The sequence below is a fragment of the Streptomyces shenzhenensis genome, from assembly GCF_003688995.1.
In the GTDB taxonomy this organism is placed as follows: Bacteria; Actinomycetota; Actinomycetes; order Streptomycetales; family Streptomycetaceae; genus Streptomyces; species Streptomyces shenzhenensis_A.
The window spans coordinates 113,157-158,783 of record NZ_PENI01000023.1 but is presented as its reverse complement, the minus strand read 5'-3'; the positions used below and the strand labels follow the sequence as shown (position 1 = coordinate 158,783).

Annotated in this window: 46 protein-coding genes and 3 pseudogenes; 16 read left to right on the top strand and 33 right to left on the bottom strand. The window is 69.1% G+C overall.

Features of this window, described 5'->3' with window-relative positions:
- The coding region (locus CTZ28_RS30485) for a transposase (protein ID WP_147481219.1) at positions 1-201 on the bottom strand (201 nt) is incomplete at its 3' end.
- A 1,037-nt stretch (positions 202-1,238) separates the two neighbouring features.
- On the opposite strand from CTZ28_RS30485, the gene CTZ28_RS30475 reads away from it, so the two are divergent.
- Positions 1,239-1,724, top strand: a complete 486-nt coding sequence (locus tag CTZ28_RS30475; protein ID WP_121892929.1) for a carboxymuconolactone decarboxylase family protein — start codon at positions 1,239-1,241, stop codon at positions 1,722-1,724.
- 66 nt (positions 1,725-1,790) lie between these two features.
- Here CTZ28_RS30475 and CTZ28_RS30470 read toward each other — a convergent pair whose 3' ends face one another.
- Genes CTZ28_RS30470 through pabB form a run of 5 tightly spaced genes read right to left on the bottom strand, consistent with a single transcriptional unit; the run spans position 1,791 to position 8,799 of the window.
- Positions 1,791-2,585, bottom strand: coding sequence for an aminotransferase class IV (locus CTZ28_RS30470; protein ID WP_121892928.1), 795 nt, complete (start codon positions 2,583-2,585; stop codon positions 1,791-1,793).
- 16 nt (positions 2,586-2,601) lie between these two features.
- Positions 2,602-3,771 (bottom strand): FAD-dependent monooxygenase, encoded by a 1,170-nt coding sequence (locus tag CTZ28_RS30465; RefSeq protein WP_259471888.1) that lies wholly within the window; start codon positions 3,769-3,771, stop codon positions 2,602-2,604.
- On the bottom strand, positions 3,768-5,330 hold the full coding sequence (locus CTZ28_RS30460) for a class I adenylate-forming enzyme family protein (protein WP_121892926.1): 1,563 nt from the start codon (positions 5,328-5,330) through the stop codon (positions 3,768-3,770). The genes CTZ28_RS30465 and CTZ28_RS30460 overlap by 4 nt, the downstream gene beginning before the upstream one ends.
- Positions 5,331-5,371: 41 nt before the next feature.
- Positions 5,372-6,895: a benzoate-CoA ligase family protein gene (locus CTZ28_RS30455; RefSeq protein WP_121892925.1), complete on the bottom strand. Its 1,524-nt coding sequence runs from the start codon at positions 6,893-6,895 to the stop codon at positions 5,372-5,374.
- Entirely contained in the window at positions 6,892-8,799 is a 1,908-nt protein-coding gene (pabB, locus tag CTZ28_RS30450) for an aminodeoxychorismate synthase component I (protein ID WP_259471887.1), read from the bottom strand. The genes CTZ28_RS30455 and pabB overlap by 4 nt, the downstream gene beginning before the upstream one ends.
- On the opposite strand from pabB, the pseudogene CTZ28_RS30445 reads away from it, so the two are divergent.
- Positions 8,789-9,253 (top strand): annotated as a pseudogene (locus CTZ28_RS30445) (SDR family oxidoreductase); the annotation flags it as partial. The gene pabB and the pseudogene CTZ28_RS30445 overlap by 11 nt on opposite strands.
- 28 nt (positions 9,254-9,281) lie before the next feature.
- Positions 9,282-10,169, top strand: a complete 888-nt coding sequence (locus CTZ28_RS30440; protein ID WP_121892922.1) for an SDR family NAD(P)-dependent oxidoreductase — start codon at positions 9,282-9,284, stop codon at positions 10,167-10,169.
- A 207-nt stretch (positions 10,170-10,376) separates the two neighbouring features.
- Here the strand turns inward: CTZ28_RS30440 and CTZ28_RS30435 are convergent, their stop codons facing one another.
- Positions 10,377-11,003, bottom strand: coding sequence for a TetR/AcrR family transcriptional regulator (locus CTZ28_RS30435; protein WP_121892921.1), 627 nt, complete (start codon positions 11,001-11,003; stop codon positions 10,377-10,379).
- 158 nt (positions 11,004-11,161) lie between these two features.
- Between CTZ28_RS30435 and CTZ28_RS30430 the strand changes: the two genes are divergently transcribed.
- Positions 11,162-12,112, top strand: coding sequence for an NAD-dependent epimerase/dehydratase family protein (locus tag CTZ28_RS30430; RefSeq protein ID WP_220795454.1), 951 nt, complete (start codon positions 11,162-11,164; stop codon positions 12,110-12,112).
- 378 nt (positions 12,113-12,490) lie between these two features.
- Here CTZ28_RS30430 and CTZ28_RS48755 read toward each other — a convergent pair whose 3' ends face one another.
- Together CTZ28_RS48755 and CTZ28_RS30420 are read right to left on the bottom strand one after the other, a co-directional pair.
- Positions 12,491-13,117: an Atu4866 domain-containing protein gene (locus tag CTZ28_RS48755; protein WP_121892919.1), complete on the bottom strand. Its 627-nt coding sequence runs from the start codon at positions 13,115-13,117 to the stop codon at positions 12,491-12,493.
- Between the two features lie 40 nt (positions 13,118-13,157).
- Entirely contained in the window at positions 13,158-14,243 is a 1,086-nt protein-coding gene (locus CTZ28_RS30420; RefSeq protein ID WP_121892918.1) for an aldo/keto reductase, read from the bottom strand.
- Between the two features lie 145 nt (positions 14,244-14,388).
- Between CTZ28_RS30420 and CTZ28_RS30415 the strand changes: the two genes are divergently transcribed.
- Positions 14,389-15,234 (top strand): helix-turn-helix transcriptional regulator, encoded by an 846-nt coding sequence (locus tag CTZ28_RS30415; protein ID WP_121892917.1) that lies wholly within the window; start codon positions 14,389-14,391, stop codon positions 15,232-15,234.
- A gap of 12 nt (positions 15,235-15,246) precedes the next feature.
- Here CTZ28_RS30415 and CTZ28_RS30410 read toward each other — a convergent pair whose 3' ends face one another.
- A complete protein-coding gene (locus tag CTZ28_RS30410; protein ID WP_121892916.1) occupies positions 15,247-15,756 on the bottom strand; it encodes a CGNR zinc finger domain-containing protein in 510 nt (169 codons plus the stop codon).
- 65 nt (positions 15,757-15,821) lie between these two features.
- Between CTZ28_RS30410 and CTZ28_RS30405 the strand changes: the two genes are divergently transcribed.
- Positions 15,822-16,691 carry an alpha/beta fold hydrolase gene (locus CTZ28_RS30405; RefSeq protein WP_121892915.1) on the top strand — a complete coding sequence of 290 codons (870 nt, stop codon included), beginning with the start codon at positions 15,822-15,824 and terminating at the stop codon, positions 16,689-16,691.
- 70 nt (positions 16,692-16,761) lie between these two features.
- Here the strand turns inward: CTZ28_RS30405 and CTZ28_RS30400 are convergent, their stop codons facing one another.
- A complete protein-coding gene (locus CTZ28_RS30400; RefSeq protein WP_121892914.1) occupies positions 16,762-17,349 on the bottom strand; it encodes a TetR/AcrR family transcriptional regulator in 588 nt (195 codons plus the stop codon).
- A gap of 110 nt (positions 17,350-17,459) precedes the next feature.
- On the opposite strand from CTZ28_RS30400, the gene CTZ28_RS30395 reads away from it, so the two are divergent.
- The gene (locus CTZ28_RS30395) at positions 17,460-18,485 is read left to right on the top strand and encodes a zinc-binding alcohol dehydrogenase family protein (RefSeq protein ID WP_121892913.1); all 1,026 of its coding nucleotides are present in this window, start codon (positions 17,460-17,462) and stop codon (positions 18,483-18,485) included.
- 147 nt (positions 18,486-18,632) lie between these two features.
- Here CTZ28_RS30395 and CTZ28_RS30390 read toward each other — a convergent pair whose 3' ends face one another.
- The 8 genes from CTZ28_RS30390 to CTZ28_RS30355 all read right to left on the bottom strand — a co-directional run bounded on the left by CTZ28_RS30390 (position 18,633) and on the right by CTZ28_RS30355 (position 27,084).
- Positions 18,633-19,391, bottom strand: a complete 759-nt coding sequence (locus tag CTZ28_RS30390; RefSeq protein WP_183154665.1) for an energy-coupling factor transporter transmembrane component T family protein — start codon at positions 19,389-19,391, stop codon at positions 18,633-18,635.
- Positions 19,388-21,118, bottom strand: a complete 1,731-nt coding sequence (locus CTZ28_RS30385; protein ID WP_147481218.1) for an ABC transporter ATP-binding protein — start codon at positions 21,116-21,118, stop codon at positions 19,388-19,390. The genes CTZ28_RS30390 and CTZ28_RS30385 overlap by 4 nt, the downstream gene beginning before the upstream one ends.
- Entirely contained in the window at positions 21,111-21,512 is a 402-nt protein-coding gene (locus CTZ28_RS30380; RefSeq protein WP_121892910.1) for an ECF transporter S component, read from the bottom strand. Before CTZ28_RS30380 ends, CTZ28_RS30385 begins: the two co-directional genes overlap by 8 nt.
- Complete coding sequence (locus CTZ28_RS30375; RefSeq protein ID WP_121892909.1) at positions 21,500-21,703, bottom strand: hypothetical protein; 204 nt, start codon at positions 21,701-21,703, stop codon at positions 21,500-21,502. Before CTZ28_RS30375 ends, CTZ28_RS30380 begins: the two co-directional genes overlap by 13 nt.
- 150 nt (positions 21,704-21,853) lie before the next feature.
- Positions 21,854-22,456: a TetR/AcrR family transcriptional regulator C-terminal domain-containing protein gene (locus CTZ28_RS30370; RefSeq protein ID WP_220795453.1), complete on the bottom strand. Its 603-nt coding sequence runs from the start codon at positions 22,454-22,456 to the stop codon at positions 21,854-21,856.
- 101 nt (positions 22,457-22,557) lie between these two features.
- The gene (locus CTZ28_RS30365; RefSeq protein WP_121892908.1) at positions 22,558-24,288 is read right to left on the bottom strand and encodes an ABC transporter ATP-binding protein; all 1,731 of its coding nucleotides are present in this window, start codon (positions 24,286-24,288) and stop codon (positions 22,558-22,560) included.
- Positions 24,285-26,087, bottom strand: a complete 1,803-nt coding sequence (locus CTZ28_RS30360) for an ABC transporter ATP-binding protein (RefSeq protein ID WP_121892907.1) — start codon at positions 26,085-26,087, stop codon at positions 24,285-24,287. The genes CTZ28_RS30365 and CTZ28_RS30360 overlap by 4 nt, the downstream gene beginning before the upstream one ends.
- A 571-nt stretch (positions 26,088-26,658) precedes the next feature.
- Complete coding sequence (locus CTZ28_RS30355) at positions 26,659-27,084, bottom strand: ArsR/SmtB family transcription factor (RefSeq protein ID WP_121892906.1); 426 nt, start codon at positions 27,082-27,084, stop codon at positions 26,659-26,661.
- 157 nt (positions 27,085-27,241) lie between these two features.
- On the opposite strand from CTZ28_RS30355, the gene CTZ28_RS30350 reads away from it, so the two are divergent.
- Entirely contained in the window at positions 27,242-27,880 is a 639-nt protein-coding gene (locus CTZ28_RS30350; protein WP_121892905.1) for a DJ-1/PfpI family protein, read from the top strand.
- 226 nt (positions 27,881-28,106) lie between these two features.
- Positions 28,107-29,159: pseudogene (locus CTZ28_RS30345) on the top strand (IS701 family transposase); the annotation flags it as partial.
- A gap of 357 nt (positions 29,160-29,516) precedes the next feature.
- Here the strand turns inward: CTZ28_RS30345 and CTZ28_RS30340 are convergent.
- Positions 29,517-30,416: a LysR family transcriptional regulator gene (locus CTZ28_RS30340; RefSeq protein WP_121892944.1), complete on the bottom strand. Its 900-nt coding sequence runs from the start codon at positions 30,414-30,416 to the stop codon at positions 29,517-29,519.
- A 133-nt stretch (positions 30,417-30,549) separates the two neighbouring features.
- Between CTZ28_RS30340 and CTZ28_RS30335 the strand changes: the two genes are divergently transcribed.
- Complete coding sequence (locus tag CTZ28_RS30335) at positions 30,550-30,969, top strand: nuclear transport factor 2 family protein (RefSeq protein WP_121892904.1); 420 nt, start codon at positions 30,550-30,552, stop codon at positions 30,967-30,969.
- 115 nt (positions 30,970-31,084) lie between these two features.
- Here the strand turns inward: CTZ28_RS30335 and CTZ28_RS30330 are convergent.
- The 3 genes and pseudogenes from CTZ28_RS30330 to CTZ28_RS48750 all read right to left on the bottom strand — a co-directional run.
- Positions 31,085-31,279: pseudogene (locus CTZ28_RS30330) on the bottom strand (transposase); the annotation flags it as partial.
- Between the two features lie 400 nt (positions 31,280-31,679).
- Complete coding sequence (locus tag CTZ28_RS30325; RefSeq protein ID WP_259471886.1) at positions 31,680-32,555, bottom strand: MFS transporter; 876 nt, start codon at positions 32,553-32,555, stop codon at positions 31,680-31,682.
- Complete coding sequence (locus CTZ28_RS48750) at positions 32,552-32,911, bottom strand: hypothetical protein (protein WP_259471885.1); 360 nt, start codon at positions 32,909-32,911, stop codon at positions 32,552-32,554. Before CTZ28_RS48750 ends, CTZ28_RS30325 begins: the two co-directional genes overlap by 4 nt.
- Before the next feature lie 380 nt (positions 32,912-33,291).
- On the opposite strand from CTZ28_RS48750, the gene CTZ28_RS30320 reads away from it, so the two are divergent.
- The gene (locus tag CTZ28_RS30320; RefSeq protein WP_259471884.1) at positions 33,292-33,714 is read left to right on the top strand and encodes an SDR family oxidoreductase; all 423 of its coding nucleotides are present in this window, start codon (positions 33,292-33,294) and stop codon (positions 33,712-33,714) included.
- A gap of 175 nt (positions 33,715-33,889) precedes the next feature.
- On the opposite strand, the gene CTZ28_RS47295 is transcribed toward CTZ28_RS30320, so the two are convergent.
- From CTZ28_RS47295 to CTZ28_RS30305, 3 genes are all read right to left on the bottom strand, one after another.
- Positions 33,890-34,036 (bottom strand): hypothetical protein, encoded by a 147-nt coding sequence (locus CTZ28_RS47295; protein ID WP_183154664.1) that lies wholly within the window; start codon positions 34,034-34,036, stop codon positions 33,890-33,892.
- A 186-nt stretch (positions 34,037-34,222) separates the two neighbouring features.
- The gene (locus CTZ28_RS30310; RefSeq protein ID WP_121892902.1) at positions 34,223-35,185 is read right to left on the bottom strand and encodes a TAXI family TRAP transporter solute-binding subunit; all 963 of its coding nucleotides are present in this window, start codon (positions 35,183-35,185) and stop codon (positions 34,223-34,225) included.
- Positions 35,178-35,459 carry a nickel-binding protein gene (locus tag CTZ28_RS30305; protein WP_121892901.1) on the bottom strand — a complete coding sequence of 94 codons (282 nt, stop codon included), beginning with the start codon at positions 35,457-35,459 and terminating at the stop codon, positions 35,178-35,180. Before CTZ28_RS30305 ends, CTZ28_RS30310 begins: the two co-directional genes overlap by 8 nt.
- Positions 35,460-35,571: 112 nt before the next feature.
- Between CTZ28_RS30305 and CTZ28_RS30300 the strand changes: the two genes are divergently transcribed.
- The 5 genes from CTZ28_RS30300 to CTZ28_RS30280 all read left to right on the top strand — a co-directional run bounded on the left by CTZ28_RS30300 (position 35,572) and on the right by CTZ28_RS30280 (position 39,866).
- On the top strand, positions 35,572-36,372 hold the full coding sequence (locus CTZ28_RS30300) for an IclR family transcriptional regulator (protein ID WP_220795452.1): 801 nt from the start codon (positions 35,572-35,574) through the stop codon (positions 36,370-36,372).
- Between the two features lie 221 nt (positions 36,373-36,593).
- Positions 36,594-37,340, top strand: coding sequence for a hypothetical protein (locus CTZ28_RS30295; protein ID WP_121892899.1), 747 nt, complete (start codon positions 36,594-36,596; stop codon positions 37,338-37,340).
- Complete coding sequence (locus CTZ28_RS30290) at positions 37,337-37,879, top strand: cupin domain-containing protein (RefSeq protein ID WP_121892898.1); 543 nt, start codon at positions 37,337-37,339, stop codon at positions 37,877-37,879. Before CTZ28_RS30295 ends, CTZ28_RS30290 begins: the two co-directional genes overlap by 4 nt.
- 287 nt (positions 37,880-38,166) lie before the next feature.
- Entirely contained in the window at positions 38,167-39,441 is a 1,275-nt protein-coding gene (locus CTZ28_RS50000; protein ID WP_259471883.1) for an IclR family transcriptional regulator, read from the top strand.
- Entirely contained in the window at positions 39,426-39,866 is a 441-nt protein-coding gene (locus CTZ28_RS30280; RefSeq protein WP_121892897.1) for an MFS transporter, read from the top strand. The genes CTZ28_RS50000 and CTZ28_RS30280 overlap by 16 nt, the downstream gene beginning before the upstream one ends.
- Before the next feature lie 196 nt (positions 39,867-40,062).
- Here the strand turns inward: CTZ28_RS30280 and CTZ28_RS30275 are convergent, their stop codons facing one another.
- The 7 genes from CTZ28_RS30275 to CTZ28_RS30245 are packed head-to-tail and all read right to left on the bottom strand — an operon-like array spanning position 40,063 to position 45,619.
- Positions 40,063-40,713: an MBL fold metallo-hydrolase gene (locus CTZ28_RS30275; protein ID WP_121892896.1), complete on the bottom strand. Its 651-nt coding sequence runs from the start codon at positions 40,711-40,713 to the stop codon at positions 40,063-40,065.
- Positions 40,714-40,747: 34 nt separating this feature from the next.
- Positions 40,748-41,485, bottom strand: coding sequence for a maleylpyruvate isomerase family mycothiol-dependent enzyme (locus tag CTZ28_RS30270; RefSeq protein ID WP_121892895.1), 738 nt, complete (start codon positions 41,483-41,485; stop codon positions 40,748-40,750).
- Positions 41,475-42,311 carry a fumarylacetoacetate hydrolase family protein gene (locus tag CTZ28_RS30265; RefSeq protein ID WP_121892894.1) on the bottom strand — a complete coding sequence of 279 codons (837 nt, stop codon included), beginning with the start codon at positions 42,309-42,311 and terminating at the stop codon, positions 41,475-41,477. Before CTZ28_RS30265 ends, CTZ28_RS30270 begins: the two co-directional genes overlap by 11 nt.
- Positions 42,308-43,396, bottom strand: coding sequence for a cupin domain-containing protein (locus CTZ28_RS30260; protein ID WP_121892893.1), 1,089 nt, complete (start codon positions 43,394-43,396; stop codon positions 42,308-42,310). Before CTZ28_RS30260 ends, CTZ28_RS30265 begins: the two co-directional genes overlap by 4 nt.
- Complete coding sequence (locus CTZ28_RS30255) at positions 43,393-44,088, bottom strand: class II aldolase/adducin family protein (protein WP_121892892.1); 696 nt, start codon at positions 44,086-44,088, stop codon at positions 43,393-43,395. Before CTZ28_RS30255 ends, CTZ28_RS30260 begins: the two co-directional genes overlap by 4 nt.
- Positions 44,089-44,102: 14 nt before the next feature.
- Positions 44,103-45,287 carry an FAD-dependent monooxygenase gene (locus CTZ28_RS30250; protein WP_220795451.1) on the bottom strand — a complete coding sequence of 395 codons (1,185 nt, stop codon included), beginning with the start codon at positions 45,285-45,287 and terminating at the stop codon, positions 44,103-44,105.
- Positions 45,288-45,289: 2 nt separating this feature from the next.
- A complete protein-coding gene (locus CTZ28_RS30245; RefSeq protein WP_121892890.1) occupies positions 45,290-45,619 on the bottom strand; it encodes an indolepyruvate ferredoxin oxidoreductase subunit alpha in 330 nt (109 codons plus the stop codon).
- Positions 45,620-45,627 lie beyond the last annotated feature (8 nt).

Below are 45,627 nucleotides of genomic sequence, written 5' to 3'. Positions count from 1 at the left end.
TTCCCGGAGTTCCGCGCTCTCCTGGCTGGTCGTTCCGGGTTTCACCCCGTCGTCGATGTCCGCGCGACGCATCCATTTCCACAGCGTCATCGCGTGCACTCCGAAGTCGGCGGCCACCTGCTCCACCATCACGCCCGGGCCGCGGTTCCTTGCGACCCGTACGACATCCTCGCGGAACTCCTCCGGATAAGGCTTGGGCACAGCGACATCCTTCCCACCCGCCCCACAGGGCAAGCCAGTTCAGGCGGGGCCTGACCAGTCTCATCGACAGTTCCTGGCAGAGCCAGCTCGGCCAGGGCCCGGTCATAGCGGTCGGGATCCACATGCCGTTTCCCGGGGCGCGTGCTCTGGAAGACCCGGCCCGCCCGGCGTTGCTCGCGTACCGCCCGGTGCATGGTCGCCAGCGAAGGCAGCGGGACGGGCAGGACGGAGTCGTCACCTGCTTGGGACAACTGCCGGTGCAACTCGGAGACGTTCCCGTCCAGCTCTTCGAGTCGGGCCACAGCGTGTCGTCCAGCAGGAACCCTCCACGCCGGTAGGCCGGCTGGGTCTGGCCCTGACGAGCCCTCGCGAGCCAACGCCAGGCTGTGCGTACGGACACTCCGACCGTCTCGGCCGCGATCCTGACGTGTACCGATTCCAGCGTGCCGGTCTCGTCCAGCGCGAGAAGCCGGCGTACCAACACCTGCCGTACCAGCCCCTTGTCCTGCGAAGGCGACGCGAGGGGCATGGCCTGGGCGGCAGGGCGACCCACATCCGAACGTTCCCTCGGACGGGGAGACACCGACAACGATGGCTGAGCAGTCATGCCCACCAGCACACTCGGGCGCCCCCCACCGTGCACAGGAATGGGTATCTACACGTCAGCACCCACCAGCTGTGCTACACGGAATCCGCAGCACGTGACAGCCTTTTAGTCACTCCATGACAGCCGCAACCCGCGGGTACCAGGGAACGAAAGGACAGCTCAGCGCGCTGTTCCCCGTATCAGGCCAGGGTGACACCCAACCCGCTGACACCACCCCACCCATTCACAGCCCGGTTCTTCACGGGACTCGATCTGATCGACCCCGGCGTCCAGGTAGTCACCGACTGGCACCCAGAGCCTGCGGACAGCATGATCCTGGCGAGCCCGATCTCAGGAGCCCGGTCTCCGAATGCCTGACCGCGGTGAATTATGCGCCCGCAATTACATCGTTCCTTACCCATGAATACCTTGGCACGGATAGAGTCGCCTTATGAGCAATAACCCCGCCATATCCCGTGTGGCCCTGAAGAAGACCACCCCCGACGTATCCGCAGCGATGGGATCCCTGCACGCAGCGGCCGTGTCCGCGGCGCAGGACGCCAAGCTTCAACCGGAAATCCTGGAACTGATCAGGATCCGCGCCTCGCAGCTCAACGGCTGCGCCTTCTGCCTCGACATGCACACCAAGGACGCGCGCGCCGCGGGCGAGACCGAGCAGCGTCTCTACGCGCTGAACGCCTGGCGGGAGACCCCCTTCTTCACTGAACGCGAGCGTGCCGCACTGGCGTTGGCGGAGGCCGTGACCCTGGTGCACGACGGGCACGTGCCCGACGCGGTCTACGCCGAGGCCGCGGAGGTGTTCTCGGAGGAGCAGGTCGCGGCGCTGATCTGGGCGGCGACCGTGATCAACGCGTACAACCGGATCGCGATCGCGACGCGGATGGTGCCGGGGGGTTATCAGCCGGTCAAGAAATAGCGTGCGGAATGCGGGCATCGGCCAGTTCGGCCGGTGCCCGCATTTCTTTTCGCTGTTCTTGGTCCGCTATTTCTCCGGCAGTGGCTGCATGATGTCCTCCAGCCATGTCCGCCATTCCGGGGCGCGTTCCGCCGGCGCGGCCCGGAGGAGGCCGCCCATCCATGCCGTCACCGGCCGGATGCCGTGCAGCGAGTTCACCAACCACACTTCGCGACCGTCAAGTTCGGTCACGGTGCGCTCGCGGTGGGCGACGCGGATGCCGACGTGCAGAGCCCGTTCCTGGATGAGGCCGAGGGTCACTCCGGGCAGGACGGGCAGTTGCGGTGAGGGCAGGCAGAGGATGTCGTCCTCCCACCACAGTACGCTCGCGGTGGCCGCCTCCAGTACGACGCCGGAAGGTGTGACGAGCACCGTTTCCTCCGCGCCCTCCTGCGAGGCACGCCCGCGGAGAGTGGAGAGAGTATCCAGGTCCGGGCCCTTGCGGCGGGGGACGATCCGCGGGTCCGACTGACCGGTGGCCCAGACGCGCACACCGGTGCCGAGTGGTGGCGCCTGCCGCATCAGGAGCCGCAACTCCTTGGAGCCGGGGGCCAGTTCCACCCGTGGGAACCACTCTCCGGTGCGCGGCAGCGCATCCGTCATGTGACTCCAGAACTTCAGCAGCTGGTGCAGCCGTGGTCCGCCGACCTCGCCGCAGGAGCGCAGGAACCGTTCCTGGTGCCGGTCGAGGCCGCGCACCCGGCCGTCCCGCACCAGCCAGGAGTCCGCAACGAGCAGGCGCCCCTCGGAGGCCTCGGCAGGTGTCAGCCCGTGGTCCGGTGACCACACCGACAGGCCCTCCATGATGACCGATTGAGTCACAACTACTCCTATCTGTTCAGTACGTGCGGCCCGCGACGGCTGCGGCTCCGCGCCGTGGCCCGTACGGCGCGTGCTCCAGCCACGATCCGCACCACGGCAGCATGGGCGCGAGCGCGGCGGCCGTACGCTGCTTCACGCGGACGATCAGGCGCCGGGGACGCAGATGGTCCAGCGCGGCTCCGGCCGCGGCGCTGTTGAACAGCGCGGCGGAGCGCCGTACTTGATCGAACCGCTCGACCGTACCGGTGGCGATCGCCTCGGCTGCCGCCGCCGCGTCCGCGATGCCGCTGTTCATGCCGCGCGCCCCGAACGGCGGGAAGAGGTGGGCCGCCTCGCCGACGAGCAGCACTCGCCGGTGCCGGTCGGTGAACGTGTCGGCCACCTTGCGCAGGAAGCGGTACGTCGACACCCACAGGACACGGTCGTCGTACCCCTCGCCCACGACCGCCGGCAGCCACTTCCGTACGGTCTCCTCGGTCCCGAACTCCTCCTGGACATCGTCGTCCCGGCACTGAAGATCGATCTGGAAGCCCCCGGTGAACGGGACCCGCATCACACTGCGTCCGCCGACGCCGGGATGTTCGTAGTGGAAGACGCGCTCCAGCGGCAGTTCGGCACCGGGGATGTCGGCCACGTCCACGACGACGTGGAAGCCCTCGCCCCGGGTTCCCTCCATGGTGATGCCCAGCGAGCCCCGAACGACGGACCGGGCGCCGTCCGCGGCGACCGCGTAGGCGCACTTCCACTCCCGTCCATCCGCGCCTTCCAGCGCGACGCCCGTCGGCGTGGTGCGGACGTCCCGCACCCGTGCGTCCCAGACGAACTCCACCCCGGCGCGCTCGCACGCGGCCCGCAGGAAGCGCTCGGTGTCCACCTGGCGCAGACTGGTGAAGGGCGGCGGACCGGACGGGGGCGGGAAGGTACGGGAGTACACCTCGCGTCCCCGGTACAGGGTGCGCCGCGTCTGCCAGGTCCGTCCGTAGGAGCTGATCTCGGCGGCGAGTCCCGGTCGCATTCCGTCGAGCAGTGCGAGGGTCTCCCGGTGCACGAACAGGGCGCGGCTGCCGGGTCGTTGACGGTCCTTCGGGTCCGACTCCAATAGCAGGACCGGCAGTTCGCGCGCCCGCAGGGCGAGAGCCGCCGAAAGACCCACCGGTCCGGCGCCGACCACCACGACGGGCTTCACGTGCGTACGCCCGTCGTCAGCATGCGGGTGATCTCGACCCGCTTCACCTTCCAGGTCGCGGTCATCGGCAGTTCCTCGAACCGCCATTGCCGGGGTTCGGCCATCGCCGGCAGATCGGCCGTGGCCTTCCGCCAGCGCTCGGGGTCCAGCGGGTTCTCGCCGCGCACGCACACCACCGGCACGGGCTCGCGGTCGGCGCCGGGGACGATGACGACCTCGCGCAGTTCCTCCAGCCGTTCCATCAGGGTGTCCTCGACCTCCAGGTTGCTGTGCACGGAGTCGATCTGGTCGACCTCACGGTCGATCAGGTACAGGGCGCCGAGCCTGCTGCGGTAGCCCATGTCGCCCATCTCCCACCAGCCGTCGTGGAGTTGACGGTCGTAGCGGTCCTGGAGGCCGAGGTAGGTGAGGATCCGGCCGCGGGTACGGGCCTCGATCCGGCCGGGTGTTCCGGGTGCCGTGGGCCTTCCGTCGGGGCCGGTGATCCGGACGCGGGTGAAGCCCGGTATCCCGATGCCGACCCGGCGGCCGTCGGCCCGGGCGGCGCTGCGCCGGGTGAACCACTGGAAGGCGACGGGCCCGGTCTCGCTCTGGCCGTAGAGCTGGAGCAGCCAGGGGGTGCGCCGTGTGGAGGCGTCCAGCAGCCGTCGTACTGTGCGCGGGTGGATCGCGTCGAACGTCGAGCCGTACGACCGCACCCGCGACAGCGGCGCACCGGGTGCGTCGGCCAGCTCCTCCCACAGGACGAAGGTGTTGGGGTGGGTCTCGACGATGCCCGGCCGGTGGTAGGCCAGTAGTGGTGCCACCGCCGCGGGGTCGGGGTCGGTGATGAGGACCAGCGGGCTGCCGAAGCGGAGCAGGACGCCGAGCAGGTGGTAGAAGCGCGAGTGCACGAACGACATGTGCAGGGCGGCCGTCTCGCCGCGTGTGGGCCAGCCCATCGCCTGCTGCGGGATCAGTCGGTTCCACATGGTGTTCGCGCAGTGCACGGCGAGCTTGGGGAGTCCGGTGGTGCCGGAGCTGTGCGTGATCAGGGCGGGTTCGCGGGGGTGCAGGCGTACGGCGGTGGGAACGTCGACACCGGCGTACTTCGCGAGGGGCTCGGCCCCCGGTGCCTCGTCGACGGACAGGACGCGCCGGACCGGGACCTCGACGCCCTTGAGCGGTCCGTCCAGGGTGGCCCGGTCGGTGATCAGCCACGGCCGGCGCAGCTTTCCGACGAGCTGGGCGGCGACCGGTCCGGCCAGTGCGGGCGAGAGCAGTACGGGAACCGCGCCGATGCGGGAGATCGCGCAGGTCAGCAGCACGATGTCGACGTTGTCGGCCTTGTGGACGACCACGCGCTCGGAGGGCCGTACGCCCGCCTCCCACAGCCGTCCGGAGAGGTCCTCGACGAGGTCCGCGAGGTCCGCGTAGGTGAGGTCGACCTTGTGGGCGGGGTGGGTGTCCAGGGGCCGGTCCAGGGTGACGGGGACGGCGCCGTGGCGCTCGGCCGCCTGTCGGAAGAGCGGGCCGAGGTAGAATCCGCGGTCGGCGAGCGTCGGGTGCAGCTCTCGCATCTGGCCGTTCCTTTCTGTCGTGGTGACCACGTCTGCCGCCGTCACCAGGCGCCCTGGCGGACCAGGTGGCGGCGGAGCTTGCCGGTCGAGGTGCGGGGCAGGGACGGGACGAGGCTCACGCTGCGCGGCACCTTGAAGGCGGCGAGCCGCTCGCGGGCCAGCCGGAGCAGGTCGTCCTGAAGTCCCTCGGGGGCCCGGGTGACGGGGACGACGAAGGCGCGCAGCCGGCTGGCTCCCTTCCCGTCGGTGACGGCCGCGACCGCGACCTCCTTCGCCTCGGGGTGGGTGCGCAGGACGGCCTCCACCTCCAGCGGGGAGACGGTGATGCCGCCGACCATCTCCATGTCGTCGGCGCGGCCCAGGTGCCGGAAGGCCCCGTCCGGTTCGCGGACCGCCCGGTCATGGGTGGCCAACCAGCCGCCGATCAGGGTGCGTTCGCTGTCCTGCGGTCGGTTCAGATAGCCGGGGGTGACGGTCGGGCCGCGCACCCACAGCTCGCCCTCGGTGCCGTCCGCTACCGGGCGGCCCGCGCTGTCGCGCAACTCCACCTCGAAGCCGGGGACGGGGCGGCCCACGGTGCCGGGGTGGTTGTGTCCGAGGCCGTTGGCACAGAAGGCGTGACCGGCCTCGGTGGATCCGATCTGTTCCAGCACCGGTGCGCCGAGCAACTCGGTGATCTGTGCGCCGAGTTGCGTCGGGAGGCCCTCACCCGCCGACACGGCGGCCCGTACCGAGGCGAAGCAGGTGCGGTGGCCGCTGCCGCGGTCGGCGACCAGCGCGGCGTAGGCGGACGGCACGGAGTAGAGGAGGGTCACCCGGTGCCGGGCCACCAGCTCGTCGACGGCGGCCGGGGTCGGGCGCCGGTCGACCAGGACGGCGGAGGAGCCGGAAAAGAGCGGGAAGACGAAGGTGTTACCGAAGCCGTAGGCGAAGTACAGCTTGGACACCGACAGGGTGACGTCGTCTTCGGTGATCCGCAGCAGCTGTCGGCCGATGAGGTCGTGGTACGCCTTCGGGTCACTGTGCGTGTGCACGGCGCCCTTGGGGCGGCCCGTGGTGCCGGAGGTGTACTGGATGTACAACGGCGCGTGGGCGTCGACCGGGTGGGCAGGGGCTTGGTCGGAGGCGACGGTGAGGGCGAGCAGCTGATCGGCGCCGAGCCGCGGCCGTTCAGGGAAGCGGCTTTCCAGGCCCGGTCCGGTCACGCAGAGCACGGCGTCGGCGTCCGCTGCCATGAACTCCTGGTCTGGTGCCGGGAGTTCAGGGTTGACCAGCACGGCGACGGCGCCGAGCCGGGCGGTCGCCAGGAAGGCGGTCACCCAGGCGATGCCGTCGGGCAGGGCCAGTACCACCCGGTCGCCGGGGTGCACTCCGTGACCGGTGAGCACCGTGGCGGCCCGGGCGGCGAGCGCGTGCACCTCGCCGTGGGTCCAGGTCCGATGGCCCTGGTGGAAGGCGGCCCGCCCGGACCACCCGCGCCGCTCGGCCAGCCCGGCGAGCTGGGCGGCGAGATTGCCGGGGGCCTCGGCCTCGGCCGGCCGGAGCACGGTCTGCGGAGTCGTCATCGCACGGGCTCCTCGGTGACGGTGTGCTCGGCGCGGACCGGCTCGCCGCGCAGGGCGGCGCGGGTCACCGCGTGGTCCCGCTGCTCACGTATGCGGTCACCGGTGTACCGGTGAAGGGCCCGCATCTGGGCGGCGGTCTTCAGGAGCATCTCGTCGTACTCGCCGGCCGGATCGGAGTCGAGCACGATCGCGCCCCCGGCGCCCAGGTGCATCAGCCCGTCGGCGAGGACGGCCGTACGGATGACGATGTTGAGGTCCGCTCCCCCGCTGCACCCCAGATAGCCGAGGGCACCGGAGTACGCGCCGCGGGCCTCGGTCTCCAGCCGGTCGATGATCTCCAGGGTGCGCAGTTTCGGCGCTCCGGTCATCGAACCGCCGGGGAAGCAGGCCCGTACGCACTCCACGGCGCCGACATCCTCCCGCAGCCGGCCCTCGACGGTGGAGACCAGTTGATGCACGGTCGCGTACGTCTCGGTGGCCATGAGCCGGGTCACGCGCACCGACCCGGTCCGGCAGACCTGGCCCAGGTCGTTGCGGAGCAGGTCGACGATCATCAGGTTCTCGGCACGCGTCTTGGCGTCCACGGCGAGCGCGTTCCGCAGCCGGGCGTCGTCCTCCGGTCCGTCGCCGCGTGGCGCGGTGCCCTTGATCGGGCGGGCCTCGGCCACGCCGTCGCGGGTGATCCGCAGGAACCGCTCGGGGGACGAACCGGCCACGTCCACGTCGCCCAGCCGCAGGAAGGCCGCGTACGGGGCCGGGTTGATCCGGCGCAGCTCTCGGTAGAAGGCAAAGGGGTCCGGCGGGGCGGGTAAACGGGCCGCGTTCGTCAGACAGATCTCGTAGCTGGTGCCTGCCCGCAACTCGCCCTGGCAGGACTCGATGTCCGCGAGATACGTCTCCCGGTCCCGCACCAGCCACGGCTCGGCGGCGCCGGGGTCCGCCTCAGCCCGGGCGGACAGCGGCGGGCGTTCGGGCTCGGGGGCGACGAAGCTCAGCTGAGCCAGCGCGCTCTCCAGCCAGTCGGTGGCCTCCCACGCAGCCTGCGGGGTGTCCTCGGCGAGACAGACCGCGTAGGTGAAGCCCTTCAGATGGTCCACCGCGATCAGCCGGTCCGCGAACAGCCAGCAGGCGTCGGGGAGATCGGACGAGTGCCGGTTCGGTGAGCCGCAGTCGGCCTTGGTCTCGTAGCCGAAATAGCCGACATACCCGCCGGTGAAGTCGAAGGGCAGGTCACCCGCTTCGACATGACGTGTCGCCAACTGCCGTTTCAGGTAGTCGAAAACGCTGGCCGCGACCTTGCGTGTGGGCCGGCCCGGCCGCTCGATCTCGCAACTGCCAGCCTCGACGTCGTAGCGCACGAACTCCGCGAGCGGACCGCTGTCGTCGCCGAAGAACGAGAACCGCGCGAGTCCCTCCTCGACCAGGGCGCTGTCCAGCCAGAACGCCCGGTGCGACGCCCCGTACATCCGGGTGAAGGCGGCTTCCGTGTCGACCGCGCCGGCGATGCGCCGGGTGTGCAGCCGGTAGGCGGGGCGGACCGCTTGCCGGGGGCGCGGTATCGCGGCGGCGGCCGGTGTGACGGCGGTGTTCTTGGTACGGGGCCGGCCGGCCCGTTCCGCCGTGAGATTGCGGAAGTTGACGAACATGCGGTGGCCGTACTCGGTCAGCACGGACTCCGGGTGGAACTGCACGCCCCACAGCGGCCGGCTGCGGTGCCGCAGCCCCATCAGGACACCGTCCTCGGCCCAGGCGGTGGCCTCCAGGGTGTCCGGCAGTGGCTCGGGCACGGCCAGCGAGTGGTAGCGGACGGCGGTGAAGTCCTGCGGCAGGCCGCGGAACAGGTCGCGTCCGTCGTGCCGGACCATGGACAGATGCCCGTGCCGGGGCTGTGGCGCGGGCATCATGCCGCTGGCCCCGATCGCCCAGATGGACCTGGAGACCTTCGACCGCATCCAGCGCGTCAACGTCCGCGGGACCTTCGTGATCGACCAGCTCGCCGCCCGCCAGGTGCGCAACGGCGGGGCGATCATCAACTTCTCCACCACCATCACGCGCCTGCAGGCGCCCACGTACGGCGCCTACGCCGCGTCCAAGGGCGCGGTCGAGGCGATGAGCCTGATCCTGGCCCGCGAGCTGCGTGGCCGTGACGTGACGGTCAACGCCGTCGCCCCCGGCCCCACCGCCACCCCGTTGTTCTTCGAGGGCAAGTCGCAGGAGGCCATCGACCACATCGCCTCGCTCAACCCGATGGAGCGCCTCGGCACCCCGGCGGACATCGCCGAGGTCACCGCGTTCCTCGCCGGCCCCGGCCGCTGGGTCAACGGCCAGACCATCTACGCCAACGGCGGCGCCGCGTAAGCGCCGCACGAGAACGGAAGGCCATCGGATGTCCGTCATCCTCATCACCGGCGCCGCAACCGGCATCGGCCACCTCACCGCCAAGCAGCTCGCCCACGACGGCCACACCGTCTGGGCCAGCATGCGCGACCCCCAGGGCCGCAACGCCGCCCACGCCGCCACGCTCACCGACTACGCCACGGCGAACGGCCTCGACCTGCACGTCGTCGACCTCGATGTCAGCTCGCAGGAGTCCGCGAACCAGGCCGTCGCCGCCGTCGTGGAGACCAGCGGCGGCCTCGATGTCGTCGTCCAGAACGCAGGCCATCTCTACGTCGGCTACGTCGAGGCGTTCACCGACGAGGACATCGCGCACCTGCTCGACGTCAACGCGATCGGCGCCCACCGGGTGAACCGCGCGGCGCTGCCCTACCTGCGCACGCAGCGCTCGGGCACGCTGCTCTATGTCGGCAGCACGATCATCGTCACCACGCCGCCGTTCCTCGGCCCGTACGTCGCCTCGAAGGCCGCGTTCGACGCGCTCGCGGTCGTCACCTCCTACGAGGCGGCGCAGTTCGGCATCGAGACGAGCATCGTGATGCCCGGCGCGATCACGCAGGGCACGTCGCACTTCCCGAACGCGAGCCGTGCCTCGGACGCCGAGGTCACCGCCGCCTACGCACGGCTGGACCCGCTCGTGGCCCGCAACGAGGAGGCCACCGCCTCCCTCGTGCGGCCCGGCGTACGGGCCGACCCGCAGGGCGTGGCCGACGAGATCTCCCGCGTTCTCGCCCTGCCCCGCGGTCAGAAACCGTTCCGCACCGTCGTCGACTTCACCGAGGCCGGCGTCGACCACGTCATGGCCTTCGCCGACCTCACGCGCGAAGCCTTCGTGAACCGCATGGGCTTCGGCGAGACCCTGCAGCTGCACAACTGACGCGATCCTGCGGCGCGCACGGCGACGGACATCCACCGCCGCCGTGCGCGCCGCTTTCCGCTTCGAGCGCGTGGGCGCGATCCGCGTCGACCTTCCGCGGTGCACGCTGACACAGATAGGCCTCCACGTCCCGCAACGTCATGCCTGCCCTTTCGAGGCGGGAAGCCTCGGGTCCGGGAATCATCGACGGCGGCCGAAAGCGCACCCTCAGGCACCAGCCGCACCGTGCAACGCGACGATGTCCGCGACGTGCTCGCGCCAAGGAGGCCAGGGGATGCCGGGATGCTCCATCCGCGCGGATACCAGTCCATGGAGCGACGTCCACAACAACAGTCCCGCGCGTTGGCGCTCGTCGGGCTTCACGTCGTCCCCGTCTGCGAGAGGGTCAGGGAGTGCGGCGGTGAGGACCGCGAGAAGTCCGATCCCCGTCTCGTGCGACGCCACCGTGACCCCGGCCGGGATTCTGCCCCCGAAGAGCGTGCGGTATTCGCCGGGATGGTCGAGCCCCCAGCCGACGTAGGCTGCGCACAGACCCATGAGCCGCTCTGATCCGTCCAGGCCCTCGCTGGCCGACCGCAGCGCTTCGGTGAGCTCCCGGTAGCGAAGCTCCAGCACCTGGTCGAGGAGTGCGCCGAGGTCGGGGAAGTGACCATAGATGCTCGCGGGCGCGACGCCGACCTCACGGGCGACGCTCCGGAGCGTGAGCGACTCCGGCTGATCGGCGTCAGCGAGCAGGTGCGCCGCCGCCTCGACCAGCTGTTCGCGCAGGCGCCCACCCTGGCCACGCGGGTTGCGCACGCGTGCTGTACGGGGACGCCCCGTCGACTCCGCCATCGCATCTCCCCTCGTCATCACCTCTGCGGGCCATGCTCACACGCCGAACCCGCGACCGATTGACAATCTTAGCGAACAGCTGTTCACTCATGAGTGACCTACACCTGTTCAGTTACTTCCGGCCAGCATCCTCTGGTTCGGGACATGGGAGGATTCTCGTGCCAGAGCAGCACCTCGTCGTCGGCGCCGGGCCCGTGGGCCGGCACGTTGCAGCGATCCTTGCGGAGAGGGGCGACCGCGTCGTGCTCGGAAGCCGCTCGGGCCGGGGGCCCGAGATCGCCGGGGTCACGAACGTGGCACTCGACGCGACCGATCCGGACGCGCTCACCCGAGCCGCCGACGGGGCCAGCGCGATCTTCCACACGGCGAACCCCGGTCCGTACCCGGTCTGGGACAGGCAGTGGCCGTTGATGTCCTCTGCGCTCCTGACCGCGACGGAGCGTACGGGCGCGGTCTACGCGATGGCAGGAAACCTCTACCCTCTCGGCCCGGTCACCGCCCCCATGCATGAGGGAATGCCCGACGATGCGCGCGATCACCTGGGCGCACTCCGTGCACGGGTGTGGGCCGATGCCCTCGCAGCGCACCGTGCGGGAAGGATTCGCGCGTTCGAGGTCCGCGGATCGGACTACATCGGCGGGGAGAGCGCCGCCGGGCATATCGGCCGCGCCCTCCCCACCGCGCTGAAGGGCAAGACGGTACGGATGGTGGGACGCGTCGACACGCCCCACACCTTCACCGATGTCAACGACGTCGCACGCCTGCTCGTCACCGTCTACGACGCCCCCGATGCGCATGGAAGGGTGTGGCACGTTCCCAGCCACGCACCGAGAACACAGCGGCAGATGATCGACGAGTTCCTGGACCTCGCCGGAATCCCCCGCGTCGCCGTGCGCGGGATGAGTCCGGCGTCGCTTCGCACGCTCGGCCTCTTCTCTCCGCTGCTGCGGGAAGTCGCGCAGCTCAGCTATCAGCTGATGCGCCCGTACGTCCTGGACGCCACGGCGGCGACGGAACGCTTCTCCTTCGCCCCCTCGCCGTGGGGGGACACGCTTCACCGCACCCTGCGAGCGGCGGGATGGCAGCCCGATCGACCCCGCCGGATCTGACCACTTCTCGACGAACGATCGGTGGCGTCGGGGCGTGCCGCCGGCAGCCGACGCCGCCGCGGCTCTCATCGCGGGGCAGGTCTACGTGATCGCAGCTGGGGCACCCTCTCCTCGCCGCCCGAGCAGATGGTCGATCTCACCCTCGGCACCGGTCGCATCCAGCCTTCCGGCACGAGAGGCGTCCACGGCGCCAAGCGGTGCGGCAGCCTCGCCGACTGCCCCTCTGACACGCCGACGAGCTCGACCACTTCCGTTCGACGCCGCTCACCACATCGTGATCCAGCCGTCCATGACGACGGGAGTCTCGGTGATGAGCTCGGGCGGGACAGCAGGGCGAACCGACCCAGCCACACACGCATTCGGCACAGGCGCGACGAGCTACGACCGGTGCATGACGAAGTCCGCATGGAACAGCGTCTCGCGGTATCGGACACCGAATGCCCAGAAGCCGCTGTCGTCGAGGTAGACGATGCGGTCGCCACGGGTCCAGTACCTTCCGGTGTAGGCGTCGGTCCGTCCGCTGCGGGTTTCGCTGTACCGTCCCCCGGGCAGGAGGTGCTGCTCGAGGGTGTAGGACGCGTCTTCCCATACCCCCTCCCAGTCCTCGGCAGCATCGGCAGCCACCTCGACGACGGGCACGCCCTCCCACGCGACGATCTCACCCGCGACGACGATGGCGATGAGATCGGCGGGGCGGATCATCAGCATTCCTCTGACCTCGGCGCCGCGGACGCGCCGCGAGACGATCGCGAAGGTCGCGGAGTTCCCCGGCACGAGGTCGTACGCGTGGGGGTCGGCACCGCGCCTGGCCCGCACGGCGCCGTCGACCTGGAGGGGCACGACCGACGCCCCACGCAGATCGACACGAAGTCGAGACGGCGCCTCGTCGCTGGCTGCTTCCGGCCCGACGTGTGTGATCACGCCGCTCTCGATGTGAAGGTCGCCCCGGATGGCGCGGACGGGATCGATGTGCACACGCGCATCGGCGAGCCGGACGGACGTCATGTCAGGACGAGATCCCGCGGTCGGAGTCACGCTCTCTCCCTCATCGGTTCGACTGCGCGCCGAGGGCGAGTCGTACGTCGTCGTTGACCGGCCGCCGCGACGCCCGGCGTCCGTCGACCGTCTCACGCCAGTTCGAACCGTAGACCATGCCGATCATGTCCTCACCCGCCATGACGTCCCGCGGAAAGCCGAGCTCCGGTGCGCTCGCGACGTCGAGCCGTTCGAGCGCTTCGTCGTCGAGCACGATGTCGGCGGCGCTGAGGTTCGCCTGGAGCTGCGCCTCGCTCGTCGCCCCGAGCAATGGGATCACGGTGCCGGAACGTGAGCGAAGCCATGCGAAGGCGACCTGAGCGGGAGTCCATCCGCCCTCATCGGCGACGCGCAGGACCTCGCGCACGATGTGGTCGCTCCTCTCGCCGCTGAAGTCCCACCCTCCGCGGGTGAGCCGCCCCTGTCCGCCGTCGAGGTACTTCCCGGTCAGGCGGCCCTCGGCGAGCGGCCCCCACGCGAGCACCGCGAGGTCGTGCGCCTCCGCCATCGGCGTGAGCTCGGACTCCACCGATCGACTCAGCAGGTTGTACCGCAGCTGCACGCCGACGAAGGCGGACCAGCCACGCAGCTCAGCGAGAGTGTTGGCCTGGGCGATCTCCCACGCCGGCCAGTCCGAGACGCCGACATGCAGGACCTTCCCGGCTCGCACCTGATCGTCGAGCGCACGCATCAGCTCCGGCAGCGGAGTGAGCGTGTCCCGGGCATGCACCCACAACACGTCGAGGTAGTCGGTCTGCAGCCGGCGCAGGCTGCCCTCCAACGAGCGGACGAGGTTCTTTCGGTGGTTGCCCGCCGTACCCGGATCGGTCGGATCCGTCTGCATCGTGAACTTCGTGCCGAGGACGAATCGGTCACGACGCCCGCGCAGCGCATTCCCGATGATCGTCTCGGACGTCCCACCCGTATACGCGTTCGCGGTGTCGATGAGATTGCCGCCGGCGTCAGCGTAGAGATCGAGCATTCTGACGCTGGCCTCCGGAGATGCTCCCCATCCCCAGTCGTCGCCGAAGGTCATCGTGCCGAGGGCGAACTCCGACACGCGGATGCCAGAGCGGCCGAGCAGGGTGTAACGCATGGGACTCCTCTTCATCGGTTGCACAGGAGGGCGCACTGCGCGCCCCATTCATCGTGTCTCGGGCCGTGACCTCGCTACAGACCGCGGTGTTCCTGGGTGCAGGCCACCCAGGAACACCGCACGCCGCGCGACGTAGCGTGGGTGGATGGACGACAGCAACCTGGGCGACTTCCTCCGCACCCGCCGTGCCCTGACGATGCCGGAGGACGTGGCGCGCAAGTGGTCTGGTCATCGACGGGTTCCCGGCCTCCGACGCGAAGAGGTGTCCGTGCTCGCCGGAGTGAGCGTCGACTACTACACCCGACTGGAGCAAGGACGCGAGCGGCATCCGTCCGAGCAGATCCTCGACGCCCTCGCACGCGCACTCGAGCTCGACGCCGATGCACGCGACCACTTGCACCGACTCGCCGGACGCACGCCATCCGCGCGGCAGGCGCACCGAGAGCCTCGTCTCCGACCGGGGCTGACGTCTCTGCTCGACTCCTGGGGCACTGCCGCCGCCTACATCATCGACCGCACCCTGGACGTGCTCGTCGAGAACGATCTCGCTCGCGCCCTCCACTCCGGCTTCGATGATGGCGACAACCTGGCGCGGATGACCTTCATCGACCCGGCAGGGCACGACTTCTACGTGGACTGGGACCGCGCCGCCCACGCCGCGGCCGGGCACCTCCGGCTCGCTGCCGGGCACGATCCCGATCATCCACGACTGCGCGCACTCGTCGACGAGCTCCTCGATCAGAGCGCCGAGTTCCGCGCGCTCTGGAAACGGCACGACGTCCGCGGCAAGACCAGGGAGTCCAAGCAGTTCCGTCATCCGAATGCGGGACTGCTCACGCTGGACTACGCCACATTCGAGGTGCAGGGGGACCCCGGCCTGCAGCTGGTCGTGCAGCACGCGCCACCCGGATCGCCGAGCGCGGAGAACTGGGGACTTCTCCGGTCGTTCGCCGCCTCTCTCGACGCACCGTTCCGCACTCCCCCGCGGTGAACGGGGCAGCAGTCAGCGTGACGGCTGAGCCGCTCGCTGTCGAGTGGCGTACGCCCGCGCCTTCATCCGGTTTCCGCACGTCGACATCGAGCACCACTTCGCCGTTCCCGGGCGCGTGCGATCGATGAGGAAGAGGTTGCACTGCTCGTTCGCGCAGGGCCTCAGACGACCGGGGCGACGCTCGTTGACGAGCGTCCACGCTTGAGCGACACGCGCCGCAGGCGCGAGCTCCGGCGGCGCGTCGAGCTGCCACCGGATCCCGTCGACCTCGAAGAGGGGCGTCATCCGAACCCCCCCGAGGAGTGACTGCAGCGCGGCAGTCGCACCGTCGCGCCCGGCGATGAGGTGCTGCAGCGCGTCGCGCACGCCACGGAGCGCGCGCAGCTCCTCATCGCTGCCGGTCCCGCCGAGTCGCTTCGCCAGCACGACGCCGTCCCGCCCGACGAGCTGCTCGACGGGCTCGCCGTCGACAACCGGAGCGGTGTTCAGCACCTGCAACAACAGCTCTTCGTCCCCAGACATGATCGACCTCCTGCACACTATGCTACCCTCTCGATAACCGTTAAAATCACTTTAGGAGGTTACCCATGGCCAAGGTTCACCACAGGACCGTCGCCGTCGGCGGACACGAGATCTTCTACCGCGAGGCAGGTCCTCGCGACGCACCGGTGCTGCTGCTGCTCCACGGCTACCCGACGAGCTCCCACATGTTCCGGCACCTCATCCCCGCGCTGGCCGACCGATACCACGTCATCGCTCCCGACCACATCGGCTTCGGGCGCTCCTCCGCCCCGTCGGTGGACGAGTTCGACTACACCTTCGATGCGCTCGCCGCCATCACCCGCGGATTCCTCGACGTCATGGGCGTGACGCGGTTCACGGTCTACACCCAGGACTACGGCGCACCGATCGCCTGGCGGCTCGCACTCGGCGCTCCGCATGAGATCGAAGGCGTGATCAGTCAGAACGGCAACGCCTACGAAGACGGATTCGTGCCGGACTTCTGGGCGCCGATCTGGGCATACGGAGAAGACCCGTCCCCCGGCAACGAAGCAGCATTGCGCCCCGCCCTCGGACGCGAAGCGGTCGAGTGGCAGTACCTCCACGGCGTACTCGACCCGTCGACCATCGATCCCGACGCCTGGGAGCATGACCTCGCGCTGCTCGCGCGCCCCGGAAACGATCTGGCACAGCTCGCCCTCTTCCGCGACTACCGCAGCAACCGCGTGCTCTACCCGCGTCTTCACGAGTGGTTGCGCGACTCGCAGGTGCCGGTTCTCGCCGTGTGGGGCAGGAACGACGAGATCTTCGGCCCGCGCGGTGCTGAAGCATTCTGCCGCGATGCGCCTGACGCGCGCATCGAGCTCCTCGACGGCGGGCACTTCCTGCTCGAGTCCCACCTCGACGAGGTGGTCGGGCACATCCGCGACTGGTCCGATTCACGACGTGCACGGTGATGCGCCGCACCTGTGACCCTCGCCCCCATTAACGCCGAGGAGGACGCGAATCGCCTGCGGGCGCTCCGGCTCACCCAGGCAGGCGGCCGTCTGCGAAGAGGTCCAAGGCGTCGGCCAGGAGAACCTCCCCGAGTTCCACCGGCACACGTCCGGATCCGATCAGTGCAGCGATGCCCTGCGTCAGCGACGACATCAGGAGCGTCGTACGCAACGGGTCGACACGCTCGCCTCGGAGCATTTCGAGACTCGTGGCGACGACCGTGCTCGACGCCGCGTGCAACCGCTGCACCCCGGGTTCGACGGCGGGCGACGGCCCGTCCGCCTTCGCGGCGTACATCAGGTCCGCGAGAGCCGCGTCGCGTAGCGCGAAGTCGAGTTGGGCGCGCCCGAGCGCCAGCAGGCGCTCTCGCGGGGCGAGATCCGCATGGACGAGCGCCTCGGCTCGATCGGCCAGCCGCTCATAGCCGCGGGCGACGAGAGCGTCGAGCAGCGCCGCCCTGTGCGGGAAGTGGCTTCGCGGCGCCCCATGGCTGACGCCTGCGTCGCGAGCGAGCTCGCGCAGGGACAGCGCTTCGATCCCGCGCTCTCGGAGAACGACCTCGGCGCGGTCGAGAAGCTCCTGTCGGAGATTCCCATGGCGGAAGGGGCGATCGGGCATGTCGCCATGCTACTGGCGCCACATAGGCGTTGACACCATTCTAGACAGTGCCTAGTCTCACCGTCGTGTCATCGAACGAGCAGCCTCTCCCCCGGAACCAAGCCCTCTGGATGCGCAAGCGTCGTGCGCGTTTCGAGCTCGGCCCGGCACCGTACACAGCGCCAGGTCCGCACGAGATCGTCGTACGCACGAGGGCGGTCGCCGTGAACCCCGTGGACGCGATCGCGGGCCCCGCGTACCGGGTCGTCGTGCCGTGGCTGCGATATCCGGCCATCATCGGCTCGGATGTCGCGGGTGAGGTCGTCGAAGCGGGTGCAGCCGTCACGCGGTTCGCACCAGGCGACCGCGTGCTCGGCCACGCGATGGCGCTCGAGAAGTCCCAGAACCGCGCCGCCGAAGGTGCATACCAGCACTACGTCGTCGTCATGGAGCACATGGCCTCGGCGATCCCGGAGTCGCTGTCGTTCGAACAGGCGGCCGTTCTCCCGCTGACCCTGTCGACGGCGGCGACCGGTATGTTCCAGCGCGATCATCTCGGGCTGGAGTTCCCTACCGCTGCGCCCGCTCGCCAGAACGCCGTCGTCCTCGTGTGGGGCGCGGCCACGGGTGTCGGGATGAACGCGACCCAGCTGGCGAAGAACGCCGGGTACGACGTCGTGGCGACGGCCTCCCCGCGCACGGCCGAGAAGGTCCGAGCGCTCGGCGCGGATGCCGTGGTCGACCGCACCGTTCCGGACGTCGTCGAGCAGCTCGTGCGGCACATCGGCGATCGCGCCCTCGCGGGGACCATGGCCATCGGTCGCGGCTCGCTCGCCCCGTGCATCGACGTGGCTGCACGGACGACTGGTTCCCGCCGCGTGGCATCCTCGCAGCCCGACCCCGCGAGCAGGTTGCGAGGACGGCTCGCCGCCCGACGCGCCATCGACGTCAGCTTCATCTGGGGCGGGACGCTCAAGGACAACGAGGTCGGCCCGGCCGTCTACCGAGATTTCCTGCCCGGCGCACTCGCATCCGGAGCCTTTCGCGCCGAACCGAGGGCGAGGGTCGTCGGCGAGGGGCTTGCCGCTCTCCCGGACGCCCTCGCACGAGTCCGCGCGGGCGGCATCTCCGCGGAAAAGATCGTCGTCACCGTCTGACTGCTTCGCGCCAGGGCGGGCTCCCGTCGCCCCCACATCTCCGCACGCCGAGCGAGCGCACGGAGAATCGTGCGAGGGTCCGGCGCCGGGCACGAGAGATGTGCCGGCATGAGGGGGAAGGCTTCCGAGCGTGCATCATCGGCGGACTCACCAGCCCGGTCCGGCCATCCCGGTACCGAAGGTGAGGGGACCGAGCGCGTTGGTGATGACGAAGATGGCCGCGACGCCTGACCAGACCGCGAACCCGCGGGCGTCCATCGCCAGGGAGAGTCGTTCGGCATGCCGAGCGCCGCCGGCCAGGAGCGGGATGAGCGATCGCCAGGTGCGCGTCAGGTAGCCGACAGGTCCCCGCCGGTCGATGATGCCCCGCGCTCGTTGCGCGGCACGGATGGTGAGCAGATCCTGTCGATAGCGTGGGGCGAAACGTACCGCGGCGACGGCGCCGTACGCGAAGCGGTACGGGACGCGACCCTGGCGGACGAGCGCGCTCACCAGGGCGCTGGTGGTGGTTCCGAGAGAGCCGACAAGGGCCAGCAGCATCATGGCGATCAGTCGAAGACTGGTCGCCATTCCCGTGCAGAGGGCTCCGGCATGCAGGGTGATCCAGCCGTCGATGACGACGGGAGTCCCGGCGACGACCTCGGGACGGGTCAGCAGGGCGAAGGACGCCGTAGTCCACGCTCCGGCGAGGAGGATGATCGCACCACCGATCAGGATCGCCCGAGGCCGCAGGCGGGCTCCGACGATGATGACGAGGGCGGCGGCGATGACGATGACCGCGGGAGTCGCCATGTCGCGCGTGAAGAGCACCAGGACGACCGCCGGGAGGACCGCCGCGAGCTTCGCGACAGGGTTGAGCGCGGCGAGCTGCGGGCGCCGCCCGACGCTCTGGGTGGACGTGCTCACGATGAGATCGCCTCGATCTGCTCGGAGCGGTACACCGCGCTCCATTCCGGCCGTCGCTGCGCGAGGCGCCGCGCGATGCGGTGGACGGGGGGCATACGCAGTCCGGCGCGTTCGATGAGCGCTTCGTCGCGGAGCACGTCGGCGGTGGGGCCTTCGCGAAGAAGAGCACCGTCCGCGAGGACGACGATGCGGTGCGCGTGATCGGCGATGAGCTGCATGTCGTGGGTGACCATCAGAATGGTGATACCCGTGGCGCCCAACTCGTCGACGACGCGGATGATCTCGGTGGCGCGTTCGTGGTCCTGACCGAAGGTCGGCTCATCGAGGATCAGGATGCGCGGCTCGGTGATCAGAGCGGTCGCGACCGAGAGGCGCCGCTTCTCGCCGTGCGAGAGAAGGAAAGGGTTCAGGTCCGCGTACCGGCGGAGGTCGAATCGGTCCAGCATCGCTTCGACGCGCTCTGTGATCTCCGCGTCGGGTCTGCTGCGGACGCGGAGGCCGTACCCGATCTCTTCGCGCACGGTGCGTGCGAGGAACTGGTGCTCGGGATTCTGGAACACGTAGCCGACCTGCTCACCCAGCCGATGAGCGTGCATGTCCGCGACCGGGATGCCGTCGAGGTCGATCGTTCCGGAACGTAGAGGGACGAGACCGGCGATCGCGCGGGTGAGGGTGCTCTTGCCCGCACCGTTGACGCCGGCGATCGCGAGGAACTCGCCGACGGCGATGCTCAGGTCGATGCCGTGCAGAACCTCTGCGCCGCCGAGGGCGACGCGGGCGCCGGAGACGTTGATATGGATGGCAGCGGTCGCGTCGTCGAGACCGCCCTGCGGCCGGTCTCGTTCGACGACGTGCAGCTGCGGTGGGGTCTCGTCCAGGATCGAATCGAGTTCGGCAGCGGTCAGCGGCAGCGCGCGGTTCGGGTCCGAGTCGAGTCCGAGGCGGAGGGCCATCTGCGTCGCGATCGGGAGCCACACACCGCGCTCGAGAAGTTCGCGGCCGTGCTGTCCGAACACTTCGGCGGGTGTTCCGTCGTGGGTCACGGTTCCGGTCCGGGAGAGCACGACGACGCGGTCGGCCAGCTCGAGCGCGTCATCGAGCTCATGCTCGATCAGCACGACCGTGCGGGAGCGGCCGGAGAGCGCGGCGAGGGTGCTGTAGAACTCGGCAGAGGCAGCAGGGTCGAGGTTCGCGGTCGGCTCGTCCAGCAGCAGTACCGACGGATCCAGGGCGAGGGCGCATGCGATGGCAAGGCGCTGTCGTCCGCCGCCGGACAGCTCAGTCGGCGGCCGCAGAGCTTGTTCGCGGGTTTCGGCGAGGCCGACCTGTCGCAGTGCCGCGAGGGCGCGCGGCTCGATGTCCTCCGTCGGCGCGAGGAGGTTCTCCAGTCCGAAGCACACCTCGTCCAGCAGCGTCCCCGTGACCACTTGCGCGTCGGGGTCCTGGAGTACGACCCCGACGTGCGTCGCGAGCTGTCCTGCCTTCACTGTCTGGGTATCGATGCCAGCGCAGAGGATCGTGCCGCGCAGCTCTGCGTCGATGCTGGCCGGTATCAGCCCGGACAGGGCCAGCAGGAGCGTCGACTTGCCGCAACCGGATGGTCCCAGCAGCAGGATCATCTCACCCACGTCCGCATCGAACGTTATCCGGCCGCCTATCCAGCGCTCGCTCGCGGGCCAGCGGATGCTGGCTCCGCTGACGGTGAGGCCGGGTGTCAGGTCAGACACCTGTCGTCCGCCGCCTGGAGCTTCCGATGCCAGCGCGTCGCAGCGCACGGGCGATCGCGTAGGACAGCGTGCTTCCCGTGACCGCGGACAGCAGCTGTCCACCGCAGACCAGCACCAGCAGCGCCGGCTGCATGCTCGGCAGGTCGTAAGTGAAGATACTGATCCCGCAGGACAGCACTCCGAGGCCGAGGCCGGCGAAGAACAGCGTTCTCGGCCCGAACCAGCGGTATCGGGTGATCAGGAAGGGCAGCTCCGTGAGCGCCCCGAAGAAGGCCATCATCACGAGAATGAGCGGACCTGCCGGCGAGACCATGGTCACGACGCCGGCGGCGACCGCACCGATGACGCCGGTGCCGCCGCGCTGCAGCACCGCGAGCGGGGTCAGCGCCGCCATGCTCCATAGACCGAAGCTGAACCCAGCCGCTGCCGGCAAGGGGCCGCCGCCGTCATGATCACGAACAGCACGGGCACGAGCACGATGCCCACGGCGGCGCCCAGCGCGGCCGCGGTGAGGATGGTGCGCGTCGTGTATCGCCGCCGACGGGACATGACCGCGGCCGCCTCGTTGATCTCGGAAGCGCTCACGTCCGGCTCCGCCTCTCGTCCACCATCGCCAGGAGGCGAGGGCCGGCCCGCCTCATCGCACCTCGACGCAATGCCGCCACGCGACCAGTCTACTTGGTCAGTGCACAATACGTCGCGTGGCAGCCGTCCGGTTCTCCGGGGATCGGCAGGCTATCGGGCGGCGGTGAGCATGGCCTGGTTGATCAGGGCCTCTATGCCGAACTCGGTGCGTTCGGCGAAGGAGTCCTCGTCGAGCAGCCTGCCGATGTGCGCGAGTCCCGGGTGGTCGTCGGGCGATACCTGGGCGCGCGGATTCAGCCGGTCGGCCTGCTCCTCTTCGACGAGGCCGATGATCAGGCAGTGCAGCGCCACACTGGCTCGGGCGGCGACGATATCGCTCACACCGGCTTCCAGGAATGCGGAGATGGTCACGTTCGCGTAGGCGCGCGCGTTGACGTCGGCGGTGTCGGTGCCTCCGACCACACGTCCGCCATCCCGGTGGGAGAGCATCGCGAGCCGCAACCGCCTGCTGACCTCGGCGATGCGCTCTCGCGGCTCCGGGGGCAGGTCGTCGAGAGAGAGCTCGCCGAAGATGACCTCGGCCATGAGCTCGAACAGGCGGGCCTTGCTGGTGACCTGGAAGGATACCGAGTTCAGATGCAGTCCCATGCGCTTGGCGACGCCTCGGAGGGTGACGGTCTCCATGCCGGACTCGTCGAGCATGGCAAGGGCCTCGCGCACGACATCGTCCCGGTTATGACGCTTCTTCGCCACAGCGCTCCTTCGTATCCGTTGGTCTCCCCTACCAGCCTACGGGCGCCATCCAGCCGCGCGGGCGGGCGCCCGCGCGGCTGGATGAGAAGAGCGCTCTGCGGTCAACCCCTCGTCCCGAGGCGCCAGCCCCGCGCACGGCTGCGCTCGCGCCAGAAGTCGGCGTAGCGCCCCTGCACGTCGATCAGCTCGTCATGCGCGCCGCGTTCGACGATCTTCCCGTGCTCGAGGAAGAGGATCTGATCGGCGGCGGCGATGGTCTGCAGCCGGTGAGCGACGACGATCAGGGTGCGGTTCGCGGTCAGCGCGTTGAGCGCGTCCTGGACGAGTGCCTCGTTCTCCGCGTCGAGAGCGGCGGTGGCCTCGTCCAGAAGCACGATGGGGGCGTCCTTCAAGATCGCCCGGGCGATCGAGACCCGCTGGCGCTCGCCACCGGAGAGCGCGCTGCCGCCCTCGCCCACCGGCGTGTCCAGGCCGTGCGGAAGCCGGCTGGTGATCTCGTCGACCCGAGCCAGGCGGATCGCCTCGCGCAGCTGATCCTCGGTGGCGTCCGAGCGGGCCATCAGGATGTTGTCGCGGATGGTCCCGGAGAACAGGTACACCTCCTGGAACACGAACGACAGCTGTCCCATCAGGTGCTCGACGGGCATGGACCGGACGTCTTCTCCGGCGATCCGCACCGCACCGGACCCGATGTCCCAGAATCGGGCGACGAGCCGGGTGATGGTGGTCTTGCCCGACCCGGAGGGGCCGACGAGCGCGGTCATGGTCCGAGGCGCCGCCGTGAACGAAACGTCGTGCAGCACCTCACGGTCGTCGTAGCCGAAGCGCACGTCCTCGAACTCGACGGAGGGCTCACCCAGACTGACCGCGCTCATGGGCTCAGGCAACGGCGAGGTGCCGAACACCGTGTCCATCCGGTCGAGGTTGTTGCGCACGGTGCGCATGGCCCCGCCCGCGGCGGCGCCTTCCATCAACGGCTGCACGAATCGGGTCGCGAGAATCAGCAACGCGATCAGTTGCACCGGCCCGATGGTCGTGCCGGCCGTGAGGGCGATGCCGGTGAGCAGGATGGCGGTGAAGGCCGCCTGGACGGTGAGGCGGAAGATCCCGTCGCCGACCACGCCGCCCCACGCGATGAGGGTGTTGTCGGCCTTGCGCTGTGCGACCAGGGCATCGTCGAGGAGCTTGTGGCCCTGCGCGGTGCGGCCGAAGGCGCGCAGCACCGGCTGGGTCTGGGCGAACTCGATCAGCCGGTTGGCGGTGCGGACGTTGGCGCCGTGGGTGCGCCGGTCGACGGCTGCCACGATCGCTCCCGCGATCTGATACGCGGCCCACAGCAGCGGTGCGGTGATCGCTGCGACCAGGGCGAGCTGCCACTGGAACACGAACATCAGGGCGACGACCACGGCGGGAGTCACGAACGCGTTGATCAGCATGCCGAGCATCTGCGTGGGGAACCCGCTCACGCTGAACACGCCGACGCTCGCCAGCCGTGAGACCGACCCGACCTTCTCGGCGTCGAACCATCCCAGCGGCAGCTTCGCGATGTGGTCGCCCAGCCGCTGCCACAGGTGCAAGGTCAGCGAGGCCGACGAGCTCAGCCCGAGCATCTTGGTGCGGTAGTTGAGCACGCTGAACACGACGAGGATCGTCGCTTCCAGTGCGATCCAGAGCCAGAGCCGGGAGAAGTCGCCCTCCAAGAGCGCTTGGATGAGGGGGACGAGAAGGGCGAAGGCGACGCCCTGGAGCACGGCGCCGACGACCGTCAGTGCGATCAGCAGCCGCAGAGTGGGGGCATCGTCTCCCATGACGCGCAGCATGCGGCGGATCATCGGTTCACCTTCCTTGCAGATTCCGCGCTGGGGCGGATTTCGGGATGCCATGACCTCGATCGCTCGTGGTTCGCCCACAACGTGGCGTAGGTGCCCGCCCGGGCGAGCAGCTCGTCGTGGGTGCCACGCTCCGCGATGCACCCACGATCGACGACGGCGATCTGATCCGCTCCCTGAATGGTCGAGAGGCGGTGCGCGATGACCAGCAGCGTTCGCCCGATCGCGAGCGCGGAGAGGGCGTCCTGGATGAGGGCCTCGGATTCCGGGTCGGCGAAGGCCGTGGCTTCGTCCAGGACCAGGATCGGCGGGTCGGCGAGGAACGCCCGCGCGATCGAGATGCGCTGCGCCTCGCCGCCGGAGAACAGGGCATCGTCGCCGACGACGCTGTCGTAGCCGCGGGGCAGCTCGAGGATGCGGTCGTGGATCTGCGCCGCGCGGGCGGCGGCCTCCACTTCTGCGCTCGTCGCGGTGGGCTTGGCGAGGCGGATGTTCTCGGTGACGGAGGTGCTCAGCAGTTGCACGTCCTGGAACACGAACGTCACATGCCGGTGCAGCTCACTCGAAGCGATGTCGCGAAGGTCGACGCCTCCCAGGGTGATCCGGCCGCTGTCGGGGTCCCAGAACCGCGGGATCAGCTTCGCGATCGTCGTCTTGCCCGAGCCCGATCGGCCGACCAGCGCGGTCGTGGTTCCCGGCTCCAGGCGGAGGTCGATGCCGTCCAGCGCGGCGTACTGCCCGTCGTAGCTGAACCGCACTCGCTCCAGGGCGATCGTGGCGTCAGCCGGCACGCGCGGCGCGTCCGACTCGGGCAGCGTGTCGGTCGCGAGGAGGGCGAGGACGCGTTCGCTGGCTTCCGCCGCTTGCGTCGTCGCGGTCGCGCTGAAGAACAGCGCCATCAGCGGGGCGGTCACCCCGAGGCCCAGCAGGACGAACGGGATGACATCGACCGGGGGGATCCATCCCGCGCCCGAGAGCACGGCGCCCGCAGCGGTGATCACCACCAGCGACGTCAGCGGGGCGAGCACGACCTCGGCGAGAGCTGCGGAGCGCAGCGTGCTCCTCATCACGCCCGACATCAGGTCCATGAAGCGTGCGGTGGCGTCCAGGAACCGTCGGTATGCGCGCCCGGTCTGCCCGAAGGTCTTGACCACGCCGATGCCCTGCACGAACTCCACCGCAGTGCCGCTGATCTCACCCATCGCGGTGGAGTAGTCCGCCATCCGCGGCCTGACCTTCGCGAGCTGCGCCCCGTAGAGGCCGATCCCCACCAGGAGCGGCAGCATCACGAACAGCGACATCGCCCCGTTGATGCTGAACAGGTAGGCCAGCGTCACGACCGGCACCACGACACCATCGACGATCTCCAGCGCCGTGTGCGCGACCAGGTGGTGCATGTGCAGCACGTCGTCCGAGACGCTCTTCTTCACGGTGCCCGAGGTACGCGCCGTGAACCACCCCAGGGGAACCTTGCCCAGGCGGGCCGCCATGCGTCGACGCACGATCAGTTGGAAGCGGGTGTCGGCGAAGTGCGTGATCCCGCCCGCCACGAAGACGCACAGCAGCCGCAGAAGCAGCGCGCCGACAGCGATCCAGCCCCACTGCCACACGGCGGCCGTCGCTCCCGCGCCCGAGGCGAGCAAGACCTGCGCCAGCTGCGCGACCGCGATGAACGGAACGATGGACGCGGCGGCACCGATGGTTCCGATCACGCACGCGATGATCAGCCGCCCACGGATCGGCCTCAACAGCCGCCACAGTCCGCCGACCCCCGGAATCGCGAGACCGCCGGCATCGCGCATCTCACCTTTGGCCTGTGTCCTCGCGGCATTCATGCCCGCCACCTCCTAGATCGGGGTCCGTCCCGGTGCATGAGCGCCGGAACGGATGACTGACGAACGCACTGTGCCGTGTCATCTCGCCAGCAAGGAGCTTCTACTTGGTCAGTGAACAAGTCAAGGGCTAAGTTGTTCCCTGACCAAGCGAGCGAGAGGACATGGTGATGGGCAGGCAGCAGTCCCGACCGCCAGCAGCGGAATGCCGATCTGCCATGAGGTGTTCCGGGCTCCGCCAGCTGGCCGCCCCTGCACCACCTGCGTGAGTAACTGATGTCAGTCGAGATCTTGCCTGCCCGCCCCGCACCTCTGGAACGAATCGACCGATGACTGGACAGCAAGCTCGAGCCGCTGAACACCGAGCACGCCGCACTGATTCGGCCGCTACGTCCGCTGGCACGCCGTACGCCACCCGCACCGCCACGCAGACGCCGGCGAGATCACGAAGGGCTCCACCGATACCCGTTACGACAAGCTCGCGACCGCGTTCCACGCCTCGGCGCCCCTGAACGCGGTCGGCGCCTGGAGCCAGCAATGCTTATGAAGTACGCCCTACCTGACCGGCTTCGCCGCGCTCGCCCGGCGAAGCCAGGGCTCCAGATCGCCGACCGGCGTGCGCGCCCGGCCCCGAGCAAGGTGGTTCGACCGCAGCAGGAGCCCGCTGCTCTGCGGCCACGATCGCACCCATGAGGCCGGGGAATCGGTCCTCCATGTCTGCGGTCCGCAAGGCGTTGAGGATCCTGTTGCCGTCGTAGTGCTGGGTGATGACGCCGGCTTCGCGCAGGACCCGAAAGTGATGGGTGGACGTCGACTTGGCAACCGGGAGATCGAAGGCGCCGCAGGCCTGAGCTGCTTCCGACCGCGAGAGCTGGACGACGATCCGCCGACGGATCGGATCCGCCAGGGCGGCGAGAACGGCGTCGACACTGACCTCGTCGAGGCGTGGATGGGCCAACGTTCGCATGCTTTGACCATACCGAAAGACGCCTGGTACGGTCACCGTCGTACTACGATCATCGTCGTACTAGTTCATCGCCCGGATCCCGGGTCGATGCCATTCCCCAGTCTCGCGGCAGGCCACCAAGGCCTTCTGACCACCTCTTGTTCAAGGAGCCCCCATCATGCAGATCGCCATCGTCCTGTTCGACCGGTTCACGGCGCTGGACGCCGTCGGGCCCTACGAGACCCTCCAGCGCCTCCCCGGGGCCGAGATCGTCTTCGTCAGCCACCAGCGAGGTGAGGTCCGGACGGAGAACGGCTTCCTCGGCATGACCGCAGACAAGTCCTTCGACGAGGTCCAGTCCCCGGATGTCGTGATCGTCCCCGGCGGCGTGGGCGCCCTGGACTACCTGGAGGACGAGGCGCTCCTGAACTGGTTGCGGAAGGTCCACTCCTCCAGCCGGTTCACCACGTCGGTCTGTTCCGGCGCTCTGATCCTGGCCGCCGCAGGCCTGCTGCCCGGCATGGAGGCCACCACCTACTGGGCCTTCCTGGACAAGCTCACCGCCCTTGGCGCCGTTCCCACCGAGGCTCGACTCGTGGAGCACCTGGACCAGCGGATCGTCACGGCCGCCGGGGTATCGGCCGGCATCGACATGGCGCTGCGCCTTGCGGAGATCCTCACCGACCGGAAGACCGCCGAGGCCATGCAGCTGATCATGGAATACGACCCCCAGCCACCGTTTGACGCAGGCTCCGTGGCGAAGGCCGGACCCGAGGTCGTGGCGATCGCCCAGGAGATCTTCAAGACGAAGGGCTGACGGACCGCCTCCAGATCGGGCACCTCCTCCACGAAGGGCCCGCGCGGAGACGCCGTATCACGTGCATTCGCCGCGGCACCTAGTACTCCAGTCTGATTTCGGGATCTTGTCGCGGACCCGGCTGGGAACAGGTACGGCCACCGCGTGATCATCGGGGGTTGTGTGGACTCCTGAAGATCGTGCGGTGGCCGCGGGCCATGGCGTAGACCCTGCCCGCTGGCTGGCGATGTTCGACCAGGTCATGACCCGGATCGCGAGTCGCTTCGGCCGAGTTGAACCCCGGGCGAGTGCCCGCTCCTATCTGCTCGCGCTGCTGTCGAAGGCGGAGCGGAAGAACTGCCGGCAACTGGCCGAACAGGCCGGCCTGGCCCGGCCGGGACCGATGCAGCGGCTGCTGCGCTACGCCCGCTGGGACGCCGATGCCGTCCGTGACGACCTGCGTGCCTACGCCGTCGAACACCTCGGCGCCGATGGCGGCGTGCTGATCGTCGACGAGACCGGCTTCGTGAAGAAGGGCCACGCCTCGGCGGGCGTGCAACGGCAGTACACCGGCACCGCCGGGCGCATCGAGAACGCCCAGGTCGGTGTCTTCCTCGCCTACGCCACCAGCCGGGGCCGGGCACTGAACGACCGCAGGCTCTACCTGCCCGAGCACTCCTGGTGCGGCGATCCCGGGCGCCGCGACGCTGCCGGGATACCCGAAACGGTCCAGTTCCAGACCGAACCCCGCCTGGCCCGGGAGATGATCGCCGCCGCGCTGGACGCCGGGGTGCAGGCACGGTGGGTGACCGGCGACGAAGCCTACGGACAGGACCCGCGGCTTCGTGCCGCCCTGGAAGCACGCGGGACCGGCTACGTGATGGCCGTCGCCTGCTCGACGAGGGTGCGGATCAACCACGGCCGCACCCTCATCCGCGCGGACACCGTCGCCGAACGCCTGCCCGCCACCACCTGGCAGCGGCACAGCGCGGGCAACGGCGCGAAGGGCCCACGCCACTACGACTGGGCCTGGATCCACACCGGCACCGACGAACACCGCCACCTCCTGATCCGCCGCAACCGCACCACCGGAGAACTCGCCTTCTACCTGTGCTGGTCACCCACCGCGGTTCCTCTTGCGGAATTCGTCCGCGTCGCCGGTGTCGGCTGGAGTGTCGAGGAATGCTTCCAGGCCGCCAAGGGCCAGGTCGGACTCGACCACTACCAGGTCAGGCACTGGACCTCATGGCACCGGCACATCACCCTCGCCATGCTCGCCCTGGCCTTCCTGACCGCCCTCGCAGCCAGCACGGCACCCACCACGTCTGCAGATCCGCACCACCCCGCCCACAGCAGCGACCCGATCAAGCTGACCGTCCCACAGGGCAAGCCAGTTCAGATGTCACCCGATCGTGCACCAGACCCATCCGCCACCTGTTCTCAGCCGTCTTCACCCCGCCGTCCCTGTCAGCAACCAGGCTGCTGCACTGGTCAAACTGGCGCAGACGCCACCAGGCAACAGCCCGACGCAGCCACTACAAACGGCGGTCCGCCGACGAACCTGCTGGACAGATCACGAAACCGCACTGGAGTACTAGCGCCACAAGTCGCCGGAAAGACTCTGGCCGGACACCAATTGTGTGTATGCCAGGAACGCTTAACGCAGGTCAGACGCTTGTTGTCTGAGAGCAGCGACGGCCGCGTCGGCCTCGGGGGAGCGCTGTTCGTTGGTCACAGCGATGGTCGCGTGTCCCTGCCAGTGGCGGTCCTCGACCCGCGCGATTGTCACTCCGGCTGGGGCGGAAGGGACTGTCATGCCTGGCAGCAGACAAATGCCGAGACCAGCAGCCACCATTCCCAGGCGAGTGGACCAATCGCGCGCCTGATGGGTAATTGTCGGCTGAACGAGGGTGGGCCAGGCACCGTAATACGGGGAATCGCCGACAGCACTTTCGACGATCCAACTCTCGTGGCGCAGCTCGTCGGCCCGCACCAGGGAGCGGGTAGCTAGTGGGTGACGTGAAGGCAGAGCAACACGCAGATCGTCTTCCAGAAGCGTTTCCTGGCGCAGCCCATCGAGATCATGCTCCTGGGGCCCGGCGCACACGCCCACCACGGCGACGTCCAAACGGTTTGAACGGAGCTGCCGCAGAAGGCCGGGAGTTGAGTCCTCCACGAAACTAACGGTCACATGCGGGTGCTCGTCGGCTAGTTGCGCGAAAGCTCGGGAAACCAGAGAAGGAGCTGCGGCCGAGATCGCGCCGACCGCGACACAGCCCGTGATGTGTTGACGCAGCGCGTTGACTTCACGGAGGGCGGTGTCGAGGCTCGACAAAATATCCGCCGCGTGGCGCACGAAAGCCAAGCCGGCTTCCGTGGGCGTCACCCCCCGCGCCCCCCGCTCGAAGAGATTCGCGCCCAGGGCGGACTCGACAGCCTTCACCTGTCGCGAGACGGCCGACTGTGTGTAGCCGAGGGAAGCTGCCGCCTCGCTGAATGAGCCTGTCGCAGCAACCTCGCGCACTACCCGCAGCCCCACAAGTGTCACACCGGTCATACTCCCACCCTAAGCCGAGACATTCCCATCCGGCATGCCTGGGGTGCACAATCATCATTTGCGCGCAAGTCAGGGGTCCTGCACGCTGGGCTCTACACATCGGCCACGAACCACCGGAACAGGGAGACATCTGATGGACGATGCACAGAAGAAGGCAATCGTCGAGCACTTCTTGGGCCTTTACGGCCAGGGGCGATGGGGAGCAGGCGACAACACGGAACCGTTGGACCAGCTCCTGGACTGTCTCACCGACGACGTTGAATGGTGGATGAGCGGGGCCCCAGGGGATGGCTACATCACCAAAGAGCAGTTCCGCACCATGCTCAAGCCGCTCGACTCGATCACGGACGGCCCGCTGGTCATCACGCCGACGGCATGGACCATTCAGGGCCCCCGGATCGCCGTGGAGGCGTACTCAACCTTGAAGCTGAAGAACGGGCGCGACTACCGCAACCACTACCACTTCCTCTTCGCCGTGAGCGGCGACAAGATCAGTAAGTACCACGAGCACCACGACACGGCGCACGTGAACAGCACCATGTGGGCGGAGTAGCATCTCAGCGGCTCGCGACATGGGCAAACCGCCAGCAATGCCGCATTCGGGACACGCCCACGTTCCAGTTGTTCAGCGCGTCCACGGCGCCGCGCCCCCGACGGTGCCAGCGTGAGAGCCGGCCGTCGAAGGTGATGTCGAAGGCGTTCAGTGCGGTCTTCCAGCGCATGGTCCAGCGGGCCTGGCCCTTGCCGGTGGGATCGAGGGACATGATCGCCCTGTAGACGCACTTCAACGCGGCTTGCTCGCTTGGAAAATGTCCGCCGGCCTTTACTGCCCGGCGGATGCGGGGGTTCACCGACTCGATCGCGCGACGCCCGACAGCAGGCCGAGGAGATACGCGCGGGCGGTGGCCGGGGTTCCACTCGTCGGAACCGGCCCGCGATCCGGGCCATGGCCTGGTCGAACATCGTCCGCCAGCGGGCGAGAACACCGGCGAGGTCACCGCGGAGGTCGGCTCCCTGGGCAGTCCCCGCATCAAGACGTACGTCTGCACCGACCACTGAACCACGGCCGAAGGGGGGCCGGTCCTGCGTTACGCGGAACCGGCCCCTCTTCGCTGTTCCTTCATCTGGCCTCTCTGGCCTTGTCCTCCTCGCCCGCCGCGCCGGTGTCCGGGCCGCCCGGTCCGGCGTCCGGGCCTGTGCCGGGCGCTGATTCGCCGCCGGGACGGCTGGGGTCGGGCTAGGGCAGGTTGGTGAACTTCGACGTCACGGTGCCTCCTGTGGGACCAGGGCCCGGATCTCGGCCTGCGCCGGGCGGGTGGTGGAGCGCAGCGCGCGGGCCAGCGGTCGGCAGGCCAGGACGGCGACCAGGACGCGCCCTCCGGCGTCGAGGGCCAGGGCGATCCCCAGCGGCGGCAGCGAGGCGATCGCACCGGCCCCGCTGAGGACGGCCTGGTAGCGGCCGGTGGCGCCGGCGGGCACCGCGGTGGAGATGAACGCGCCGACGGCGACGCTGTAGCAGATCTCCCCCGGGACCAGGATCGCCGCGGCGATCGAGTAGCCGATCGTGGTGTGCTGCATGGCGGCCAGCGTGATGCCCAGCCCAAGGATCGCTGAGCCGACGGCGAGGATCGGAGCGAGCGGGTACTTCAGCTGCTCGCCGCGGCCGACGAGCACCCGCATCATCGGCGGAGTCAGGACCAGCACGCTGACGGTGTTGGCGATCATGGCCGTGCCGTACGCGGACGGCGGCAGTCCGTCCGAGGTCATCAGCAGCGGCAGTACGGACACCAGGCCCCAGGCGCAGACCATGGCGAAGACGGCGGCCAGCCCGATCCAGCGCAGGGCGGGGTCGGCGAGTACTTGCCGGTAGGAGTGGGCCTGCGGCTCGGCGGCCGGCGGCCGGGCCGAGAGGGTACGGCGGGCGACGAGGGTAAAACCGAGGCAGACCAGGCCGTTGACGAGGAACAAGCCGCGGTAGCCGTGGTGGTGGGCGATGTAGCCGCTGGCGCCACCGCAGACTGCGATGCCGACGTTCGCCGACCAGTACAGCATCGCCTGGGCCCGGGTGCGTCCCGCGTCGGAGTCGATGGCGTCGTTGATCGCCGAGGAGACCGCCGGGCGGTGCGCCTCCATCGTCATGCCCAGGAAGGCGACACCGTCAGCAGGGCTGGCAGGGAGCGGACCAGGGCGAGCGCGAAGCACGCGGCGGCGGACAGCAGCATTAGCACGGTCAGGGCGGTGTGCTGTCCGACCCCGTCGGTGAGCCAGCCGCTGCCGGCCTGCCCCAGGCACCAGCCGACGCCGAAGACGGTGAGCGCGCCGCCGGCGGCCGCGGTGCCGTGTCCGGTTCCGGTGGCCACGTAGTAGGAGAGGAAGTCCCATGCGAAGCCGCCGGCCTTCACAGCCAGGGAACTCGCAAGGAGGATCCAGACGACGGAGCGCGCCGTGCGGGCCGGCGCGGTGAGGAGGGTGCCCAGGGGGGCGTCGGTGGGCATGACGGGGTCTTCCTGGAGAGGCTCTGGCGGTGGGGGCGGCAAGAACGAAGGCGGCCGACCCCGGTGGGGTGCGGCCGCCTTCGGTGGGGCGGCTCGGTGGGTCAGGCCACCTTGTGCACGGGCCAGATGGGGCGGACGCTCTTGTGGTAGGGACGCATGACTACCACCTCTCACGGGCCGGGCCCCGGGGAACCGGGGTTGGCAGCAGGGTAGGAGGCACGTGCCGGGGGCGGCGTGCGTGATTCCCGTCCCGGAGATCTGCTGCTGTGCGCCCTCTCCTCGTCGGGGAATCGGGCGTTTCGGACGTGCGGCCGCGGGGGCGGTCAGGCGGCGCTGGCTGAGGCGGCTGCGGCCCGGCGGGCCGGGTCGGCGAGGAGGCGGTGCAGCTGCCGGAGTGGACCGAGCGCGGCGACGGCGCGTTCCTGATGACCACCGGCGCCACCGCGGTCCACCCGAGGCCCCATGCAAGCGGAGTCGGCCCGCTGATGGCCGCCGCCCGAAACTGGCTCTACTCCCTCAACGGCGAACTCGCGGAGTCTGGCATCTACGCCGGCACCCTCTCGGTCGCCGCGTTCATCGGTGGAAGCGAAGCGGCGGAGGCGGCCGGCGCGTCCGAGCCCACGGCCGCATTCCCGGTCGTCGACCCTGTCGACCTCGCCTCGCTCTACTGGGACATGTACACCAAGCGTGACCGCGTCGAGGAGGTCTACCCCGACTTCAAGACCGGCTGTCACACCACGCTGGCCCCACTAGGAGTGCGACTGCGCCCTTCCCCCGTACCAAGGCCGCAGCCGCACTCCTGACGAGACATGCCGGACGCCTGTCGAAAGGCCGACCCTGGTGCCCGGACCGCTCCGCTTCCATCAGTGGTGGCTGTGCGACGCCGACACCGCACAGCCACCACGTCTCATGCCACGCACCCCTGACCGGGGTCGAGTTCGAAGAAGCCGAGCCCCGAACGGTCCGCGGACTCGACGGTCATCCGACGCACACCGCCGGCACGGCCTGCTTACGCATGATGACCGGGTAGGCGGCCGCCCCGTCGGGATAGTGCGCCAGCGTGCTCTGGAACTTCTCGGTCATGAAGGCGTTGCGCAGGCAGGTCAGATTCTCCCAGACAGCCACGTTCGTCAGTACGTGGCTGTCGCCGATTCCGCGGTACAACTGCGCGGAGATGAGCCTGAAGCACTGCCAGGAACGCGTCCGAGGGGTCCAGGTTCTTGAGCTCGATCACGCTTACTCCTCAGGGGTGTTAGGGCGTGACAGCTGATGCGCCGAGAGGAATCCGGGCCACTCGGCGCCGCGCCTCCTCTATTTCCAGAGCGGGGCGCCGTCGGAGAGTTCGCGGTCCCCCAGTGCCTCGTACGCCCGGGCCGCGGCCGGATGCAACGGCAGCGGGGAGCGCACCATGTCGTCGGGGACGAGCGGGTACGTGACCGGCGAGTGATCGGCCGGCAGATGTGCGTACTGGGCCTCCAGGGCCCGGCGCGTCATCACCATGCACCAGGTGGCCAGGGCGGCGACGTCGTCCTCCATGTCCTTTCGGCACAGGATCGCGAAGTCCGAGAAGTCAAGCGTGCGAAGATCCTCGGTGAGGCCGGGAAAGTAGCCCGCCTCCACCACGGCGTCCTGCCACCCCTCGGCTGCGAAGGCCTGGAGTACGTTGTCCCCCCAGGGCAGGTACTTGACCGGCCGCACACGGTCGAGCTGCTGCCACCGCGGAGTCATCACCGCTTCGTGGATGAGGACGTTCGCCTTGCCCTCGATGAACTGCTCCAGCGGCGGGAACGGACGCTCGTGGTAGAAGAACGACAGCTTCTCGGGGTCGACGCCGGCGATACGCAGCGCCTTGTGCGCGGCCAGGCCGATGAGGTTCACACCGTCGTCGAGTGAGGTCGCCACGGTCAACTGGTCGGCGACGGAGGCAAGATCGGCCACCGTGGTGACGGGCAGGGACGCGTCGACCGCGACAACGAGCCGGTCGCGCTGACCGATCACACCCAACGAGGCCAGCCCCTCCATCTTCCCCGCACGCTCCAGCATCCGCACCGCGGCTGTCGGCGTGACAATGGCGATGTCGGCCTCTCCGACCTGCAGCGCCTCGATCTGGTCGATCCCTCCCCGACCGTTCCAGATGGCGAAACGGGAGCCCTCCGGAGCTCGGTCCCCCATCTCCTGGGCCAGCCAGCCGCAGATCCGGTGCATGTTGGCCTGCCCCCAGTCGCCTCGGAGGTGGAGGGTGACCGGACGCTTCAGCGCGGGTGCCTCAGACATGATCACCCTGCCGCACCATCTCGGCCAACTCCGCGGCGTTCTGCGTGAAGTCGATCTCGTTGATGGAGTCGAAGGGGAAGCCGATCCGCTCGAACTCCTCCTCCAACGCCTTGGCGTCGTCGGCCTCGTAGACCGAGACGATGAACCCGGAGCCGGTGTTCACATACAGCTGCCGAAAGGTCGCGTGCACCTGCTGGGCGACCTCCGGCGCGTTCCCCGCGATCTCCTCCACCGACAGGCCCGGGGCCTGGTGAAGGCTCAGGTACAGAGGCATGGCAAGACTCCCTCGTCGTTGCTATGTGTCACGATACAGAACACTGTCCCGTTCATAGGAACGTAATGGCAAGGGCGTAGAGGCTGGAAATCTCTGCGCTACTGTGCTCTGTGTGGATCGAAAAACGGCGAACAACAGCGAAGAGCCCAGCTCTGAACGCCGCCCGGCGGGCCTGATCGGAGCCGTCGACAACGTGTTGCGCATGCTGCGCATGTTCCAGGACCACGAGATGATCCGCGTGAACCAAGTCGCCCGCGACATGGGCCTGTCACGGTCGACGGTCCACCGCATGCTCGCCACGCTCAGCCACCACGGCTTCGTGACACAGGACGACTTCTCCCGCGCCTACAAGCCGGGCCCCGCGCTCGTCGACATCGGCCTGTCGGTCGTCGCGAACATGGACATCCGCTCGCTCGCGCACGGAGCCCTGGTGCACTTGCGCGACGAGACCGACGAGACGGTTCACCTGGCAACCCTCCGCGGGGCCGAGGTGCTCTATGTCGACAGCGTCGAGAGCAATCAGGTCGTGCGCACCGGAAGCCGGACCGGCTGGACTCTGCCCGCGCACGCGACAGCCGCCGGCAAGGCCCTGCTCGCCGAACTCGACGACGAAGCGCTCGCAGCCCGCTATCCGGAGGAGGACCTACAGGCTCCGACGTCCCGCGCCCCACAGACGCGCGAGGACCTCAAGAAGCAGCTGACCGACGTCCGCCGCCTGGGCTACGCCGTCAACAACGCCGAGAGCGAGGCCGATGTCAGCGCGGTCGCGGCAGTCGTCCGGGACAAGCACGGGCACGCACGGGCCGCCATAGCCACCACGGCCCCCCAGTCCCGCGTCGACGACGACTGGATCGACAGCGCAGCAGCCGCGACCGTACGCGTCGCCCGTGAGCTGGGTGAGCGCATCAACTGACGCGGACCCTGCCCGCCACAACGGCCGCCCCGGAGTTTTCCGGGGCGGCCGTCGGCGTCCGCACACCTCGCGACCTGCACTTTCGCCGCCTCTACCCGCACCGCACACAGGCACCCCGGGGCAGATTGGCTGTCGCTCGGCGCTTGCCATGCTCCAGATTTTAGTACCAAAATAGCGATCACCGTTCCGCATGGCGCGACACTTCCAGGAGAGGGACAGCCATGAGCGAGCCCACCACGGAGTCGGTCCCGTTGGAAGAGACCCAGCAGATCTCTCCGGCCGACCCCGACCGCGAACCACTCAAGACCAACGTTTTCGAGCACATGGCCAGGTCCGCAGGACAGCTGATGCCACTGTTCCCGTACGACCATGCTGGTGCGATCGTGCCCTGCGGCGCAGTTCTCATCGGCAGTCCGGACGCCGATTACGGCCACTTCTTCCACTGGAACACCGTGAACGAAGTCGTCGTCGTCTACGGCGCGCACCGGTCGGTGATGGCTACCGGACAGATCATGGCGACTCAGAACCTGCACGGAGTCAACTCCTACCTCCGCGACGAGAAGGAGGAGGGCGCCTACGGGCTCATGGTGGTCACCCAGCACCAGGCAGAGGAGGGGGACCAGTCGGAGGCGATGATCGCCCGCTGCCAGGAGTGCAAGGCCGAGATCGTGCGGCACGAGTACGACGCGACTCCGGCCGGCCTGCCCGGCTATGACGCGACCCGGCACGGTGGCGCCGATGACGACCGCGTCTCGCAGTTCCCGACGACCGTCGGATCTTCCAGGTTCGCCGACATCCGCAACTCCGACGCCGGACGCACCTGCAAGGAGTGCGGCCACGTCAACAAGCCGTTCACAACTGCCCCTTGGGGCTGGCACCGGACGGTCACCCAGACCACCGCGGTGAATGCCGCGTACCGCGCACTGCAGGAAGCCGGACAGCCCGCACTTCAGGAGGTCTCCCGATGACGAACCGCCGACGGATGCTCCACGCACTCAAGGTCGCACCCGAGCTGGGGAACTACGCCGATGCGGCCGTGCTCCCTGCGGACACCGACCCTCAGCTCTACTTGTCGCACAACGAGTTGCCGCAGCCGTTCCACCTGGTCTGCGAGAAGGACACCGTCCTGAGCCAGATGTCCGGCAGCAGCGACGTGCTCCTGCGCGACAGTTCGGTGAACCGGTTCCGGATGAAGATCGGGGATCACGTCTACGTCCCGGCCGGCACCCCGCACCAGATCGTCCCTGTCGAGGCGGGCACGGCGATCCGCTTCATGGCGCTCAAGGCTGGGCGTCAGGGTGCGGTCTGGTACTGCCCGGACTGCCAGACCGAGCTGCACCGTTACGAGTGGGAGCACGACAACGACGTGACTCCGTCCAGCTTCTACGCGGCCGCGTGCGCCAGGTTCTCGGCCGATGAAGCCGCGCGCACCTGTGGCTCGTGCAAGGCCGTACACCCCGAAATCGATCTCGCCGCGTTCGGCTGGTCGAGCCCGGTGCCCGCCTGAGGGCGGGCGAGGTCAGCGCGTACCGCCGCGTGTGGATCGCCACCCCGAGGGGCCGGCGGTCCACACGCGGTGTACGGCGGCCCAGCCGCATCCCCTCGGTCTCCAACGTTCCAGGGGCCAAGGAGTTTCCGTGGGGGCCGCTCCTGAAGTCGTCACCGTCATCGGCTCCGATCAGCCGCCCCGCATCGTCGAACGCGACGAGCACCTTCTGCCGTCGGCTCCGCACCCGAATTCCACCCCCGTCAAACTGTGGCGCGACCACGAGCTGCTGACGATGCCTCGGCCTGGTGACCGTCGGCCCGACATTCCGGCAGTCCCAGGCAGAGCGGCGTGCCGCAGCAATGGCGTCGCGCCGACACGTGCTAATCGAGCTTGCGTGCGCCGTCAAGGAAGATCGTCACGGCAGCCTCGGCGGCTTCCTCGGGCGTCACGACTTCGTCGGCCGCCAGCCAGAGGGCACGGTCCACGATCGCGGACAGCATGGCGAACACCGCCTCAACACGCAAGTCGTCACGCAGGAGCTTGGCCCGGACACCACGGGCGAGCGCATCCCAGACAGGATTGATCGTACGTTCGATTTCGCCCGGGTCGCAGTAGTCACCGGCCTACCTAATCACTGCGGCGTACTTGGCACCCTCCCGCAGGTAGACGGCAATGATCCTGGCGATCGCCCGGTCGGCCGGGAGCTCTTCGAGGTGCGCGGCGTCGAAGGCGTCTGCGAGTTCCGCGATCCCGACCTTCGCCACACCCCGCAACAGCGACTCGCGCGTCGGGAAGTGCCGATACAGCGTCGCGCGTCCCACGCCAGCCTCGTCCGCGATCTCCGCCATCGCCGCATCCTGTTGATGTTCGACGACGAGCGTCTGGCACTCTCGGCCACAGAGGTCGCATCACAACTCGGCGTGGCCCGTTCCACGGCGTACCGCTATCTCCAGAGCCTCACCTCCAACGGGTTCCTCGAAGAGAATGCGTCGGGCTCGGGGTTCCGGCTGGGGCCCCGTGTCCTGGATCTGGCCCGCCTGGCCCGTAGGGGCGTCGGCCTGTCCGACCTGGCCCGCCCGGTCATGCGCGAACTCGTCGAGCGAACCGGCGTGCCCGCCCTTCTGACCCGGCGCACGGGTTCCGCCGTGGTCTGCCTCGAGCGAGAAGAAGCCGGCAACGCCCTTCGCCTGTCGTACGAGCGAGGCCAGGTGCTGCCCGTCAACGCCGGGGCCGCCGCTCTGACCTTGCTGGCCTGGGCGCCGCCCGAGCAGATCGACGAGTTGCTCGCCCAGCCGCTGCCGCGCTTCACCGAAGCCACTCACACCGATCCCGACGAACTGCGCACCCTGCTCGCCGAGATCAAAGAGCAGGGGTACGCAGTCGCCCGCGGTGAACTCGACGCGGACGTACTGGGGGTGGGCGCGCCGGTGCGCGCAGAGGGCGGTGGCGTCATCGCGGCGATCAGCATTGCGGCCCTCTCTCACAGGGTGCCCGACCAGGAGCTCCCGCGGTACGTAGAAGCAGTCAAGGAAGCGGCTGACCTCCTGACGGAGCAGGCGGCCCGATGGGGAGTCGGCTGAGCCCCGTCCGACGACCGACACCCCGGCAGGCCAGGCGGTCGACTGGCACGTTCCAGGTCCTTGCCGTGGCGGAAAATAACCTGTTCGCATTCCATTGGACGACGCTGGTGCTGTTCCTCGCCACGTTCATGTCCTCCGTTCTCATCTACAGCACCAGCACGTGGCTGCCGACGGTGATGATCCGCTCGGGATACGACCTCAGCTCGCCGTTAGAGTTCTCCATCGCCTTCACCGTCGGCGCCGTCATCGGCAGCGTCAGCCTGTCCGTGCTCGGAGACATGGGGCATTTGCAGGCTGTCACCGTCGGAGGGTTCCTGGTCGGCGCGGTGGGCCTCCTGACGCTGAGCACCCAGCAGCCACGTCCTGTGCTCCTCCTGCTCTCCGTCCTTGCGGGGTCGGGTCGATGGGGACACAGAGCCTCGTAGTCGCCTGCATGGCCACGCACTACCCGCCCGCGCTGCGCGCGACGGGAATGGAGTTCACCCTGGGCCTCGGTCGCGTCTGGGCCATCGTCGGCCTGATCTATCCGTCAGTGGCCACCGCGCTGTTAGCCGCCCAGAGCATGACAAGGTCCCACCCGACTTCCCACTGTCGGGCGGGACCTCTCTGCGAGCCCAGCAATCAGACGGCTGTCGCCGTGCCGTGATCGAGGACCTGGACGCTGCACTCCTGCGGCCCCAGATTGGAGAAGAGTTGCTGGTGCAGCTGCTGGTGGACGGCGGCGAGTCCCGCCTGGTGGATGGGGATCGCTGTGCGCGGAGCGACGGCTCGCAGGTAGTCGATCGCCTCGCTCACCTTCATCCACGGTCCGCCGGTCGGCAGGAGCAGGACATCCACCTGCTGGGGCGGGAGAACGAAGGCGTCACCGGGGTGGAACAGCCGCTGGTCGACGAGGTAGCCGTTGTTGTGGACGCACGGCAACTGCGGGTGGATGACCGCGTGATCGCCGGCCACCACCTGGACCGGCACCTCGGCGACGGTGATGGTGTCGCCCTTGCCGACGGTCTCGTGCTGCAGGTCGTCCTCTGCCAGACGGGCGCTACTGCCCTCATCCACGATCAGCCGGGCCCCGGAGTTCGCGCCGAGGAGCGGTGCGAGGCGCTCGATGTCGAGGTGGTCGGGGTGCTCGTGGGTGATCAGTACGGCATCGAGATCGCGTATGTCCTCGAAGCCGGTCGCGTACGTACCCGGGTCGAACAGCAGGCGGGCGGTCCGGCCGTTGCGCTCGATCTCGACCAGCACGCAGGCATGCCCGAAATGGGTGATCTTCATGGTGTGCTCCGGTGAGTGGAATGGGGTGTCGGGACTACAGCCACGCGGGCAGCTCAGGCAGACCCACCGGCGCGCAGGCGAGCCCGGCACCAGACGCTCGGCCGGTGAGCCAGCCGAGCAAGTCGGCTGTGGTGCCTTCGACTTCGGCCGAAGTGGCCGCGGCGTCGGTCAGCCTGGTCGTCAGCGGCAGTCCCCCCGACCAGGGGCGTACGACCAGAGCTGGGCAGTCGTCCCGGCCGGCCAGTGTGGTGACCACATCGGGCAGTAGTGCCGCGGCCAGGTCGTCGGGCAGTGCGGTGAACGTGACTCCGGTTCCCAGGTCGATGAGGTGGATCCACACTTCCCGGATCCGCAGCCAGGGAATGAGCGAGGCCGGGACGAGGCGCCCCTGGGCGGTGCGCACGGTGCGTCCCCAGGCAATGTCCGGCAGGGCGTCGAGGGACTGCTGGAGCCAGGTCGCGCTGTCGTGGACGTCCTTGACGACGACCTGTGGCTTCCGCTGAGCGCCTTCCTCGATGTCGCGCAGGCGCCCGCTGACACCGTGCGGGTACATCGGGGTCTCGACGCCGGTGGCGGCCCAGGTGACCAGGTTGTTCAGGGCGTCGGCGTTGCGCGCCAGGTGGGTGAGCAGGTGGGCTGTGGTCCAGCCGGGCAGCGTGGACGGGCCGGTCACCCATGACTCGTCCGCCTTGTCGAGTTCACTGCGCAGGAGACTCGTGCCCTGCGCGAGCCAGTCGAGCAGGAGGGGACGCGGAGCGGGCTCACGCGTCATGCGGCTTCTCCTGGACACAGTGGTTACGGCACTCGCCGAGCCCCTCGATCCGGGTGGTGAGGACGCTGCCGTCGCCGAGGTACTCCTTCGGGGCCCGGGCCTGCCCGACGCCGCCGGGGGTGCCGGTGGCGATGACGTCCCCGGGCTCCAGGGTGATGATCGTCGACAGATACGACACCAGGGCCGCCGCGTCGAAGACCAGGTCGCCGGTGTCGGCCTGCTGCTTGGTCACGCCGTCGACCTCCGTGGTGAGCTGACGCGAGCCGGTGCCCGCCTCGTCCGAGGTCACCAGGACCGGTCCGAACGGCGTCGTGGCCTCGAAGTTCTTGCCCTGCAGCCACTCCTTGGTGCGGTATTGCCAGTCCCTGGCCGTGACGTCGTTGAGAACGGCGTATCCGGCGATGCGTGCGCCCGCCTCTTCCACGGTGACGTTGCGAGCCCGGGCTCCGACGACGACCGCCATCTCGCCTTCCCAGTCGATGGCCTGGGAGGCTGCGGGCAGCACGATGTCGTCGTAGGCGCCGATCAGGACGGCGGGGAACTTCGCGAAGACCGTGGGGTATTGGGGCAGGTCACGACCCATCTCCAGAATGTGGGAGCGGTAGTTGAGGCCCACGCAGAAGATCTTCTGCGGGCGGGGGACGACGGGCGCGTAGTCGAGTCCGTCCAGCGCGTGCCGTGCGCCGTCAGCCGCGGCGGCCAGCTCCCGCCAGCTGTCCTGGGCCAGCAGGGCACCGACATCCGCATAGCCGGTCTCCACCGCTTCCGTCTCGTCGACGCGGACGGCGGCCGTGCCGGTGCCGGTGCGGATGGTGGCGAGCTTCATGAGTACTCCCTGCGGGCGAGGTTGAGGCGTTCGAAGATGGGGGCGTCGCTGAATCGGAAGAGGTCGAGGTCAGTGCGGGCCTCGATGGCGACCTCGCACCACGAGGGCACGGCGATGACGTCGCCGCGTACGAGGTCGGTGCGCTTGCCGTCGAGGGTGATGGCGCCGGTGCCGTCGAAGACCTGCCACACGCTCGATCCGGTCTCGCGGACCGCGGCGGTGCGCTCGCCTGCGGCGATGCGGTGCATCTCGGTGCGGATGGTGGTGAGCGCGTCGCCTCCCGTGGTGGGGTTGCTGAAGCGCACGGCGGCGTGGCCGGGTTCGGTCACGACTCCGGGGTGTCCTTCGGCGGCGACTTCGAGTTGGGCGGTCAGGGCCGCGTCGGTGTGTTCCCAGCGGTAGGCGGCCAGCGGCGAGTTGGGGGTGTCCGTGGCCGTCGCCGCGAGAGGGCGCAGGCCCGGGTGGCCCCAGATCCGCTCGGAGCGGGAGCGGTGCGGGGTGGACCGGTCGGTCACCCCGTCCTCGCCGAACTCGAAGAAGCCGGTGTCGGTGGCGGCGACGAACGGGATGTCAAGGCCGTCCAGCCAGGCCATCGGCTTCGGGTGCGGGTTGTGGTGACCGTGGAACTGCCACCCGGGGGTCAGCAGAAGATCGCCCCGTCGCATGGCCACGGGGTCGCTGTCGACGACCGTCCACACGCCTTCGCCTTCGAGGACGAACCGGAAGGCGTTCTGGCTGTGCCGGTGGGCCGGTGCAACCTCGTTCGGGCCGAGGTACTGGATGGCGGCCCACAGGGTGGGGGTCGCGTACGGGAGTCCGGGCAGCCCCGGGTTGGACACGGAGATGGCGCGTCGCTCGCCGCCACGGCCGACGGGGATGAGGTCGCCGGCGCGGGCAGCCAACGGATACAGGTCGTCCCAGTGCCAGACGTGCGGAACGGCCTGCGGTGCGGGCGTCATCGGCATCAGGTCTTCGCGCTCGGTCCACAGCGGAATGAGCCCGAACCTGTTGAAGTCCTCGTACAACTGCTTCTCTGCAGTGGAGAGTTCAGCGTCGCGGTCCGCCTTCGCGGGTGTCTGCGTCATTGGAAGGTCCTCTCCGAGAGCCGGTTCAGGTAGTGCCAACCGGCGTCGCGTTGGGTGGGGTTCCAGATCTGATCGCGTTTGAAGGCCGCTTCCTCGGCGTCGGACCAGACCTTGAGCTCGCCGGCGGCCATGGCCATGAGTTGCGTACGGCAGGCTCGCTCGAGCAGGACGGCGTACATCACGGCGGTCGCGGCGTCCGGTCCGGCGGTCACGGCGCCGTGCTTGGGCAGGAGGCACGCGGGCGCATCGCCGAGCGTGTCGGCGAGCGCGGCGCCGAGTTCGGCGGTCGCGATGAGCGCGCCGGTGTCGGTGAAGCGGGGCACCTGTGGGTCGCTGAACACAACGCCGTCGTGCGAGAGCGGCAGCAGCGGCACGTCCAGCGAGGCGAACGCGCTCAGAGCGGGGGCGTGCGTGTGCACGACGCAGCCGGCGTCGGGGCGCCGCGCCATGATCTCGGTGTGGATCGGGTATTCGATGTGCCGCTTACCCTCACCGTGCAGGACCTGTCCCTTGCGGCTGACGAGCAGGACGCGCTCGGGGCTGATCTCTTCGAAGCCCCAACCGGAGGCCTTCATCCACACGCCGTCGTTGTTGGCGTCGCGGACCGCCGCATGTCCCCAGACCATGTCGGTCAGGCCGGCTGCGGCCAGGGCGCGGCTGGCGCGGACGGTCTCCTCGATCTCTTCCTTCATCACGGTCCTCGGGCTCAGAGGGCGATCGGCTGGTACAGCCAGTCCAGGTCGGTGTAGTCGTCGGCGCTGCGGCGTCCGAAGACGCGGTCGCGCAGGGCAGAGGTCGTGGTGTCGTTTCCGGCGTGCCAGACCTGGCCCCAGCCGCGGGCGACGCGCTGCACCAGCGCGGTCCGCGGGATCCGTTCCGCCTGGTAGGCGGCGAAGCCCTCGTCGATGTCGCCGTTGTGCTTGGTCAGTTGGCGGGCCAGACAGCCAGCGTCTTCGATGGCCTGGCAGGCGCCCTGGGCGAGGTACTGGAACATGGGGTGCGCGGCGTCGCCGAGCAGGGTGACGCGCCCGCGGGTCCAGTTGGCCAGGGGCTCCCGGTCGTACATCGGCCAGCGTCTGGACCTGTTGAACATCGTGACGGAGGTGCGGACCTGCTCGCAGGCCCCGGCGAAGGCCTGGTCGAGCTCGTCGGGTCCGCCCCACTCGTCGGTGTGCTCGATCTCGGAGCTGTAGCTGGGGCTACGGAAGACGGCGACCTGGTTGTAGAGCTCGCCGCGCCGGATCGGGTACTGCACCAGGTGCTTGTTCGGACCGATCCAGATGATCTCGTCGTCCGGTTCGACCGGCAGGCTGACCTCGCTCATGGGGAGCGCGCCGCGGTAGGCGACGTACGCGTCCGTGATGGGACGGTCGTCGGAGAGGAGCTGCCGGGCTCGGGACTTCAGGCCGTCGGCCCCGATCAGGGCGTCGGTGTGGTAGCTCTCACCGTTGGCGAAATGGACGATGGCAGTCGTGGTGTGGTCCTCGATGTCGACGACCTGGCGGTCGTTCTCCAAGGTGACCTTGGGATGCTCACGGCAGGCGGCGAGCAGGACGTCGAGCAGGTCGCCGCGGTGCAGCACGCTGTACGGCTGCCGGTAGCGCTCGAGAAAGGCAGTGCCGAAGTCGATCGTCGTCAGGTGCTTGCCGGTGTCGGCATGCATGAACACCAGGTTCCGCGGGCGTACAGCCACCTCGTCGATGGCGTCGAGGACGCCGAGGGAGTCGAGGACTCGCAGGGCGTTCGGGGCGAGCTGGATACCTGCGCCGATCTCGGCGAACTCCGGTGCCTGCTCGACGATATGAGCTTCAAAGCCGGCCTGCGCGAGGGCCAGGCCGGTGGCCATGCCACCTATGCCGCCTCCGATGATGAGCAGTGGGACGTGTCGCACGGTCACTCCTTGGTCCAGTTGGCGACGAGCGGGGTGTCCACTCCGATGGGGCCGGTTCCGTACGCGCCGCCGGGGCTCTCCAGCGGGGCGTCCTTCCCGGGCAGCGCCACCGAGAAGAACTCGGCGTTGTCCTGTGCCCAGGTGGGGTCGGCCTTCTTGGGGGTGGTGATGGCGTCGACCGGGCATTCGGGCAGGCATGCCCCGCAGTCGATGCATTCGGTGGGGTTGATGTAGCGCTTGGTGAGTCCCTCGTAGATGCAGTCCACGGGGCATACGTCGACGCAGGAGCCGTCGAGTTCGTTGATGCACTTGTCGTTGATCACGTAACCCATGAGGCGTC

What these genes read in the sequence shown, in the direction of transcription:
- CTZ28_RS30475 (WP_121892929.1), top strand. Translation starts at nt 1,239, where the DNA reads ATGAGCAATAACCCCGCCATATCCCGTGTGGCCCTGAAGAAGACCACC.
- CTZ28_RS30460 (WP_121892926.1), bottom strand. Translation starts at nt 5,330, where the DNA reads ATGCGAGAGCTGCACCCGACGCTCGCCGACCGCGGATTCTACCTCGGC.
- CTZ28_RS30455 (WP_121892925.1), bottom strand. Translation starts at nt 6,895, where the DNA reads ATGACGACTCCGCAGACCGTGCTCCGGCCGGCCGAGGCCGAGGCCCCC.
- pabB (WP_259471887.1), bottom strand. Translation starts at nt 8,799, where the DNA reads ATGATGCCCGCGCCACAGCCCCGGCACGGGCATCTGTCCATGGTCCGG.
- CTZ28_RS30440 (WP_121892922.1), top strand. Translation starts at nt 9,282, where the DNA reads ATGTCCGTCATCCTCATCACCGGCGCCGCAACCGGCATCGGCCACCTC.
- CTZ28_RS30435 (WP_121892921.1), bottom strand. Translation starts at nt 11,003, where the DNA reads ATGGCGGAGTCGACGGGGCGTCCCCGTACAGCACGCGTGCGCAACCCG.
- CTZ28_RS48755 (WP_121892919.1), bottom strand. Translation starts at nt 13,117, where the DNA reads ATGACGTCCGTCCGGCTCGCCGATGCGCGTGTGCACATCGATCCCGTC.
- CTZ28_RS30420 (WP_121892918.1), bottom strand. Translation starts at nt 14,243, where the DNA reads ATGCGTTACACCCTGCTCGGCCGCTCTGGCATCCGCGTGTCGGAGTTC.
- CTZ28_RS30415 (WP_121892917.1), top strand. Translation starts at nt 14,389, where the DNA reads ATGGACGACAGCAACCTGGGCGACTTCCTCCGCACCCGCCGTGCCCTG.
- CTZ28_RS30410 (WP_121892916.1), bottom strand. Translation starts at nt 15,756, where the DNA reads ATGTCTGGGGACGAAGAGCTGTTGTTGCAGGTGCTGAACACCGCTCCG.
- CTZ28_RS30405 (WP_121892915.1), top strand. Translation starts at nt 15,822, where the DNA reads ATGGCCAAGGTTCACCACAGGACCGTCGCCGTCGGCGGACACGAGATC.
- CTZ28_RS30400 (WP_121892914.1), bottom strand. Translation starts at nt 17,349, where the DNA reads ATGCCCGATCGCCCCTTCCGCCATGGGAATCTCCGACAGGAGCTTCTC.
- CTZ28_RS30395 (WP_121892913.1), top strand. Translation starts at nt 17,460, where the DNA reads ATGCGCAAGCGTCGTGCGCGTTTCGAGCTCGGCCCGGCACCGTACACA.
- CTZ28_RS30380 (WP_121892910.1), bottom strand. Translation starts at nt 21,512, where the DNA reads ATGGCGGCGCTGACCCCGCTCGCGGTGCTGCAGCGCGGCGGCACCGGC.
- CTZ28_RS30365 (WP_121892908.1), bottom strand. Translation starts at nt 24,288, where the DNA reads ATGATCCGCCGCATGCTGCGCGTCATGGGAGACGATGCCCCCACTCTG.
- CTZ28_RS30360 (WP_121892907.1), bottom strand. Translation starts at nt 26,087, where the DNA reads ATGCGCGATGCCGGCGGTCTCGCGATTCCGGGGGTCGGCGGACTGTGG.
- CTZ28_RS30355 (WP_121892906.1), bottom strand. Translation starts at nt 27,084, where the DNA reads ATGCGAACGTTGGCCCATCCACGCCTCGACGAGGTCAGTGTCGACGCC.
- CTZ28_RS30350 (WP_121892905.1), top strand. Translation starts at nt 27,242, where the DNA reads ATGCAGATCGCCATCGTCCTGTTCGACCGGTTCACGGCGCTGGACGCC.
- CTZ28_RS30340 (WP_121892944.1), bottom strand. Translation starts at nt 30,416, where the DNA reads ATGACCGGTGTGACACTTGTGGGGCTGCGGGTAGTGCGCGAGGTTGCT.
- CTZ28_RS30335 (WP_121892904.1), top strand. Translation starts at nt 30,550, where the DNA reads ATGGACGATGCACAGAAGAAGGCAATCGTCGAGCACTTCTTGGGCCTT.
- CTZ28_RS30325 (WP_259471886.1), bottom strand. Translation starts at nt 32,555, where the DNA reads ATGACGATGGAGGCGCACCGCCCGGCGGTCTCCTCGGCGATCAACGAC.
- CTZ28_RS48750 (WP_259471885.1), bottom strand. Translation starts at nt 32,911, where the DNA reads ATGCCCACCGACGCCCCCCTGGGCACCCTCCTCACCGCGCCGGCCCGC.
- CTZ28_RS30310 (WP_121892902.1), bottom strand. Translation starts at nt 35,185, where the DNA reads ATGTCTGAGGCACCCGCGCTGAAGCGTCCGGTCACCCTCCACCTCCGA.
- CTZ28_RS30305 (WP_121892901.1), bottom strand. Translation starts at nt 35,459, where the DNA reads ATGCCTCTGTACCTGAGCCTTCACCAGGCCCCGGGCCTGTCGGTGGAG.
- CTZ28_RS30295 (WP_121892899.1), top strand. Translation starts at nt 36,594, where the DNA reads ATGAGCGAGCCCACCACGGAGTCGGTCCCGTTGGAAGAGACCCAGCAG.
- CTZ28_RS30290 (WP_121892898.1), top strand. Translation starts at nt 37,337, where the DNA reads ATGACGAACCGCCGACGGATGCTCCACGCACTCAAGGTCGCACCCGAG.
- CTZ28_RS30280 (WP_121892897.1), top strand. Translation starts at nt 39,426, where the DNA reads ATGGGGAGTCGGCTGAGCCCCGTCCGACGACCGACACCCCGGCAGGCC.
- CTZ28_RS30275 (WP_121892896.1), bottom strand. Translation starts at nt 40,713, where the DNA reads ATGAAGATCACCCATTTCGGGCATGCCTGCGTGCTGGTCGAGATCGAG.
- CTZ28_RS30270 (WP_121892895.1), bottom strand. Translation starts at nt 41,485, where the DNA reads ATGACGCGTGAGCCCGCTCCGCGTCCCCTCCTGCTCGACTGGCTCGCG.
- CTZ28_RS30265 (WP_121892894.1), bottom strand. Translation starts at nt 42,311, where the DNA reads ATGAAGCTCGCCACCATCCGCACCGGCACCGGCACGGCCGCCGTCCGC.
- CTZ28_RS30260 (WP_121892893.1), bottom strand. Translation starts at nt 43,396, where the DNA reads ATGACGCAGACACCCGCGAAGGCGGACCGCGACGCTGAACTCTCCACT.
- CTZ28_RS30255 (WP_121892892.1), bottom strand. Translation starts at nt 44,088, where the DNA reads ATGAAGGAAGAGATCGAGGAGACCGTCCGCGCCAGCCGCGCCCTGGCC.
- CTZ28_RS30245 (WP_121892890.1), bottom strand. Translation starts at nt 45,619, where the DNA reads ATGGGTTACGTGATCAACGACAAGTGCATCAACGAACTCGACGGCTCC.